Source organism: Arthrobacter sp. NicSoilC5 (assembly GCF_019977395.1).
Taxonomy (GTDB): domain Bacteria; phylum Actinomycetota; class Actinomycetes; order Actinomycetales; family Micrococcaceae; genus Arthrobacter.
On the sequence record NZ_AP024660.1, the window covers coordinates 3242946 to 3297706 of the forward strand.

59 protein-coding genes and 1 tRNA gene (1 of these 60 only partly in view) are annotated in these 54761 nt (G+C 67.3%); 39 read left to right on the plus strand and 21 right to left on the minus strand.

The features are described 5' to 3' along the window. Positions 1 to 4: 4 nt before the first annotated feature. A complete protein-coding gene (locus tag LDO22_RS15190) occupies positions 5 to 493 on the minus strand; it encodes an NUDIX domain-containing protein (protein ID WP_224024274.1) in 489 nt (162 codons plus the stop codon). A gap of 119 nt (positions 494 to 612) precedes the next feature. On the opposite strand from LDO22_RS15190, the gene LDO22_RS15195 reads away from it, so the two are divergent. Then, the gene (locus LDO22_RS15195) at positions 613 to 852 is read left to right on the plus strand and encodes a hypothetical protein (protein ID WP_224024276.1); all 240 of its coding nucleotides are present in this window, start codon (positions 613 to 615) and stop codon (positions 850 to 852) included. Between the two features lie 13 nt (positions 853 to 865). Here LDO22_RS15195 and LDO22_RS15200 read toward each other — a convergent pair whose 3' ends face one another. From LDO22_RS15200 to LDO22_RS15210, 3 genes are all read right to left on the minus strand, one after another. Further along, complete coding sequence (locus LDO22_RS15200; RefSeq protein ID WP_224024278.1) at positions 866 to 2554, minus strand: HAMP domain-containing sensor histidine kinase; 1689 nt, start codon at positions 2552 to 2554, stop codon at positions 866 to 868. A 117-nt stretch (positions 2555 to 2671) separates the two neighbouring features. Beyond that, entirely contained in the window at positions 2672 to 4045 is a 1374-nt protein-coding gene (gene radA, locus LDO22_RS15205; protein WP_159634258.1) for a DNA repair protein RadA, read from the minus strand. Between the two features lie 29 nt (positions 4046 to 4074). Continuing rightward, positions 4075 to 5202, minus strand: a complete 1128-nt coding sequence (locus LDO22_RS15210) for an FUSC family protein (protein WP_224024280.1) — start codon at positions 5200 to 5202, stop codon at positions 4075 to 4077. Positions 5203 to 5453: 251 nt separating this feature from the next. On the opposite strand from LDO22_RS15210, the gene pstS reads away from it, so the two are divergent. The 5 genes from pstS to LDO22_RS15235 all read left to right on the plus strand — a co-directional run bounded on the left by pstS (position 5454) and on the right by LDO22_RS15235 (position 10095). Next, the gene (gene pstS, locus LDO22_RS15215; protein WP_159634252.1) at positions 5454 to 6575 is read left to right on the plus strand and encodes a phosphate ABC transporter substrate-binding protein PstS; all 1122 of its coding nucleotides are present in this window, start codon (positions 5454 to 5456) and stop codon (positions 6573 to 6575) included. A 101-nt stretch (positions 6576 to 6676) separates the two neighbouring features. After that, entirely contained in the window at positions 6677 to 7609 is a 933-nt protein-coding gene (gene pstC / locus LDO22_RS15220; RefSeq protein WP_224024282.1) for a phosphate ABC transporter permease subunit PstC, read from the plus strand. Further along, on the plus strand, positions 7610 to 8722 hold the full coding sequence (gene pstA / locus LDO22_RS15225; protein ID WP_159634246.1) for a phosphate ABC transporter permease PstA: 1113 nt from the start codon (positions 7610 to 7612) through the stop codon (positions 8720 to 8722). Positions 8723 to 8793: 71 nt separating this feature from the next. After that, positions 8794 to 9573: a phosphate ABC transporter ATP-binding protein PstB gene (pstB, locus tag LDO22_RS15230; protein WP_018763202.1), complete on the plus strand. Its 780-nt coding sequence runs from the start codon at positions 8794 to 8796 to the stop codon at positions 9571 to 9573. A 93-nt stretch (positions 9574 to 9666) separates the two neighbouring features. Then, positions 9667 to 10095, plus strand: coding sequence for a hypothetical protein (locus tag LDO22_RS15235; protein ID WP_224024285.1), 429 nt, complete (start codon positions 9667 to 9669; stop codon positions 10093 to 10095). A gap of 145 nt (positions 10096 to 10240) precedes the next feature. Here LDO22_RS15235 and LDO22_RS15240 read toward each other — a convergent pair whose 3' ends face one another. The 4 genes from LDO22_RS15240 to LDO22_RS15255 all read right to left on the minus strand — a co-directional run bounded on the left by LDO22_RS15240 (position 10241) and on the right by LDO22_RS15255 (position 13435). Next, a complete protein-coding gene (locus LDO22_RS15240; RefSeq protein WP_224024287.1) occupies positions 10241 to 10648 on the minus strand; it encodes a hypothetical protein in 408 nt (135 codons plus the stop codon). Positions 10649 to 10831: 183 nt separating this feature from the next. Further along, positions 10832 to 11842 carry an inorganic phosphate transporter gene (locus tag LDO22_RS15245; protein WP_224024288.1) on the minus strand — a complete coding sequence of 337 codons (1011 nt, stop codon included), beginning with the start codon at positions 11840 to 11842 and terminating at the stop codon, positions 10832 to 10834. 1 nt (position 11843) lies between these two features. Beyond that, positions 11844 to 12461, minus strand: a complete 618-nt coding sequence (locus LDO22_RS15250; RefSeq protein WP_159634237.1) for a nuclease PIN — start codon at positions 12459 to 12461, stop codon at positions 11844 to 11846. Positions 12462 to 12775: 314 nt separating this feature from the next. Then, complete coding sequence (locus LDO22_RS15255) at positions 12776 to 13435, minus strand: hypothetical protein (RefSeq protein WP_159634234.1); 660 nt, start codon at positions 13433 to 13435, stop codon at positions 12776 to 12778. 211 nt (positions 13436 to 13646) lie between these two features. Between LDO22_RS15255 and LDO22_RS15260 the strand changes: the two genes are divergently transcribed. After that, a tRNA-Lys gene (locus LDO22_RS15260) sits at positions 13647 to 13719 on the plus strand. A gap of 66 nt (positions 13720 to 13785) precedes the next feature. On the opposite strand, the gene LDO22_RS15265 is transcribed toward LDO22_RS15260, so the two are convergent. After that, positions 13786 to 14403 (minus strand): M23 family metallopeptidase, encoded by a 618-nt coding sequence (locus LDO22_RS15265; protein WP_224024290.1) that lies wholly within the window; start codon positions 14401 to 14403, stop codon positions 13786 to 13788. Positions 14404 to 14406: 3 nt separating this feature from the next. Beyond that, on the minus strand, positions 14407 to 14742 hold the full coding sequence (locus LDO22_RS15270) for a transcription initiation protein (RefSeq protein ID WP_224024292.1): 336 nt from the start codon (positions 14740 to 14742) through the stop codon (positions 14407 to 14409). Positions 14743 to 14903: 161 nt separating this feature from the next. Here LDO22_RS15270 and LDO22_RS15275 point away from each other — a divergent pair, with 161 nt between their 5' ends. The 5 genes from LDO22_RS15275 to LDO22_RS15295 all read left to right on the plus strand — a co-directional run bounded on the left by LDO22_RS15275 (position 14904) and on the right by LDO22_RS15295 (position 19280). Then, on the plus strand, positions 14904 to 15923 hold the full coding sequence (locus LDO22_RS15275; RefSeq protein WP_224024294.1) for a LacI family DNA-binding transcriptional regulator: 1020 nt from the start codon (positions 14904 to 14906) through the stop codon (positions 15921 to 15923). Positions 15924 to 16073: 150 nt separating this feature from the next. Then, positions 16074 to 16910, plus strand: a complete 837-nt coding sequence (locus LDO22_RS15280; protein ID WP_159634222.1) for a DUF4397 domain-containing protein — start codon at positions 16074 to 16076, stop codon at positions 16908 to 16910. 113 nt (positions 16911 to 17023) lie between these two features. After that, positions 17024 to 17737: a class F sortase gene (locus tag LDO22_RS15285; RefSeq protein WP_224024296.1), complete on the plus strand. Its 714-nt coding sequence runs from the start codon at positions 17024 to 17026 to the stop codon at positions 17735 to 17737. A gap of 81 nt (positions 17738 to 17818) precedes the next feature. Continuing rightward, positions 17819 to 18397 carry a sigma-70 family RNA polymerase sigma factor gene (locus LDO22_RS15290; protein WP_224024298.1) on the plus strand — a complete coding sequence of 193 codons (579 nt, stop codon included), beginning with the start codon at positions 17819 to 17821 and terminating at the stop codon, positions 18395 to 18397. Further along, positions 18384 to 19280, plus strand: a complete 897-nt coding sequence (locus LDO22_RS15295) for an anti-sigma factor (RefSeq protein ID WP_224024300.1) — start codon at positions 18384 to 18386, stop codon at positions 19278 to 19280. Before LDO22_RS15290 ends, LDO22_RS15295 begins: the two co-directional genes overlap by 14 nt. A 47-nt stretch (positions 19281 to 19327) precedes the next feature. Here the strand turns inward: LDO22_RS15295 and LDO22_RS15300 are convergent, their stop codons facing one another. Beyond that, positions 19328 to 20227 carry an ANTAR domain-containing protein gene (locus LDO22_RS15300; RefSeq protein WP_224024302.1) on the minus strand — a complete coding sequence of 300 codons (900 nt, stop codon included), beginning with the start codon at positions 20225 to 20227 and terminating at the stop codon, positions 19328 to 19330. A 361-nt stretch (positions 20228 to 20588) separates the two neighbouring features. Here LDO22_RS15300 and LDO22_RS15305 point away from each other — a divergent pair, with 361 nt between their 5' ends. From LDO22_RS15305 to LDO22_RS15360, 12 genes are all read left to right on the plus strand, one after another. Then, on the plus strand, positions 20589 to 22115 hold the full coding sequence (locus LDO22_RS15305; protein ID WP_224024304.1) for an alpha-N-arabinofuranosidase: 1527 nt from the start codon (positions 20589 to 20591) through the stop codon (positions 22113 to 22115). 57 nt (positions 22116 to 22172) lie between these two features. Continuing rightward, positions 22173 to 22760, plus strand: coding sequence for an HhH-GPD-type base excision DNA repair protein (locus LDO22_RS15310; protein ID WP_224024306.1), 588 nt, complete (start codon positions 22173 to 22175; stop codon positions 22758 to 22760). Beyond that, entirely contained in the window at positions 22760 to 23764 is a 1005-nt protein-coding gene (locus LDO22_RS15315; RefSeq protein WP_224024308.1) for a LacI family DNA-binding transcriptional regulator, read from the plus strand. Before LDO22_RS15310 ends, LDO22_RS15315 begins: the two co-directional genes overlap by 1 nt. 74 nt (positions 23765 to 23838) lie before the next feature. Next, a complete protein-coding gene (locus LDO22_RS15320; RefSeq protein WP_159634200.1) occupies positions 23839 to 24396 on the plus strand; it encodes an isochorismatase family cysteine hydrolase in 558 nt (185 codons plus the stop codon). A gap of 110 nt (positions 24397 to 24506) precedes the next feature. Beyond that, positions 24507 to 24809, plus strand: a complete 303-nt coding sequence (locus LDO22_RS15325; RefSeq protein ID WP_224024310.1) for an urease subunit gamma — start codon at positions 24507 to 24509, stop codon at positions 24807 to 24809. An 11-nt stretch (positions 24810 to 24820) separates the two neighbouring features. Then, complete coding sequence (locus LDO22_RS15330; RefSeq protein WP_224024311.1) at positions 24821 to 25174, plus strand: urease subunit beta; 354 nt, start codon at positions 24821 to 24823, stop codon at positions 25172 to 25174. Then, complete coding sequence (ureC, locus tag LDO22_RS15335) at positions 25171 to 26901, plus strand: urease subunit alpha (RefSeq protein ID WP_224024313.1); 1731 nt, start codon at positions 25171 to 25173, stop codon at positions 26899 to 26901. The genes LDO22_RS15330 and ureC overlap by 4 nt, the downstream gene beginning before the upstream one ends. Before the next feature lie 33 nt (positions 26902 to 26934). Next, positions 26935 to 27420, plus strand: coding sequence for an urease accessory protein UreE (gene ureE, locus LDO22_RS15340; RefSeq protein WP_159634188.1), 486 nt, complete (start codon positions 26935 to 26937; stop codon positions 27418 to 27420). Between the two features lie 150 nt (positions 27421 to 27570). Continuing rightward, entirely contained in the window at positions 27571 to 28236 is a 666-nt protein-coding gene (locus LDO22_RS15345) for an urease accessory protein UreF (protein WP_224024315.1), read from the plus strand. 26 nt (positions 28237 to 28262) lie between these two features. After that, the gene (gene ureG / locus LDO22_RS15350) at positions 28263 to 28877 is read left to right on the plus strand and encodes an urease accessory protein UreG (RefSeq protein WP_224024317.1); all 615 of its coding nucleotides are present in this window, start codon (positions 28263 to 28265) and stop codon (positions 28875 to 28877) included. Between the two features lie 71 nt (positions 28878 to 28948). After that, a complete protein-coding gene (locus tag LDO22_RS15355) occupies positions 28949 to 29779 on the plus strand; it encodes an urease accessory protein UreD (protein WP_224024319.1) in 831 nt (276 codons plus the stop codon). Further along, positions 29779 to 30816, plus strand: a complete 1038-nt coding sequence (locus tag LDO22_RS15360) for a nickel transporter (protein WP_224024321.1) — start codon at positions 29779 to 29781, stop codon at positions 30814 to 30816. Before LDO22_RS15355 ends, LDO22_RS15360 begins: the two co-directional genes overlap by 1 nt. 56 nt (positions 30817 to 30872) lie before the next feature. Here LDO22_RS15360 and LDO22_RS15365 read toward each other — a convergent pair whose 3' ends face one another. After that, entirely contained in the window at positions 30873 to 32789 is a 1917-nt protein-coding gene (locus LDO22_RS15365) for a glycoside hydrolase family 55 protein (RefSeq protein WP_224024323.1), read from the minus strand. A 168-nt stretch (positions 32790 to 32957) separates the two neighbouring features. On the opposite strand from LDO22_RS15365, the gene LDO22_RS15370 reads away from it, so the two are divergent. Then, entirely contained in the window at positions 32958 to 34010 is a 1053-nt protein-coding gene (locus LDO22_RS15370) for a LacI family DNA-binding transcriptional regulator (protein ID WP_224024325.1), read from the plus strand. A 29-nt stretch (positions 34011 to 34039) separates the two neighbouring features. Here LDO22_RS15370 and LDO22_RS15375 read toward each other — a convergent pair whose 3' ends face one another. The 5 genes from LDO22_RS15375 to LDO22_RS15395 form a co-directional block, all read right to left on the minus strand. Further along, positions 34040 to 34489: a DapH/DapD/GlmU-related protein gene (locus tag LDO22_RS15375; protein ID WP_224024327.1), complete on the minus strand. Its 450-nt coding sequence runs from the start codon at positions 34487 to 34489 to the stop codon at positions 34040 to 34042. A 91-nt stretch (positions 34490 to 34580) separates the two neighbouring features. After that, entirely contained in the window at positions 34581 to 35240 is a 660-nt protein-coding gene (locus LDO22_RS15380; RefSeq protein ID WP_159635915.1) for a GntR family transcriptional regulator, read from the minus strand. A 119-nt stretch (positions 35241 to 35359) separates the two neighbouring features. Then, positions 35360 to 36379: a transketolase C-terminal domain-containing protein gene (locus LDO22_RS15385; protein ID WP_224024329.1), complete on the minus strand. Its 1020-nt coding sequence runs from the start codon at positions 36377 to 36379 to the stop codon at positions 35360 to 35362. Further along, entirely contained in the window at positions 36376 to 37299 is a 924-nt protein-coding gene (locus LDO22_RS15390) for a transketolase (RefSeq protein ID WP_224024331.1), read from the minus strand. Before LDO22_RS15390 ends, LDO22_RS15385 begins: the two co-directional genes overlap by 4 nt. A 33-nt stretch (positions 37300 to 37332) precedes the next feature. Then, positions 37333 to 38670, minus strand: a complete 1338-nt coding sequence (locus tag LDO22_RS15395) for an MFS transporter (RefSeq protein WP_224024333.1) — start codon at positions 38668 to 38670, stop codon at positions 37333 to 37335. Positions 38671 to 38855: 185 nt separating this feature from the next. On the opposite strand from LDO22_RS15395, the gene LDO22_RS15400 reads away from it, so the two are divergent. The 5 genes from LDO22_RS15400 to LDO22_RS15420 all read left to right on the plus strand — a co-directional run bounded on the left by LDO22_RS15400 (position 38856) and on the right by LDO22_RS15420 (position 43367). Beyond that, positions 38856 to 39680 carry a sugar phosphate isomerase/epimerase gene (locus LDO22_RS15400; protein ID WP_224024335.1) on the plus strand — a complete coding sequence of 275 codons (825 nt, stop codon included), beginning with the start codon at positions 38856 to 38858 and terminating at the stop codon, positions 39678 to 39680. A gap of 101 nt (positions 39681 to 39781) precedes the next feature. After that, positions 39782 to 40555: an SDR family NAD(P)-dependent oxidoreductase gene (locus LDO22_RS15405; protein WP_175317869.1), complete on the plus strand. Its 774-nt coding sequence runs from the start codon at positions 39782 to 39784 to the stop codon at positions 40553 to 40555. Positions 40556 to 40608: 53 nt separating this feature from the next. Continuing rightward, positions 40609 to 42357, plus strand: a complete 1749-nt coding sequence (locus LDO22_RS15410) for a dihydroxyacetone kinase family protein (RefSeq protein ID WP_224024337.1) — start codon at positions 40609 to 40611, stop codon at positions 42355 to 42357. After that, positions 42357 to 42848, plus strand: coding sequence for an RpiB/LacA/LacB family sugar-phosphate isomerase (locus LDO22_RS15415; protein WP_275181914.1), 492 nt, complete (start codon positions 42357 to 42359; stop codon positions 42846 to 42848). The genes LDO22_RS15410 and LDO22_RS15415 overlap by 1 nt, the downstream gene beginning before the upstream one ends. A 78-nt stretch (positions 42849 to 42926) precedes the next feature. Next, positions 42927 to 43367, plus strand: coding sequence for an SRPBCC family protein (locus LDO22_RS15420; protein ID WP_159634141.1), 441 nt, complete (start codon positions 42927 to 42929; stop codon positions 43365 to 43367). Here LDO22_RS15420 and LDO22_RS15425 read toward each other — a convergent pair. Continuing rightward, positions 43345 to 44916, minus strand: coding sequence for a carboxylesterase family protein (locus LDO22_RS15425; RefSeq protein WP_224024339.1), 1572 nt, complete (start codon positions 44914 to 44916; stop codon positions 43345 to 43347). The two genes, LDO22_RS15420 and LDO22_RS15425, sit on opposite strands and share 23 nt — an antisense overlap. A 101-nt stretch (positions 44917 to 45017) precedes the next feature. On the opposite strand from LDO22_RS15425, the gene LDO22_RS15430 reads away from it, so the two are divergent. After that, entirely contained in the window at positions 45018 to 45770 is a 753-nt protein-coding gene (locus LDO22_RS15430; protein WP_224024341.1) for a GAF and ANTAR domain-containing protein, read from the plus strand. Here the strand turns inward: LDO22_RS15430 and LDO22_RS15435 are convergent. Next, complete coding sequence (locus LDO22_RS15435) at positions 45755 to 46060, minus strand: hypothetical protein (protein WP_159634131.1); 306 nt, start codon at positions 46058 to 46060, stop codon at positions 45755 to 45757. The genes LDO22_RS15430 and LDO22_RS15435 overlap by 16 nt on opposite strands. 106 nt (positions 46061 to 46166) lie before the next feature. Between LDO22_RS15435 and LDO22_RS15440 the strand changes: the two genes are divergently transcribed. The 3 genes from LDO22_RS15440 to LDO22_RS15450 all read left to right on the plus strand — a co-directional run bounded on the left by LDO22_RS15440 (position 46167) and on the right by LDO22_RS15450 (position 47749). Then, positions 46167 to 46889 (plus strand): ATP-binding cassette domain-containing protein, encoded by a 723-nt coding sequence (locus tag LDO22_RS15440; RefSeq protein WP_159634128.1) that lies wholly within the window; start codon positions 46167 to 46169, stop codon positions 46887 to 46889. 99 nt (positions 46890 to 46988) lie between these two features. Continuing rightward, on the plus strand, positions 46989 to 47273 hold the full coding sequence (locus LDO22_RS15445; protein WP_159634125.1) for a hypothetical protein: 285 nt from the start codon (positions 46989 to 46991) through the stop codon (positions 47271 to 47273). Between the two features lie 38 nt (positions 47274 to 47311). Further along, on the plus strand, positions 47312 to 47749 hold the full coding sequence (locus LDO22_RS15450) for a universal stress protein (RefSeq protein ID WP_224024343.1): 438 nt from the start codon (positions 47312 to 47314) through the stop codon (positions 47747 to 47749). Here LDO22_RS15450 and LDO22_RS15455 read toward each other — a convergent pair. Further along, positions 47746 to 48657: an isoprenylcysteine carboxylmethyltransferase family protein gene (locus tag LDO22_RS15455; protein WP_224024345.1), complete on the minus strand. Its 912-nt coding sequence runs from the start codon at positions 48655 to 48657 to the stop codon at positions 47746 to 47748. The two genes, LDO22_RS15450 and LDO22_RS15455, sit on opposite strands and share 4 nt — an antisense overlap. A 185-nt stretch (positions 48658 to 48842) precedes the next feature. Here LDO22_RS15455 and LDO22_RS15460 point away from each other — a divergent pair, with 185 nt between their 5' ends. Together LDO22_RS15460 and LDO22_RS15465 are read left to right on the plus strand one after the other, a co-directional pair. Then, complete coding sequence (locus LDO22_RS15460; protein WP_224024347.1) at positions 48843 to 49190, plus strand: hypothetical protein; 348 nt, start codon at positions 48843 to 48845, stop codon at positions 49188 to 49190. After that, on the plus strand, positions 49138 to 49572 hold the full coding sequence (locus tag LDO22_RS15465; RefSeq protein WP_224024349.1) for a hypothetical protein: 435 nt from the start codon (positions 49138 to 49140) through the stop codon (positions 49570 to 49572). Before LDO22_RS15460 ends, LDO22_RS15465 begins: the two co-directional genes overlap by 53 nt. A gap of 54 nt (positions 49573 to 49626) precedes the next feature. Here the strand turns inward: LDO22_RS15465 and LDO22_RS15470 are convergent, their stop codons facing one another. Beyond that, the gene (locus LDO22_RS15470; protein WP_224024351.1) at positions 49627 to 50886 is read right to left on the minus strand and encodes a family 1 glycosylhydrolase; all 1260 of its coding nucleotides are present in this window, start codon (positions 50884 to 50886) and stop codon (positions 49627 to 49629) included. Between the two features lie 223 nt (positions 50887 to 51109). Between LDO22_RS15470 and LDO22_RS15475 the strand changes: the two genes are divergently transcribed. The 3 genes in view from LDO22_RS15475 to LDO22_RS15485 are tightly spaced (at most 57 nt apart) and all read left to right on the plus strand, a layout consistent with a single transcriptional unit that may run on beyond the window. Then, positions 51110 to 52666: an ABC transporter substrate-binding protein gene (locus LDO22_RS15475; RefSeq protein ID WP_224024353.1), complete on the plus strand. Its 1557-nt coding sequence runs from the start codon at positions 51110 to 51112 to the stop codon at positions 52664 to 52666. Positions 52667 to 52723: 57 nt separating this feature from the next. Continuing rightward, positions 52724 to 53677, plus strand: coding sequence for an ABC transporter permease (locus LDO22_RS15480; protein WP_308209025.1), 954 nt, complete (start codon positions 52724 to 52726; stop codon positions 53675 to 53677). Beyond that, positions 53674 to 54761 carry the 5' portion of a dipeptide/oligopeptide/nickel ABC transporter permease/ATP-binding protein gene (locus LDO22_RS15485; protein WP_224024357.1) on the plus strand. Its footprint extends 1027 nt past the window's final position, so only the first 1088 of its 2115 coding nucleotides appear in the window; the start codon lies at positions 53674 to 53676; the stop codon falls past the right edge of the window. The genes LDO22_RS15480 and LDO22_RS15485 overlap by 4 nt, the downstream gene beginning before the upstream one ends.

Below are 54761 nucleotides of genomic sequence, written 5' to 3' on the forward strand. Positions count from 1 at the left end.
GGGTCTAGCTGCCCGCCATGTCCTCAACCAGTGCATCGAGGATGGGCAGCTGGCCCTTGACGAGTTTGAGCCGGGCCTCCTGCTCAGGGAACCAGCGGGCGTCGTCGATCTCGGGGTAGTGCTGGATTTTGCCGGACCCCTTGGGCCATTCCAGCGGGAAAGTGTTGCTGTTGATCGCCTCCGGGGCGAACTCAGCCTGCGCCGCGTAGGCGGTGATGAGCTTTCCGGAGGACTGCCGGAACTCGCCGAGCAGCCGGTATTCAGCCTCCGGGGCCGCAGTCCCCATTTCCTCTGCGAACTCCCGCAGTGCAGCAGCCAGCGGGTCCTCGCCGTCGGCGTACTCACCTTTGGGAATGGACCAGGCGTGCGTGTCCTTGCGTGCCCAAAACGGACCGCCCATGTGGGCTATCCATACCTGCAGCCCGTCCGGGGCGCCGCCGGGGGTGGCCGGGGCCTGTCGGTACAGCAGGATGCCTGCGCTTCGAATGGGCATTGGGTCTCCGGATCGTCAGGAAGTGCAGTTGCCGTCCGCCGTTAACGTGGAGTTCACGGCGCTGCTCTAGGTTATTCCTTCAGGCACCCTGCCAGGCACTCCGCTCGAAAGGAGCACTCATGGCCAACATTGCTGAGGTTTTGGGACGGCTCACCCCGGAAGAAGTGGAAGAACTCCGCAGCCTTGGTCCCCAGGGCCACCTGCCGCGGCATCTGGTGGATGCCCTGGACCGCGCGGCCGGGGGAACGGGGTCGGGCCGCGGGTATTACGTTGCCAACGGCAATGTGAGCGCCACCGGCGGCCCGCTGCTGGTGCTGCGCAGCGACGTTTCCAGCTGGCTGGCCGGCGCCGCTTCCTGACTGCCCGGAGCTGTCAGCGTAACGGCAGGATGAAGGTCGCAGTGGTGCCCACACCGGGCTCACTGTCCAGGCTGATGGATCCACCGTGGCCTTCAACGATGGTCTTGCTGACGGGCAACCCCAGGCCCGCGCCCGGGATGGCCGTTTCCCGCGACCGGGCCGAGCGGAAGAACTTGGTGAATGCCTGTTCCTGCTCTTCCTGCGTCATTCCCACGCCCGTATCGGTGACGGAACAGACCAGGCCCGCATCGGTCCTGACGGCCCCGGCAGTGATGAGGCCGCCGCTGGGGGAGTACTTGATGGCGTTCGAGAGCAGGTTCCTGACCACCTGGCCGATTCGCTCCGGATCCACCCTTGCCGGCAGCGGCTGCTCCACGTCAAGGACCAGCTGCAGCCCGTTGCCGGCGGCCTTGGGGAGTGCGGCATCCACTTCCAGGGCCAGCAGCCGGGCCAGGTCCGTTTCCTCCAGCGACAGGTCCATCCGCTCGGATGCCACAGCGATCAGGTCATTGACCAGGCTCAGCAAGTGTTCCGAGTTCCGGCGCACCACCAAAAGCTCCTCCCGGATGTCCTCATGCCCGGGTTCGTCCAAGACCAGTTCCAGGTAGCCCAGGATGGACGTGAGCGGTGTCCGCAGCTCGTGCGAGACAGTGGCAACGAAGTCGTCCTTGGCCGCCAGCGCACTGACCAGGGTGGTGACGTCCACAAAGGTGATGACGGCCCCACCTTCCTGGCCGCCGGCGGGAGGGAAGCTATGCGAGCTCACGGAGTAGGCACGCTGGCGGTCTGCGGGGCCGGCCCAATACAACTCGTCCGTGAAGGCATCGCCGGCTGCGGCCCGGGCTGCGGGAAGCAGGCCTGACGGTACCGGTGTACAGCGGTCCGCCAGCATCAGCGCGCCCGGCCCTTCGGCAGGGCCCATCACGCCGCCGAGGGCGGGGTCCGTGCGCATCGCCCTGTTGGCCAGCACGGTGTGGCCCCAGGTGTCCACCACCCAGACGCCCACCCCAACAGCCTTCAGCACTGCATCAAGCAGGGCCTGCCGGCGGACGCTTTCCGCCAGCGTGCGGGCCAGATCCTGTTCGTTTTCAACAAGCCTGACGCGATGGCGGCGGATGGTGGTGGCCACCACGTGGGCGGTCACCGCGATGACAGACATGACCAGGGGAAGGATGAGGGTGCGGATCATGGATCCCCCGGCCGGGGACGAGCCCTGCACGGCAGCGGGAACAACGATGCTGAGGACCGTCCCAGCAATGGCCAGGACCGGCATGTACGGCCGGACCTGCGCAGAGAGCCAGATGACGGGAAATACCAGCATTACGCTCAGCACGCTGAAGGTAGGTCCACCCGCCTGCCGGGTGAGCCCGATGGCGATGCAATCCATAAGCGGGATCACGGCAAACGTCGCCGCCGGGATCCGGGCCCAGGGCGTGGCCACGCACAAGGCGGCGATTGCAAGATGGAACAGCAGGGCTGCCATAAAGAGCTTGCTGTTGAATGTCTCTGGGCTGAAGACGGCCGTGGCAACCACCACGAGGACCATGGCCAACGTGACCGGCGATTGACTGGCGGCCACCCGCATGCGGGGACTAAGGCTCACCAACAGGCCATCGAGTCGGTCGGACACCACCGGCTGTACCTGCGCCGTGCGTTCATGGTTCACCGCACTGGCGGTCCCCTGCTTTTCCCCGATTACCACGCTGCCCCCAGCACAGAAATGTAAGCCTCCGTCTGCGAGAAGGTTCTGGACTTAGAGTACCCGCCGGGAACCAGTGCTCTGCCCGCTGCCCCCGCACCGGCCCCCGGAAGCAGGCTGCTAGCCAATCAGGAGGCTGAGCGCCTCCGTGAGGTGCTCTACTTCACGCACCGAGAATCCCGCCGGCACGGGACCGGGCCCGGTGTGGCTGGCCGGAACCACGGCGTGGGTGAATCCCAGCCGGTGGGCTTCCTGGATGCGCTGGTTGATGCCCGGTACGGGCCGGACCTCGCCTGCCAGCCCCACCTCGCCGAAGGCAATAAGCCGGATGGGCAAAGGCTTGCGGGCCTTGGCCGACGCCACGGCAAGGGCCACCGCCAGGTCCGTGGCCGGTTCACTGAGCTTCACCCCGCCCACGGTGGCAACGTAGGAATCATCCTTGTGCAGCATGGTCCCTGCGCGCTGCTGCAGTACGGCCAACAGCATGGACACGCGTGAACTGTCCAGGCCGCTGGTGGCGCGGCGGGGCTGCGAGTTGGGGCTTTCGGCGAGCAGCGACTGCACTTCCGCAAGCAACGGGCGGCGCCCCTCCATGGTGACGGTGATGCAGGTCCCGGAAACCGGGTCCTTGGTGCGGCTGACGAACAGCCCGCTGGGATCCGCCAGTCCCTCGATGCCGTTCTCATTGAGGTCGAAGCAGCCGACGTCGTCGGTGGGCCCGTACCGGTTCTTCACGGCGCGCAGCAACCGCAGGCGGGAGTGCCGCTCGCCCTCGAACTGGCACACCACATCCACCAGGTGCTCCAGCAGGCGGGGCCCGGCAATGGAACCGTCCTTGGTAACGTGCCCCACCAGCAGGGTGGTCATGTTCCGCCGCTTGGCGGCCGCGATGATGGATGCGGCCACCTCGCGGACCTGCGACACGCCGCCCGCGCTGCCGTCAACATCGGCGCTGCTGAGCGTCTGCACCGAGTCCACGATCAGCAGCCGCGGCTCGATCTTCTCCACCTGGCCCAAGGCCTGGCCGAGGTCCGTCTCCGCGGACAGGTACAGGGATTCGGCGACGGCGTCGATCCGTTCGGCCCGCAGTTTGACCTGGGCGGCCGATTCCTCGCCAGTGACATAGAGGACGTCCTGGGCGGTGCGGGCGAACTTGGCAGCGACGTCCAGCAGCAGCGTGGATTTGCCGACGCCGGGTTCGCCGGCCAGCAGGATGACGGCGCCCGGAACCAGGCCGCCGCCCAGCACCCGGTCCAGTTCGTCCACGCCGGTGGGCAGGAAAGCTGCCGTAGTGGCATCGACGTCGGCAATCCGGCGCGCGGGCTCCGCGACTGTTGTAGCCGCCGTCGTCCGTGCCACGGCAGTACCCGTTTCCTCCACCGTGCCCCACGCCTGGCACTCGCCGCAGCGGCCCACCCACTTGGCCGTGGTCCAGCCGCACTCGGCGCATTTGTACGCGGGCGCCTTGGATGCCCGGGAAGTCTTTGTTGCCATGCGTCCAACCCTAGCGGCGGGCACCGACACTACAGCGCCGGCAGCACGTCCCTGGCCTCGGCCGCATCCATGCCGGTGGCTTCCAGCAGGTCCACCATCAGCGGCCGGAACAGCATGACCACAGTTTCGCCCTCCAGCCGCGTCACCTCCAGGAGCTTGGGATGCAGGCGAAGAGCGATCTCGCTCAGGTCCCGCCGGGCAGTGCGCAAGTGGGCGCGGCGGACGCCTTCGTGCGTCTCCGCAAGGCCCAGGGAAAGCTCGTCAATGGCGGCAGCTGTCTCCTGCAGCACCCCCGCGATGCTGTCCGTCGCCTCGTCCGAGAGCGCCGTGTGGTTGATGGCGCTGGTCAACCGCCGCGCAAACACGCGGCTGTTCCTCAGGGCGAGGTCGATAAAATCCAGCGACTGCTTCAGCCGGTCCAGTTCATCGCGGTGCCGCCGGTAGGCGGGCGCCAGCGTGGCCACCTCGCCGGACGCCCGGAGGGACTGGCGCATGGCATCCACCAGCGGCTGGCAGTTCCGGCCGCGGATCAGCGCATGCCAGGCCTGGGTGGAATCACTGTTGGCCAGCGCCCCGGCACATTCCCGCAGCACCTCCGCCAGTTCATGCAGCAGTTTCTGCACATCCCGGCGCGGCTCCTGGCGCGGGTCCTTGGGTACCAGGATGGTCACCAGCAGGGCGCACATTCCGCCCACCACGGCATCGATGCTCCGGGTGAACGGGCCCCCGGACGGTGCCGGCAGCAAGACCACCAGCAGCGATTGAAGCGCCAGCTGCGTGGTGAAGATATTCCCGCTGTCCAGGAAACGGGCCAGCAGGATCGAGAAGAGGAGCACGACGGCGGCCACCCAGATATCGCCGCCCAGCCAGTGCAGGAGCAGGTCACCGACAGCAATGCCGATGGTGCAGCCCAGGCCCACTTCCATCACGCGCCGCAGCCGCGGCTCCCGGGAAAACCCGAGGGCGATCAGCGACGAGGTGGCAGCGAACAGGGGGCCGGAGTGGCCCAGGACGTACTCGGCGAACGCATAGGCGCCCACCGCGCACACGGTCATCTGGATGGCGGGCACAAAGGAGTTGCGGCTTCGGATCAACCCGGTCCGGATCCGGCTGCGCAGGAACCGCCTGGTCGCTGAGAGTCCTGCTGGGATGGCCATGGGTCCAAGTCTATTCAGTGCCGATCCACTGCCCGGCGCAGGTGCACTACGACTGCGCATGTGATCTGCGCAATGGTGACCCGGCATTTGTCAGCCAATATCCCGCCGTCGTTAATCCTCCGTTCACTTTGGACAGCCCATCCCGTTACCTGCGGCCCTTAACTTTCTTGAAGGTACAAAACGTACGCATCGCGCAGCAGGGTTCTCCGTCCCTGTCCCGCACCTGAATAACCCTGGAAGGGGTACATCTAGTGAAGGCACTCCGCTTCGGCCGCCACGCGGCTATCGCTGTTATCGCAGCCGGCGCACTCGCGCTCTCCGCCTGCGGTTCAGACAACGCCACGGGCACCGCCCCTGCCGGCTCCCAGTCCGCCGGCGGCACCAAGGTGACCGGTACGCTGACTGGCATCGGTTCCTCCGCCCAGGGCGCCGCCATGGACGCCTGGAAGACGAACTTCGCCTCCGCCAACTCCGGCGCCAGCGTGCAGTACTCCCCGGACGGCTCCGGCGCAGGCCGCAAGGCCATCCTGGACGGCTCGGCACAGTTCGCCGGCTCGGACGCCTACCTGAAGGATGAGGAATACGCCTCGTCCAAGTCCGTCTGCGGCCCCGAGGGCGCCATCAACGTCCCCGTCTACATCTCCCCGATCGCCGTGGCCTTCAACGTTCCCGGCGTCACCGACCTGAAGCTGGACGCCACCACCGTGGCCAAGATCTTCCGTGGCCAGATCGCCAAGTGGAACGACCCCGCCATCGCCGCCCTGAACGCCGGCGTCTCGCTGCCCGACCTGAAGGTCACCCCGGTGAACCGCTCCGACGACTCGGGCACCACGCAGAACTTCACTGACTACCTGGCCGCCGCCGCCTCCGACGTCTGGACCGACAAGGCCGCCGGTGTGTGGCCCGCCAGCCTCCAGGGCGAAAACGCCAAGGGCACCTCCGGCGTGGTCAAGACCGTCACGGACACCCCCGGTGCCGTGACCTACGCCGACGACTCCGCCGTCAGCGGCAAGCTGGGCGTTGCCCAGATCAAGGTGGGCGACTCCTTCACCAAGATCTCCGCCGATGCTGCTGCCAAGGCAGTGGACGCCGGCAAGCCCGTCGAGGGCCGCGCCGCCAACGATCTCTCCATCAAGCTGGACCGCAAGACCACCATCGCGGGCGCCTACCCGATCGTCCTGGTGTCCTTCCACGTCCTGTGCACCACCTACGACAAGCAGGAGACCGTTGACCTGGTCAAGGCCTTCGAGCACTACGTAGTTTCCGCAGAGGGCCAGAAGGCCGCAGCAGAGTCGGCCAAGTCCGCCCCGCTGTCCTCGGACCTCGCAGCCAAGGCCGCCAAGGCCATCGACTCGATCAAGGTCAAGTCCTAGCCAACGCTGTAAAACCGGGTTCCCCGCCTGCCGGACGGCAGTGCGGGGAACTTGGCTTTGCACCGCATCCTTAATCCAGCTACGAATCGAAGGGCCGTCGAATGACCGCCACCTCCCTGACCAGTACCCAGGGCGCCGGGCGCGCCGGGGACAAAGTCTTCTCCGGCGCCACGCTGGCAGCCGGGTGCCTGATCCTCGCCGTCCTTTTCGGCGTCGCGCTTTTCCTGGTAGTCCAGGCAATCCCCGCGCTGACCGCGCCCGCAGACAAGATCCAGGGCGGCCAGGGCTTCTTCGCCTACATCTGGCCCATCGTGATCGGCACGCTCATCGCCGCTGCCATTGCGCTGGTGATCGCCACACCTGTCGCCATCGGCGTGGCGCTGTTCATCTCCCACTTCGCACCCCGCCGCCTGGCGTCCGGCCTCGGCTACGTGGTGGACCTGCTCGCCGCCATCCCCTCCGTTGTCTACGGCGCCTGGGGTGCCGCTTTCCTTGCCAAGGAGATCGCGCCGGCGTACGGCTGGCTCGCAACCAACATGGGCTGGCTCCCCATTTTCCAGGGCCCGGCCTCCACCACCGGCAAGACCATCCTCACCGCCGGGATCGTCCTGGCGGTCATGGTCCTGCCCATCATCACCTCGCTGTCCCGCGAGATCTTCCTGCAGACCCCCAAGCTGCATGAGGAAGCTGCGCTGGCACTCGGTGCCACCCGCTGGGAAATGATCAAGATGGCCGTGCTGCCCTTCGCCCGCCCCGGCATCATCAGCGCCATCATGCTGGGCCTGGGCCGCGCCCTGGGTGAGACCATGGCCGTTGCCCTGGTGCTCTCCTCCGGTGCCCTGACCGCCAGCCTGATCCAGTCCGGCAACCAGACCATCGCCGCCGAGATCGCCCTGAACTTCCCCGAAGCCAGCGGCCTCAAGGTCAGCACCCTGATCGCCGCCGGCCTGGTGCTGTTCGTCATCACCCTGGCCGTGAACATGATCGCGCGCTGGGTCATCACCCGGCACAAAGAATTCTCGGGAGCCAACTAAATGACCTCCACGCTTACCCCCGTCCGCAGCAAGCGGTCGGCGCTCACCAAGGGCCAGCTGCCCAAGTACGCACCCTACGCGGTGCTCGGTGGAGCCCTGATCGTCGGCGCTGCCATCCTTGCCCTGATCGGCTTCAACCCGTTCGGCTGGGGCCTGGTCTCCGCGATCCTGTTCGCTGTGGGCCTGGTGTCCTGGAGCGCCGCGGTGGAAGGCTCCCGCAAGGCAAAGGACAAGCTGGCCACCTGCCTGGTGGTCGGCTCGTTCCTGGTGGCGCTGCTGCCCCTGGTTTCGGTGATCTGGACCGTGCTGATCAACGGCATCCCCGGCCTCATCGACCCCGGCTTCCTCACCACCTCCATGAACGGCGTTACGGGCGCGTTCGACAACAAGGCCGTGGAAAGCGGAGGCCCGGTGATGGGCGGCATCTACCACGCCCTCCTGGGCACCGTGCAGATCACGCTGCTGGCCACCGTAATCTCCGTTCCCGTGGGGCTGCTCACGGCCATTTACCTGGTGGAGTATGGCAACGACGGCCGCCTGGCCAAGGCCATCACGTTCTTTGTGGACGTCATGACCGGCATCCCCTCCATCGTGGCCGGCCTGTTCGCTGCCGCGTTCTTCTTCGTGGTGGTGGGCCCGGGCACCAAGACCGGTGCGGTGGCCGCCGTCGCGCTTTCCGTGCTGATGATCCCCGTGGTGGTCCGCTCCAGCGAGGAAATGCTCAAGATCGTCCCCAACGAGCTCCGCGAGGCCGCCTACGCCCTGGGCGTCCGCAAGTGGCGGACCATCCTCAAGGTGGTTATCCCGACGGCGATCTCCGGCATCGCGTCCGGCGTCACCCTGGCGATCGCCAGGGTCATCGGCGAGACGGCGCCCATTTTGGTCACCGCCGGCTTTGCCACCAGCATCAACTCCAACGTGTTCGGCGGCTGGATGGCCTCGCTGCCCACGTTCATCTACACCCAGATCCTCAATCCCACCTCGCCGTCCAACCCGGACCCGTCCTCCCAGCGGGCCTGGGGTGCGGCCCTGGTCCTGATCATCCTGGTGATGGTCCTGAACCTGGTGGCACGCCTGATCGCCAGGATCTTCGCCCCCAAAACCGGCCGGTAACCAGGCCCTCCTTCCGCCATACCGCGGCGGATCCTAGACTTCAATCCATACCCAGTAAGTGAAGGAACACCATGTCTAAGCGCATCGACGTCAAGGACCTGAACGTGTACTACGGCGACTTCCTCGCCGTTGAGGACGTCAGCATCAACATCGAGGCCAAGTCCGTGACCGCGTTCATCGGCCCCTCCGGCTGCGGAAAGTCCACCTTCCTCCGCACCCTGAACCGCATGCACGAGGTCATCCCCGGCGCGCGCGTTGAGGGCGAGGTCCTGCTGGACGGCGACAACCTTTACGGCCCCGGCGTGGACCCCGTAACCGTGCGCTCGCAGATCGGCATGGTCTTCCAGCGGCCCAACCCGTTCCCCACGATGTCCATCCGGGACAACGTTCTGGCGGGCGTGAAGCTGAACAACAAGAAGATCTCCAAGGGCGAGGCAGATGTCCTGGTGGAACGCTCCCTCAAGGGCGCCAACCTCTGGAACGAGGTCAAGGACCGGCTGGAGAAGCCCGGTTCCGGCCTCTCGGGCGGCCAGCAGCAGCGCCTCTGCATCGCCCGCGCCATTGCCGTGGAGCCGCAGGTGATCCTCATGGATGAGCCCTGTTCCGCCCTGGACCCGATTTCCACCCTGGCCATTGAGGACCTCATCAACGAGCTCAAGGACCAGTACACCGTGGTGATCGTTACCCACAACATGCAGCAGGCCGCGCGCGTATCCGACAAGACCGCCTTCTTCAACATTGCAGGCACCGGCAAGCCGGGCAAGCTGATCGAGTACGGCGACACCCACACCATCTTCAGCAACCCCGTACAGAAGGCCACGGAAGACTACGTCTCCGGACGCTTCGGGTAAGCCGCTGTTCCCGTTGGCGATCTACTGACGCGTTTAGTACGCTAATCGAGATACTTTCGGAACTAGTAGTAAGCCCGCTTAAGGAGTTTTGCCATGACGCAGACGGCCAGTGAACCCCTGGGCCCCCAGCTTACTGTTTCCGTACCCGGGGTGGACGCAGTCCAGGACGCTGTCGAACCGGCGCAGGCTTTCGCGGCTGCGGCGGGACTGGCGGGACCCCTGGCTGCCGGTCCGCTGGCGCCGGAGCTCGAACCGCACCTCGCCCTGGCCGCGGCCGGCGTTGAGGAAGCCATCGAGGAAGAGGACGTCCTGGCCGAGGTCTGGCGCACCAGCTCACGCCTCGAAAGCATGCAGTGGGAACTGGACACGGCCCAGGAGTCCCTGCGGCAGGCTGTCCGCAAGGCCTCCGCTGCCGGAGTGGCGGACGGCGAACTGTGCACCGCCGCCAACCTCACCCCGGAGGAGCTCTCCACCGTCCTGATGGCCGCCGCCGTCGTCAGCCCTGTGGCCCTGGAGCTCTAGCAAACCCGCAAAGCACGCCGTGCCCAACGATGGCCCGGTTCGATGCGCAGGGACGGCTCCTGCACATCGAGCCGGGCCATCATTGCGCCTGCCCGCCATTGCGCCTGCCCGTCACAGTGCAGCGCGCGGTAAGAGTGCGCGGTGCCTATTCCGGGACCTCCAGCTGGAACCCGCAGTGGCAGCGCAGGACCCGGGTGGGCAGGGATACGGCGTTGAGCCCGCTGCCTGACCTGTTGCTGCGGTAGCAGAGCCGCTCAACTTCGAACTCCGCCTCCTCCATGGGGAAGCCGCAGTGGATGTAGTCGTCGCCGAAGAGGACCACCTGGGCCATCCAGCGGACCTGGTTCAGTGCGGCCGCGACGTCGGTGGCGTAGGCCGTGTGTTCCTGGAACAGGTCGCAGTCGTTGCAGGTGTAGGACACTGTGACCAGGTCCCCGCCGGCAGCGCCGATGGCAGTGATGGCGTGGATGGTCAGCTGGTGCTCGGTTCCGCAGGCCTCGCACTGGGGTTGCCGGGGCTGTGGAAGGTGGCGCCGGGAATAGGAGTGGGACATGGCGCGCCTGCTCTTTTCCGCGTTGTGCATCCAAGCCGCCGGGTGGCTGCAGCGGCACCTGGTCCGCAGCCCTGCACACGGCGCGGACGCCGGTCCCCGGCACCGTTGACCGGGGGCGCACTCTCGAATCTACGTCACGGCGGATTCCCTGTACAGGGCAGCGCCGCCCCCGGGTGGGCCTGCCTAGACGGAAATGGGGGAGAGGGCCAGCGCAAGCACGAAGCCCAGGGCGCACGTCGCCAGCGGGGTCAGCCCCCAGAGCCACAGGATCCGGATGACCAGTTTCCGGTTGGTGACCGAAAAGTGCTGGTTTTCCCCGGCGCCGAGGGCCCCTGCCGTGACGGTGTGGGTAGTGGAAAGCGGCCAGTGCAGCCCGATGGCCCCCACGAAGAGCATCAGCGCGCTGAAGGTCTGGGCCACGGAACCACGAAGAGGATCGATCCTGGTGATCTTGTATCCAATGGTGTGGGAGATCCGCCATCCCCCGAAGAGCGTCCCGGCGGTCATCATCACCGCGGACAGCGCCGCAACCCAGGTGGGGATCCCGCCGTCGGAATAGCCTCCTGCCAGCAGGGCCAGCAGCAGTACCGCGCTGACGCGCTGCCCGTCCTGCAGGCCGTGGCCAAAGGCCACCGCGCCGGCTGCAACAGCCTGGCCCCGGCGGAAGCGCTGGTTCACCACGTTGGGCTGGGTGTAGCGGGCCACCCATGTGGCCGGATACACCAGGAGGAAGGAGCCGCTGTAGGCCACGAGCGGGGACAGCACCAGCGGCAGGACCACCTGGAACAGGAGCGACTGGTCCACGCCTGCCACTCCCGGGCCTCCGATCGCCAGGCTGGCGAGGCCTGCGCCGGCGAGCCCGCCCACCAGGGCGTGGGTGGAGGAGGCGGGGATGCCGCGCCACCACATCAGCACGCCCCAGGCGCAGGCGCTGGCCAGGCCCGCCACCAGGATGGCCAGGCCGTCGGTGCCGGACGGAAGGTTGATCCAGGTCCGGCTGACGGCGACGGCGAGCAGGGCGCTCAGGAGGGCGCCGACAAAGTTGAAGAACGCGGCGAGGAGCACGCCGACGCTGGGGGTGAGGGCCCGGTTGCGCACGGCCAGGGCCACCGAGGTGGACGCGTCGCGGAAACCGTTCAGGAAGGCAAACGCCGCGGCCAGCAGGACCACCGCGCCGAAGATGACTGCGGTCACGTCAGGATTCCTTGACGATGATGCTGCCTACCTGGGTGGCCACCCGCCGCATGTCCTTGGTGACCTCCACCAGCTGGTTGGCGATGTCCCGGTTGCGGGAGTACTGGGCCCACTTCATGTCCGCGATCATGTCCGCCACCCAGACGCGGTGGGTCCGTTCTGCCCGTTTGGCGAGGCGCAGGATCTCGATCCAGTAGTCCTCGAGGTCATCCAGGTCATTGAGCCTGCGCATGGCGTCAACGGTCAGTTCGGCCTGCCTGCTGATGATCTCCAGCTGGTCTGCGGCGCGCTTCGGGAGGCGGTCCAGCCGGTAGAGGGCCACCAGCTCTGCCGCGGCGTCCATCTTTTCCATGGCTTCGTTGAGGTACCGGGAGAGGGCGTACATGTCCTCGCGGGGCAGGGGATTCACAAAGCTGGTGCGCATGTGCGTCAGCAGCGCGAAATGCAGTTCGGCGGACTTGGCCTCGATGTTGTGCATGTCCTCAACGAGCTTGCCGTGCTCGTCCGCGGGTACGCCAAGGATCTCGGCCAGGGTGGCGGTGGCCAGCACGATCTGTTGTGCCATCTGTGAGAGCAGGTTCAGCCCTGCGGGCTCCTGTGGAAAAAGGCGCAGCTTCACGTGTTTACCGGTCTCCAGGACGTATCAAGGCGGGGGTTGCTGCCGCGTGACTTGACGGCGGCGCGCAACTGACGCTTACTCTACCGGCCCGTAACTGCACCCTCTGAATCGGCCACCTGGAAGAGGGCAGAAAAATGGTGCCGAACCGGATACGCCTCTCGGCGGTAGGCCGCTCTAGGCGGCTAATTGTTGAAGCCCGGGGGTTTCGCGGCTCGGCACCGGTTTCAGTCTTCTACTTCACCCGGCCCAAGTCAATCTTGACAGCGGGGGCTTGGTTCGTCCCGGAAATCCGGTCCGCCGGGGGAAAAGACGCCTCAGTCCAGTTCGCCCAGGCGCCACGCGTTGGCCGCGTGTTCAAGGTCCTCGGCGGTCTTGACCAGCTGGTGGGAGTTGCGGGTCAGTTTGCTGGCGTGGGCCTCGTTGGCATGCTCGGCGCCGTCGGCGAGGGTGGCCTGGCCGAGCGCCACCACGCGGCAGAAGGCGGCGGAACGTTCCAGCGCGACGTCGAAATCGCCGTCGAACGCGCCGGAAAGGATGGCGTCCGCCATGGTGCGCATTTCGTCGGCGCCGGGCGGCTCAGCCGCGCCGGCCACCACGTTGGATACCTGGGCGGTGTCCCTGCCCGCGCGGAAGTAGACGCTGATGCGTTCGGGGTCCTGGACGGTGGCGGCACGCAGTGCGTAGAGCCGCCAGAGGGCGCCGGGAAGGGAGCGGGCAGGGCTCTCCGCCCACATCTCGGCGATGGCGTCCAGGCCCTGTTCGTCCGCGAGCTTCACCAGGCGTTCGGTGATCACCGGATCGTCGCTGTCGCGGCCATGGCGGACCAGGGCCTGCGCGGCAAGGTGGGCAGCCTCTGATACCCGGGCGGGATCGGCACCGCCTGCGAAGGGCTCGAAATCCATCGGAGCGAAGGGCTTGGGCTTATGGTGCCGGTTGCTGCCGCCGTACGGAGTTGTTCCTGCTTGCTCGCTCATGCCCCCCACGCTACTCCTGTGCCACAGCGGAAATCGAGCGTCCGCGGGGCTTGTCCGGTGACGGCGGCAGGGGCCCGGACCGCGGGGTGAAAACGTACGACGGCGGCGCCCGGGGCGTGTGCGAAGTGTCCGGAACCATGGGTTAGAGTATTAACGTCCAGAAATGGATTGGGCCGTACGGGCAAAACACAGCGTGTTTGGCCGGCGGCAGGGGCCTTTAGCTCAGTTGGTAGAGCATCGGACTTTTAATCCGTGGGTCGTGGGTTCGAGCCCCACAGGGCCCACCCATCAAGACCACGAGGGTCCGCCGCGAACGTGCAGGCGGGCCCCATGCTTTTAAGCAGCCACGGTCAGGCAGCCACAACAGCCCCGTTCCGCGGCAGTCCGCCCGCGAAAGAGACGGGAACCGCGGAAGCCTGTCCAGGGTCTGCCGAGTCCATGGCCTGCACGTGCACGTGCGGTTCCGTGCTGTTGCCCGAGTTGCCGCACAGTCCCACCGGCTCCCCGCAACCCACCATCTGGCCCGGCTGGACGCAGACGCTCCCGCGTTTGAGATGGCACAGCGCGATGAACACCCCGCCGGACTCGATGATCACGTGGTTGCCGGCCAAGCCCAGCCACCCCTCCCGCACGCGCCGGGCCTGGGTTGCGGCATAACCGATCGAAGGAAAACCGCGGAAAGCTGCGTGGTCAGGTTCCCCGTCATGGGCGGCGCACACCACGCCGGACGCCGGCGCCGTCACAGTCCTGCCGAACCCTGCGAAGCGTTCCGGCGGCTCGGGCCGGAACAGGGAGGCCAGGGTGAGCGGTGCCGACTGCCCGCTGGCATCCACCGGCGTGAAATCGATGGCGAAGCTCGTGGCAAAGAGCCGCGTCCCGTGGCTGGGGACCCGGTCCGCCGGTGAGTTCTGCACCAGCCAGGTGCCCGTGAAGGGATAGGCCAGGTCAACCGGGCCTGCCGGATTCACGGTTCAGCCGGCGGGATCGTACTGGAAGGCGCGCAGCTCCTGCGGGCAGCGGCAGGCCACCGCGATCTTCGCAGCCCACTGCACCGCGGCGTCGTATGCGGGCAGTTCCAGCACCGTGTAGCCGCCCTCGATCTGCGCGCTCTGGGGGTAGGTGCCCGCACGTACCGATCCGTCGCCGCTGACGGGCGGGACACTCTCGTCAATGCCGCCCCCGAAAACCCATACTCCGGCGTCTTTGGCCTCCTGGACCACGGCGTGGGCGGCGTCCGCTACTTCCTGCAGGCCGCCGTCGGGGATGTCCATGGCGCCGCTGGGAAACGAGATCAGGTACTTGGTCATTCCGCCGGCTCCTTCTTCGCAAACGGTGGATCACCCTTATCCTTCCCATTGGTCAGCTGCCGCGCAAGGATTCAGCCGCACTCTTCACGGGCGCCCAAGCCCGCGGCACCAGCGGGCGCAACACGGGGAGCTGCGGAGGCGGCAGCAGGCACAATAGGCACATGGTAAAAACCAGCAAGGGCCGGATGCCGCGCCTGGAAGACGTGGCCAAGGTGGCCGGCGTCTCCCACCAGACCGTCTCCCGCGTGGTGAACAACCACCCCAACGTGAGCAAGGCGACCCGGGAAAAGGTGGAGGCAGCCATTGCCGAGCTGGGGTACCGCCGCAACACCGCGGCCCGGAGCCTGGTCACGCGGCGCTCGCAGACCATCGGCGTGCTGGCCAGTGAACTCTCCCAGTACGGGCCCGCCAACACCCTGCTGGGGGTGGAACATGCGGCCCGCAACGCCGGCTACTTTGTCAGCATCGCGGCGTTGCGGGAAGTGAGCAGGGACGCCATCGCCGACGCGGTGGGCCACTTCATGGACCAGGCCGTGGACGGGATTGCGGTACTGGTCCCGCACGCGGACACCCTGGCCGTGCTGGAGCAGCTGAACCTTCCGGTGCCCGTGGTGGCCGTGGGCTCCGCCGGCAGCGCCTCCGTCAGCGGGGCCATGGTGGACCAGCGCGCGGGCGCCAGGCTCGCCGTCGAACATCTGGTCAAGGAGGGCCACCTGCGGATCGGGCATATCGCCGGCCCTCCCGACTGGACGGACGGTGCCGAGCGCGCGGAGGGCTGGCGCGCGGTGCTTCGGGAGGCAGGGCTGGACGAATCACTCATGGTGGAAGGGGACTGGAGTGCGGGGAGCGGCTATGCAATCGGCCGCCGGCTGGCGTCCGGACTCACGGCCACGGCCATCTTTGTGGGGAACGACCAGATGGCCCTGGGCCTCCTGCGCGCGTTCACCGAGGCGGGCGTCAGGGTGCCCGACGACGTCTCCGTGGTGGGCTTCGACGACCAGCCCGAAGCGGGCTACTTCACGCCGCCGCTGACAACCGTACGCCAGGACTTCGAGGAACTGGGGCGCCGCTGCATGGACATCATGCTCGCTGAAATTGAGTCAGGTGCCGCGGTGAGCTCCACGGTGGTGCCGCCGCAGCTTGTCCTCCGCGCCAGCACCGCCGCCCCGGCGTCCGGTTAGAGGCTCACGGGGTGCCTGGAGGGGCGGCCTAAACCCCGACGGAAGAAAAGTTAAAAAATCTCCATGAATCTGCATCCAAATCCGGGCCTGCGCCGGTAGTAGGGGTGTCAGCAAAAACGCCCGGCAGCCGGGCCGTTCAAGGAGATGGACATGCGCAACACAATCTTTACCGCAGGTGCCGGGGCGGCAGTCATTGCAGCCGCAATCGCCCTGGCCGGCCCCGCCAACGCAGCAGAGGGAGACGCCCAGCTCTCAGTGCTGCACGGCGTTCCCGGACTCACCGTGGACGTCTGGGTCAACGGCGACCGGACGCTGGACGATTTCACCCCGGGAACCCTCGCCGGTCCGCTGGCCCTTCCCGCGGGCACCTACGAAATTGCCATCACGGCAGCCGACGCACCCGACGCGTCCGCCCCCGCCATCGGTCCCGTCAGCGTCACCCTGGCCGCCAACGGAAACTACACAGCAGCCGCCCACCTCGGCGCAGACGGCAAGCCCACGGCAAGCCTGTTCACCAATGACGTCTCCCGGATCGAGGCCGGCAAGGGCAAACTGACCGTCCGGCATGCCGCCGCCGCACCCGCCGTCGATGTCCTGGCCGGCGGCACCGCCGTCGTCACCAACCTGGCCAACCCGAACGAACAAACCCTGACCCTCGATCCCGGCACGGTCCCGGCCGCAGTTGCCGCCGCCGGCACCACCACCCCCGTGATCGGCCCGGCGGACGTCACGGTGGCCGAAGGGACGCACACCATTGTCTACGCCTGGGGCAGCCTGGCGGACCAGAACCTGAAGCTGGCCGTTCAGACCATCGAGGGCCTGCACACCGCTCCGGCCTCGGTGCCCGGCGCCCTTGACGGTTCCGCAAAGACCGGCGGGGCGGGTCCCGCAGTTGCCACCGCCGGGTTCGGCCTGGCAGCGCTGGCCCTGCTGGCCGGGGCGGTGGGCGTAGGCCGCGCCGTCCGCGCCCGGCGGGCCGAACTGTAGCCGCCCGGCTGCAGGACCATCAGTGCAGGGGCCCGTCCGCACACCCGCGGTCGGGCCCCTGCGCGGGCCCCCTTTGTTCCCCAACCGATGTCTTCTTTGGAAGGAGGCCAGTCATGAACGCACTTACGACGCCGGAAGGCCGGTCCCGCAGTCGGCCTGCCTCAAGGGGTGCGGCAGCAGCGCTGGTGGCTGGAGTGCTGGTTCTCTCCGGCTGCGGTTCCGCCGGCCCGTCCAATTCCGGGCAGGCACCGCCGGCTTCCCTGCTGCCGCAGGCGACCGCCCCTTCCAGCGCCGCCGCCTCCACCCCAAACCCTTCCAGTCCTGGCAGCACGCGGCCGGGGGGCATCCCGCTCCGGCCAGCCACCCTGCCGGTGAACGCTCCAGCCCCGGTACCCACGTCGCTCACCGTGGCCGGCACGGCCATTGATATGCCGGTGGTGCCCGGGGGAGTGTCCACCGCAGCAGCGATGGAGATCCCGGACGTGTTCGACCGTGCCGCCTGGTACAGGTTCGGCCCCGCCCCCGGGGCGGCCGAAGGCGCCGCCGTCATCGCCGGACATATCGACACCACCTCGGACCGCGCGCCCTTCTCCGCCCTGAAGTCGCTCCCGGCGGGAACCATTATCCGCGTGGGAAGGGACGGCGCCCCCTCCCTCAGCTACCGGGTGGTGGGCGTGGAGCTGATGGCCAAGGACAGGTTCGACGGCGCGTCCCTTTTCAGGCGGTCAGGGCCCCATGAACTCAAGCTGGTCACCTGCGGCGGCAAATGGCTGGACGAGCGGATGGACTACAGCGACAATGTGATTGTCACCGCAGTCCCTGCCTGAACCGGTCCCCGCATGAACCAGTTCCTGCACAGCCGGTGGCCAGCCATGTATCTCGTCGCCGAAGCCGGGAGGGAGCCGCCCGTGACCCTCCCCGGCCGCGCGTCCCCTGGATGGGATGACGGGCTCACCGACTCTTTCCTGTCCGGCGATGAGCGCGCACTGGCGGCGGCCTACCGCGAGTTCGCGCCGCTGGTGCATACGCTGGCCCTCCGCTCCCTCGCGGACCGCGCGGCGGCGGACGACGTGACCCAGGAGGTCTTCATTCGGGTGTGGCGCTCCCGGAGCACCTTCAACCCGCAGGTTGCCCGGCTCCCGGCGTGGATTGTTGGCATCACGCGCAATGCCATCGCGGATGCCCAGCAGTCCTCGGCCCGCGAAGCGCGCAAAGCTTACGCTGCCGCGGGCGCCGGCCTGGCCGGGGACGCGGGGGCAGGAACGGAGGCCGCGGAAACGCTGGCGGACCGGCTGCTCCTGGACGGTGAACTGGAAAGGCTGGGTGAGCCCCAGGGGTCCATCATGAAGCTTGCCTTCTACGAGGACCTGACGCACGAACAGATTTCGCGGAAACTGGACCTTCCCCTTGGTACCGTCAAGAGCCACATCCGCCGCAGCCTGACGCACCTGAGAAGCAGATTGGAGGTAGACCATGCCGCATCTTGATCCGGAACAGTTGAGCCTCCTGGCGCTGTACGACGACTGGGACGACCCGGGCGGCCGGGAGCACCTCCTGGCCTGCCCGCAGTGCGCCGCCGACTACGCCGCCCTGCGGCGGGCGGTGGACGCGGTGAAGACGACGCCGGACACCAGCCTGCTCTCCGTGCCCGGGCCCCAGGTCTGGGCCGGAATCCACCGCGAACTGGGCTTGGGCGATTACGTCCGGGAGGACCCGCTTGCGGCGGGGGTGCCGGCGGAACCCGGGCCTGTGGAAGACGTTTCAGGGGAACGCGGGGCTGAACGTCGCGGGGCTGACGGAGGTGCCGCAGCTCCCGCCGGCACGCCCGCACCCGGGGACATTCCGACGTCGAACGTTGTCTCTCTCGGTGACAAAACAAGCGGCAGCCGGACAAGGCGAACCCCGACAGGGGGTGCCGGAACGGACAGTGCCCGGACGAGGGGCGCGTGGCAGCGACCCGGAACGTGGCTGGCAACGGCGGCAGCTGCTGTCCTGGTGGTTTTCGGCGCCGTCTGGGCCTTCAACCGCCCGCCCCAGCCCCAGGAGCTGGCGGCAACCCAGCTGACCCCGCTGCCGCAGCACTCCGCGGCGGGATCGGCCAAAGTGGTGGAGGCCAAGGATGGTTCCCGCAGCCTGGAGGTCAGCCTGGACAAGGATGAAGCCAAGGGTTACCAGGAGGTGTGGCTGATCGCGCCGGACCTTTCCAAGCTGGTCAGCCTGGGCGTCATGAACTCCACATCAGGAACGTTCCCGGTGCCTGCCGGACTTGACCTGTCCCAGTACCCGGTGGTGGATGTATCGGACGAGCCCATGGACGGCAACCCGGCCCACTCCACCATCAGTATTGCCCGGGGCACCCTCACATCCTGATTCGGGCCCGCGGGCGCACCCGCCAACCAGGCTGGACCGGCAGCGGGTCAGCGGCCGAAGTGTGAGTGCGGAGCACCTTCCGGAAGCCGCTCCAGGATGTCCTCGGCCACCTTGCGCACCTTGATGTTCCGGTGGCTTGACGCCTTGGCGAGGATGGCGAACGCCTCCTGGTAGGAGCACCTGTTCTGGGCCATTATCACGCCGCAGGCCACATTGATGGACGTGCGGCTGTCCAGGGCCGAGCGGAGGTCCGTGGCCAGCGACCGCGCAGTGTGCAGGTTGATGGCCATCTGCAGGCTTTTGGTTGCCAGCATCGCGAAGGTACGTGCCTCCGCGATGACCTGGAGCGGGAAGGCCTTCGAGTCCTGGGCGAAGAAGGCGAGGGCGGCCCTTGACTGGCCGAGTTCGCTGTTGCCGGGGATCCCGTCGTCGGCGGGAAGTTCTGCGTCCAGGCGGAGCCTGACCGCGAGGGCGCTGCCGAAGCCGGCCGCCTGCAGTTGGCTGGAATAGTGGCGCCAGCGGAAGTCCCCGTTCCTTTGGAGGACGGCCACGGGGTGGCCGCCTGCCATGACGTCGGTCACCGGTCCTTCGGCCGTTTCCCGTTCCCACTCCAGCAGGGTGACTACCTCGTCGGTGGTGCCGGTGACGGCGGGACCGCGTTTGGGCTGGTGAAGCACCAGGCCGCAGCCGACGTCGATGCCGGCGGTCCTGACCACGTGCGCGGCCGATGCCGCCACCAGCAGGTCCAGGGAGTCTGCCAGGGTCCGGGCGCCATTGACCAGGTCCAGCAGGAGAGCCGTGTTCTGTGGGTTTGCGTGCTCATGGCTGCCCTCCCCGGGCAGCGGTGTATTGCCCCTCCGGGAGAGCGGACGGGCAAGAGGGCCGGCGACGGCTGGGGGAGAGTCCTTGGTCTCGAAGGACTCCTCGTCGCCGGCCCCGCCTATCACCCGGGTCCGATGGACCGGGAAGCCTGCGCGGCCTATGTGTGGTGAACGATGCATTGCCGGTCTCACACCCCCCTAGTGAGCCAAGTACCGAGAGCCTGAAGGTCTTGTCTCTGTGAAAAAACCTAATGGGCCTCCGGTCCCCGGTGAATGCGTAGCTGGTACCTGTTTTTTCGATTAGGTAGTACTTGGAGGTTCCGGGTCCTGCGCTGTTTGGAGCGTCGCCGCAGGTGGGCGCGCCGCGGGGTCCTCCGGCCCCGGCTGGAACCTCGCGGCGGCGCCGCAGGCCAAACCCTTGACTCCCGGAGCGGGGCAACAAACAATATCTTCTATAACGTTGTAAAAACTACCCGAGGATATCCCTGTGACCCAGCCACAACCAGCCGCAGCCAAAATCACCATCGATCCGTCGTTCACCGTGGGCCCCGTCCGCCGTCGAACCTTTGGCGCGTTCGTTGAGCACCTGGGCCGGTGCGTCTACACCGGGATCTTCGAACCCGGACACCCGGACGCCGATGAGGACGGCTTCCGCAAGGACGTCCTGGAACTGACCCGTGAACTTGGCGTTTCCACCGTGCGCTACCCCGGCGGCAACTTCGTCTCCGGCTACCGCTGGGAGGACGGCGTGGGCCCGGTGGACCAGCGTCCCGCGCGCCTGGACCTGGCCTGGCACTCAACCGACCCCAATACCGTGGGCGTAGACGAGTTCGCCAGGTGGTCGGCCAAGGCGGGCGTGGAACCCATGATGGCCGTCAACCTGGGCACCCGCGGCGTGCAGGAGGCACTGGACCTCGTGGAGTACTGCAACATCGACGGCGGGACCGCCCTCTCCGAGCAACGCCGCAGCAACGGGGCAGGCAACGGCTACGGCATCAAGATGTGGTGCCTGGGCAACGAAATGGACGGCCCCTGGCAGATCGGCCACAAGAACGCCCTGGAGTACGGCCGGCTCGCGGCGGACACAGCCCGCGCGATGCGCATGATCGACCCGGACCTGGAACTCGTGGCCTGCGGCAGCTCCGGGCCCAGCATGCCCACCTTTGGGGAGTGGGAGCGCGTGGTCCTGGCGGAAACCTACGACCTGGTGGACCTGATCTCGGCGCACCAGTACTTCGAGGACTTCGGCGACCTGCAGGAACACCTGGCTGCCGGGCACAAGATGGAGGCCTTCATCCGCGACATCGTGAGCCACATCGACCACGTGAAGTCAGTCAAGAAGTCCAGCAGGCAGGTGAACATCTCCTTCGACGAGTGGAACGTCTGGCACATGAGCCGTGACGAGTCCAAGGTGCCCACAGGCAAGGACTGGCCAGTGGCCCCCGTCCTGCTGGAGGACACCTACACAGTGGCGGACGCCGTAGTGGTGGGGGACCTCCTGGTCACGCTGCTCCGGAACACCGACCGCGTCCACTCGGCAAGCCTGGCGCAGCTGGTGAACGTCATCGCACCCATCATGACCGAACCCGGAGGCCGGTCCTGGAAGCAGACCACCTTCCACCCCTTCGCCCTGACCTCCCGGCACGCCTCCGGCACGGTGCTGCAGCTCGCCGTCGAATCCCCCTTGGTCAACGGCGGCACCACGACCGGCTTCGCGGCACTGTCCGCCGTCGCCACCTACGACCCGGACAAGGGTGAGGCCACAGTGTTCGCAGTGAACCGATCGGCCGCCGATGCCCTCGCACTGGATGCTGCCGTGGCAGGCCTGGGCGATGTCCGGGTGGTGGAGGCCGTCACCTACGCCAACAAGGACCCCTACTGGCAGGCCAGCGCCGACGATTCCACCTCCGTCCTGCCCTCGGAAAACGGCACGGTGAAGGTGGAAGGCGGCCGGCTCACCGCTGAGCTTCCGGCCGTGTCCTGGTCCATGATCCGGCTGGCCGTGGAGTCCTGACCCGGCGAAATTTCCCTGGGGGCGTGCTTATGACGACGGCGGTCCGCAGGTGGGAGGATGGACGGCATGGAACTGCACATCACGGGTGATCCCGTCGCGGACAAGTTGTTGAGTGAGGACGATTTTGCCCTCCTGACCGGCATGCTGCTGGACCAGCAGGTAACGATGGAATCCGCGTTCGCCGGGCCGGAAAAGATCCGGACCCGGATCGGGTCGCTCAAGCCCGGGGCCATTGCGGCGCATGATCCTGCGGCGTTCGTGGAGATGTTCAAGGAACGGCCCGCCGTCCACCGTTTTCCGGGCTCCATGGCTGCGCGCGTGCAGGCGCTCGCCGAGGCGGTCCAGAACGAGTGGGACGGTGACGCCGCCGCCATCTGGACCAAAGGCTCGCCGGACGGTGCCGAGGTGCTGCGGCGGCTCAAAGCGCTGCCCGGTTTCGGGGAGCAAAAGGCGAAGATCTTCCTTGCCTTGCTGGGCAAGCAGCGGGGCCTGGAGGCTCCGGGCTGGCGCGAAGCGGCAGGACACTACGGTGAGGATGGCGCCTACCTGTCGGTGGCCGACATCGTGGACCCGGAATCCCTGGTCAAGGTGCGGGCCAGCAAGCAGGCTGCCAAGGCGGCGGCAAAGGCAGGAAAAGAACGTTAATGGCAGTCACCATGAACGACGTCGCGAGGGCGGCAGGCGTCTCCCTCAAAACCGTTTCGAACGTCCTGAACGACTATGAATTCATCCGTCCCGCCACCAAGCAACGGGTGCAGGATGCCATCGCGGAGCTGGGCTACGAGGCCAACCTCACCGCCCGCAGCCTGCGGTCCGGCAAGACGTCCATGCTGGGCCTGGTCCTGTCCGACCTTTCCGCCCCCTACTATGCCGAGCTGGCGTCCAGGCTGATGAAGGCTGCCGCCCGGCACGGGTACCGGGTGATGGTGGAGCAGTCCGACGCCGAAGCCTCCGCTGAACTTGGCGCCCTCCAGGGGACCTTCCGGCAGCTCACCGACGGCCTCCTGTTCACGCCGCTGGTGGTGGACGCGGATGCTATTGCCGCGCGGGCGGGCAAAAAACCGGTGGTGATGCTCGGCGAGCACATCGTGGATCCCCGGTTCGATCTGGTGACCATGAAGAATGAGGAAGCCGCGGCTGCGCTGACCAGGCATCTGCTGGCCGGCGGCCGCCGTCGTATCGCCGTGGTGGGAGCGAACGCGGGGGAGTCCGCCGGGACTGCGGGCCTGCGCCTGAACGGGTACCGGAGTGCGCTGGCGGAAGCAGGCATCCCCTTCGACGCCGCGCTCGTGGCACCGGCTGAATGGCGGCGCGATACGGGTGCTGCCGCCGTCGCCGGCCTGCTGGATAAGGGCGTGGAGTTCGACGCCGTCTTCGGGCTGAATGACGTACTGGCGCTGGGGGCCATGCACGAGCTGCTGATCCGCGGCGTCAAGGTGCCGCAGGACGTGGCGGTGGCCGGTTTTGACGACATCGACGAGGCGCGGTTCGCGTCCCCCTCCCTGACCACCGTCTCGCCGGGCATGGATGAGATCGCGGAGCGGTCCATCCATCTGCTGCTGGAGCGGATCGCCGGCAGGGAGCCCTCGGAACAGGGCGTGCACGTGGAAGCCGGGTTCGAACTGAAGGTCAGGGAATCCGCACCCTAGGGTTTCGCCGCGCTCCACGCGGGTAACTTTTCCTCACCACCCGGCCCACCGGTTCAACGAGGAAAGGTGCCCACATGATTGCCCTCCTGGTCATCGACATGCAGAACGCATTCTTCGAAACGCCCGAACTGGCGGCCCAGCAGGACCGGGTGGTGAGTGAGTGCAACCGGCTGCTGGAAGGGTTCAAGGCCGCCGGGCACGCCGCGCTCCTGGTCGGCACCGAACACGAGCGGGACAAGTCCACCTGGACCCTCAGCATGCTGGACGATGACCAGGGCTTCATCTTCCGCGGGAGCGGGCAGGCCCAGTCGGTGCCCGGCCTCATCAGGAAGGATCTGCCCCAGTTGAACAAGACCAGGGACAGCGCCTTCGTGGGAACCAACCTGCTGGCGCGGCTGCGGAACTGGGACGCCGGCGAGGTGGTGCTCGCCGGCGTCTCCACGCACAACTGCATCGCCCAGACCGCAGCCGACGCATTCGCGCACAACATCCGGGTCACCTACGCCAAGGACGCGATGGCCTCCGAAGCCGACCAGGACGCTGCCGACATGCTCCGCATCCTCTCCGCCACTTACCGGCAGCCCATCCAGTCCAGCGACGAGATCCTTGCCCGGCTCAGCGGGGCAAACTAGCCTTCCCACCGTTGGGGCATATCCCCAGCTTTTGTTGATACTCCTGAAACCTGGCGGAAACGTGACCCGCTTACGCTGGCAGCACGCCGCAGGCCGTCGAAGGGAACCCCATGCATCTTATGCCGCGTGAGCAGGAGAAACTCCTGATCGTGGTGGCCGCCGACCTGGCCCGCCGAAGGCAGTCCCGCGGCCTCAAGCTCAACTACCCCGAGGCCGTGGCCATCATCAGCTATGAACTGATCGAAGGCGCCCGCGACGGCAGGAGCGTGGCCGACCTCATGAGCTACGGCACCACCCTGCTCACCCGGGCGGACGTGATGGAAGGCGTGCCGGAGATGATCCACGACGTCCAGATCGAGGCCACCTTCCCGGACGGCACCAAGCTGGTCACCGTCCACAACCCCATCCGTTAAGGAGCGCGGCAATGATTCCAGGCGAGTACGTCCTCCGGCCGGAGCCCGTGACCGCGAATGCGGGCCGTAAGGCCATCGAGGTGGCCGTGACCAACACGGGCGACCGGCCCGTCCAGGTGGGGTCGCATTTCCATTTTGCCGAGGCCAACGCGGCCCTGGCCTTCGACCGCGAAGCAGCTTACGGCCGGCGCCTGGACATCCCCGCGGGAACGGCAGCCAGGTTCGAGCCGGGGGATTCGCGGAGCGTGAGGCTTATTGAACTGGCCGGGACCCGGGAGGTCTACGGGCTCAGCAACGCGGTCAATGGAAGGCTCGACGGCGGCACGCGCCAAAGCGGGCCCCTTACGGAAGGGGAAGGCGAGTGAGCTTCGAGATTCCGCGCCGGCAGTACGCGGACCTTTACGGCCCGACCACCGGGGACAAGATCCGCCTGGCGGACACCGAGCTCTTCCTCGAAATCGAAAAAGACCTCACCGTGTACGGCGAGGAAGTGGTGTTCGGCGGCGGCAAGGTGATCCGCGACGGCATGGGGCAGAACGGCCAGGCAACCCGTGATGAGGACATTCCGGACACCGTCATCACCAACGCCGTGATCCTGGACCACACAGGGATCTACAAGGCAGACGTGGCGCTGAAGGACGGCCACATCTTCCGGATCGGCAAGGCCGGCAACCCACAGATCACCGACGGCGTGGACATCGTGATCGGCTCCAGCACGGAAATCATCGCGGGCGAGCGGAAAATCCTCACCGCCGGCGGCATCGACACCCACATCCACTTCATCTCCCCGGACCAGATCCCCACCGCCCTGGCCAGCGGCGTAACCACGATGATCGGCGGCGGCACCGGCCCCGCCGAAGGCACCAAAGCCACCACCGTGACGCCCGGAAAGTGGCACATCCAGCGGATGCTGCAGGCCGCCGAGGCGTTCCCCATGAACATCGGCCTGTTCGGCAAAGGCCACGCGTCCGCCGTCGAACCCCTCGCCGAGCAGATCCGTGCCGGTGCCATCGGGCTCAAGGTCCACGAAGACTGGGGAGCCACCACCTCCTCCATCGACACATCGCTCACCGTGGCTGACGAGTACGACGTCCAGGTGGCCATCCACACCGACACCCTGAACGAGTGCGGGTTCGTGGAGGACACCATCCGCGCCATCGCCGGCCGGGTCATCCACACTTTCCACACCGAAGGCGCCGGCGGCGGCCACGCTCCGGACATCATCAAGATTGCAGGCCTGCCCAACGTCCTGCCGGCCTCCACCAACCCCACACTGCCGTACACGCGCAACACCATCGAAGAGCACCTGGACATGCTGATGGTCTGCCACCACCTCAACCCGGACATTCCCGAGGACGTGGCCTTCGCCGATTCCCGCATCCGCGCCGAGACCATCGCCGCCGAGGACGTCCTACAGGACCTGGGCATCTTCTCCATCACCTCCTCCGACTCCCAGGCCATGGGCCGGGTAGGCGAGGTGATCACCCGCACCTGGCAGGTGGCGGACAAGATGAAGAAGCAGCGCGGGGCGTTGGAAGATGCCGACGGCGGGACGCACGGCAGCGCGGACAGCGACAACTTCCGGCTCAAGCGCTACGTGGCCAAGTACACCGTCAACCCCGCCATCGCACAGGGCATCGCCGATTCCGTAGGGTCAGTGGAAGTGGGCAAGTTCGCGGACCTGGTGCTGTGGGACCCGGCGTTCTTCGGCGTCAAACCGGAACTGGTGCTCAAGGGCGGCCAGATCGCCTACGCACTGATGGGCGACTCCAACGGGTCCATCCCCACCCCGCAGCCCCGGACCATGCGTCCCATGTTCGCCACCTTCGGCAAGGCTGTGCAGCAGTCCTCCATCACCTTCCTGTCCAAGGCGGCGATCGACGCCGGGGTGCCCCGGGAACTGGGCCTGGAAAAGGTCATCCGCCCCGTCTCCGGAATCCGCAACCTCACCAAAGCCGACCTCAAATACAACGACGCCACGCCCGACATCCAGGTGGACCCGGAAACCTACCAGGTGACGGTGGACGGCGAGGACGTCACCTGCGAACCGTCCGACGTGCTGCCCATGGCCCAGCGGTACTTCCTCTTCTAGAACCGCGAATTCCAAACCCCCGAAAGCAACCACATGATCATCGACAAAGTCCTGGGCAACCTGCACGACCTGCCGGACTCCGACCTCGCAGCCTACGCCGGCCTGCACCGCGAAAAAGTCGTCCTGCCCAGCGCCCAGCTGGTCAAACGCATCCAGCGCGCCACCACCGACCACGGCAAGGAAATCGGCATCCGCCTCCCCGCCGGCTCCGGCGACCTCCGCGACGGCGACATCCTCCACGTCGAAGAAGCCAACATGATCGTGGTGTCCGTCCTGCCCACCGACGTCCTGGTCATCGCGCCCCGCACCATCCACGAAATGGGCGTCACTGCGCACTCCCTCGGCAACCGCCACCTCCAGGCTCAATTCTTCGACGCGGACAGCGAGTATGGGGCGGCCGTCATGGTGTGCGCCTACGACCACACCGTCGAGGACTACCTCACCCATGCCGGTGTGCCCTACTCCCGCCAGGAACGCGTCATGCCCGTGCCTTTTCGCCATGCTGAACACTCGCACTAACTCTCACGCGCTGCGCGCTCTTACTGGTGCGTCGGCGGGGGCTTCGGCGGGTGATAGGGGCCGTGCCCGCTTCGCGGTGCCCGCCACGCCGCGGCCCCTATCACCCGCCTCCGCCGGGTTGGGCAGGTACGTCGCCTTGGGAGCGCGGTTATGAGTTACCAGCTTGCTCTTCAGCAGCTCACTGACTCTGCTCTTCCTACTGGGGCTTTTGCTCACTCTTTTGGGTTTGAGACCTACATCGATCGGGAGCTCGTTTTTGATGAAGGGTCTTTCGGGCTCTGGCTCGGTGCCTTCGTCGGCCAGCAGCTGACCTATTCCGATGGGCTTGCTGTTCGGCTGCTCTATGAGGGGGCTGATCTTGGGGAGCTGGACTCGCTTTTGTCCGCTTCCCTTTTGCCGCGGCAGGTCCGGGAGGCCAGTGTGAAGATGGGCGGCCGGCTGCTCGAGATTGGGGCTGAGGTGTTTCCCTCGCCCGCGCTGGAACTGTACCGGGACCTGGTGGCCACGGGCCGCGCCGCCGGGCACCAGCCGCTGGCGTTCGCCGTCGTCGCCCGCTCCCTGGGCGTACCGCTGCAGGAGGCGCTCGCCGCCTACCTCTTCGCCACCGTCACGTCCCTCACCCAGAACGCCGTCCGCGCCATCCCGCTCGGCCAGAACGCCGGGCAGCGCGTGCTGCGGAAAGCGCACGACGACGTCGCTGCCGCCATCGACGCGGTCGCGCACCTCACGGCGGACGACCTCGGCGCCGTCAGCCCCGGACTGGAAATTTCGCAAATGCGGCACGAACGCCAGCGTGCCCGGATGTTCATGAGCTGACAGGGCTCGTGACCTAGGAGGAAACCATGACTGAACCCATCAAAATCGGCATCGGCGGGCCCGTCGGCGCCGGTAAAACCCAGCTCGTGGAACGCCTCACCCGGCACATGAGCGGCGACATCTCCATGGCCGCCATCACCAACGACATCTACACCATCGAGGACGCCAAAATCCTCGCCGCCAACGGCATCCTGCCCGTGGACCGCATCATCGGCGTCGAAACCGGGGGCTGCCCGCACACCGCCATCCGCGAAGACACCTCCATGAACACCGCCGCCATCGAGGAACTCAAAACCCGGCACCCGGACCTGCAGGTCATCTTCGTCGAATCCGGCGGCGACAACCTCTCTGCCACCTTCAGCCCCGAACTGGTGGACTTCTCCATCTACATCATCGACGTGGCCCAAGGCGAAAAGATCCCCCGCAAAGCCGGCCAGGGCATGATCAAATCCGACCTCTTCATCATCAACAAAACCGACCTCGCACCCCACGTCGGCGCCGACCTGTCCGTCATGGAACGGGACTCCAAGGAATTCCGTGGCAACAAGCCGTTCTGCTTCACCAACCTCAAAACCGACGAAGGCCTCGAGAAGGTCATCGAATGGATCCGGCACGACGTCCTGATGCTCGACCTGGCATGAGTACGACGGCGGCAGCAAGTTCCGCGCGTCCGTCACCGGGGCTTCCACCCGCGTCCGCTGATCGGCCCCCGATGGGCGAGCTTGAGCTTCGGGTCGCCGTTCGTGGTCGGCGATCCTTTGCCGAGCATCAGTACCATCGGGGTGCCTTGAGGGTTATGCGGCCGCATTACCTCGATGACTCCGGGCAGGTTTGTTATGTGGTCGTGAATCCTGGCGGGGCTTATCTTGGGGCGGACCTGTTCCTGCTCGATATTGAAGTCCAGGATGGGGCTGACCTGCTGCTGACGACGCAGTCCGCTACGAAGGTCTATCGGACTCCGGGCTCTTTTGCCGAGCAGCGGATGGTTTTGCGGCTGGGGGAGGGGGCGCGGCTGGAACTCATGCCGGACCAGCTCATCGCCTACCGGGAAGCCAGCTACCGGCAGCGCACGTCCGTGACCCTGCGGCCGTCGTCGTCGCTGGTCATGGCCGAGGTTGTGACGCCCGGATGGTCGCCCGACGGCGCCGCCTTCCGGTATGAGGAAGTGCGCCTGAGGAACCACATCTGTGTGGAAACCGGGGCGGGGACCGAACTGCTGGCGCTGGACAACCTGCTGATCCGGCCGCCGCTCCACGACGTCACCGGGCTGGGATTCATGGAAGGCTCCAGCCACCTCGGATCGCTGGTGGTGGTGGATCCCCGGGCGGACCAGGCGCTTGCCGACGAACTGCACCTGCTGACCACTGACCACCAGGCCCTGACCGGCATCTCGCTGACTCGCACTGTTGCGGGGACCACCGGGCTGGTGCTGCGGAGCCTCTCCAACAGCACCGACGAACTGAACCGCCTGCTTCGATCCTGCACGGACCTGCTGCGCGGACGCTGGTACGGCCAGGGACCGCTGGACCTGAGGAAGCACTGATGGCCGGCATCGCCGCGCTCTACCGGGACCGGGACTCGCTGCCGCTCCGGACCCGGGCGCTCTTCACCTTTGGTGCCGTGGCCGCGCTGCACGCTGCCGCCGTCGTCCTTTTGCTTGCCGGAACCCGGACCGGGGGCGGCGGGGCGCTCTCCTGGGGTCTTGTCCTTACCGCCTACCTGGCCGGGGTGAAGCACAGCTACGACTGGGACCACCTGGCCGCCATCGACAACTCGACCCGGAAGTTCGTGGCACAGCGGCAGCATCCGGTGAGCGTGGGCTTCGCGTTCAGCCTGGGGCACAGCTCGGTGGTGACCCTGGCGGGGGTGCTGGTAATCGCCGGTGCGTCCATGGTTGGCGGCCTGATGGAGGACGGTACGGCCGGGAACCTGGTGCTGGGGCTGATCGGCAGCGGTGCATCCGGGCTGTTCCTGCTGGCCATGGGGCTGTTCAACGGCTCGGCCTTCACCCGCTCGGCCGCTGCCTTCCGGCGTTCCCGGGCCGGAGCAGCCATTGATCCCCGCGACCTGGAACCGCAGGGACTGGTGGCGCGGCTGCTGGCCAAACCCCTCGCCAGGGTGCGCCGGCCGCGGAACATCTACGTGATTGGCTTCCTCTTTGGGCTGGGTTTCGATACCGCCACCACCATCGGGCTGCTGATGATGACGACGGCGGCGTCCCTGGCCGGGGTGCCCCCGTTCGCCCTGCTCGCCCTGCCGCTCGCCTTCGCAGCCGCGATGACACTGTGTGACTCGGTGAACGGGATGGCGATGATGCGGATGTACCGCTCGGCACTGGCCGACCCGCGGCGGAAGCTTGGCTTCAATGCTGCGGTGACGGGCATCTCGGCGGTCTCGGCCCTGTTCATTGCCGTGATCACTTTGGCCGGCTTCTTTCACGCCGCATTCGGTTTGCATGATCCGGTGACGGCGTGGCTTTCATCGATCGACCTGGGCGACGCCGGCCTGCTTCTGGTGGCGCTGCTGCTGGCCGTCTGGGGCGGGGCCGCGCTGGCGTGGAGGCAGGCCCGGAACGGATAGGGGCGCGGAGCCGGCATCCACTGCCGGCGCCGCGCCCCCGTTGTGATGGGCGGCTCCTAGCCGAAATCGGCCACGTAGCTGGGAACTCCGACGGCGTCCGTGGACACCGGCGCTCCGGTGTCATTGACCACGTGGTCCAATGTCCCGGCGCCAAGATTCACGGTCAGCAGGCTGTGCAGCTTCACGCCGGGCGTCACCGGCACCTCGAAGCCGCGGGTGGCGTGGATGGTGGGGTCCACGTTGTTGTACACATAGCTGCCGCCGCCCCAGAGTTCATGGGTTTTGACGGAGTCCGAGACCTTGTAGCCGGCCCAGCCGAGAATCCCGTCATGCTGCCACGCTGCCTGGTTGGGGGCGTCGTAGGGCAGTTCGTTCTGGAAGAAGACCGTTTTGCCGTTTTCGCCGTTCCAGATGACGTTGTACTCCTGGTAGTGCTCCACGAACAGCCCGGTGGCGGTGACGTTGTTGCCGTTGACGATCACGCCGTTCCTGCCGGTGTTGGTGGTCCAACCGACACCGTTCCCGTGGTCTGCGCGCCAGGCCCAGATGTGGTCCAGGAGGACGTTGTCGCTGTTGACTTCCAGGCTGACCGAGGCCTTGCCCACATGGGGCCCGCCGATGCGGAAGAACACATCGTGGAGGGTGGTGGGATTGGCCGGATCGCTGCGGACGGCAGAGTTGGCCGCTCCGCCCCCTGCGCCCGGGATTGCCTTGCCGATGCGCATCAGGGCGGGTGAGTTGACCTCACCGGCATCCACGGTGACGGCAGCAATGTCCACGCCGGGGACATCCGCGACTGTCAGGGGAACCGATCCGTTGACGGCGGAAAGTGTTGCCATTCCAAGTCCAAGCACCACTGTTCCTGCGCGCTTGACCTCGATGCTGCGGTCAATGTCGTAGACCCCGGGGGTAAGGAGCAGGTTCTTTCCACGGGCCAGTTGCGTGTTGATGGTCTGCACTGAATCGCCGGGCGATGCGACGTAGAAGTCGGCCAGCGGGATGCTGCGGCCTTCCGTAGGGCCGTTTTCCCACGTGGTCCCCGCTGAGTCCTGGTGCACGGAGGGCACGAACACGCTGTACTGCCCGGCGGGGTCCACCGTCAGGTAGGGCTTCTCGCGGCTGATAGGAGTCGTGTCCAGGGTGGTGTACGGCGGGTCCGGGAAGGAATCTGCAGGTGCCCCGTTGACGCCCGAGAACACCTGGTTCCAGACTCCGTTGGACCAGCTTCCAATGCTGCAGTTGCGCACCAGGTACTGCTGCTGGGAACCGTTGATGACGGCGCCCGTCTTGGAATCAGCGATGAAGCCGCCGCTGGCGTACTGCGGGCCGGCGGTGCAGTAGTCCATCAGGGAAAGGTTGCCGCCGGTGATGTTGACCCGGCGCATCGGCGAAGCCTGGGAGGCTGCCCAGAAGTTTGCCGAGCTGCGGCAGCCTTCGAGGCCGGTGACATTGATGGTGAGGTTGGACAGGGAGCGCCAGAAGTTGTTCAGGGCGATGCAGTTGTCCGCGGTGAGACAGCGGTTGTAGACGTCGACGTGTCCATTGATGGTGACGTCGGTGGGTGCAGCACCCAGTCCGGCGACTTCCGTGGAATAGCCCACCTGGACAATCAGCGGCTCCTCGGGGGTGCCGTAGGTGCCGGGCTTGAACAGCAGGGAGTAGCGCTTGGTCCCCATTTCGTCATCCACCTGCTGCGCCGCAATGGCGTCCACCGTGGCCTGGATCTGCGCCACGGGCATGCCGGGATCGAAGACGTAGGTGTTGGACCCGAACGGGTTTTGCGGCGCCGGCGGTGGCGACGCCGGAACCTGAACTGCGGGCTGCGCGGCTGAGGGTGCGGCCTGTGCCGGAACGGTCGCGCCGGCGGCGAAAAGCCCGATGAGGAGGGCGGTGCTTGCGGCAACGATGCCATGGTGGTGCCGGCGCTGCGGCGGAAGGGGTCTGGGTGCATCAGGGCGTGAGGATAGCGGCATTGCTGGTCCTGTCAGTGGTGGGGCTGGACGACCATAACGGCTGCGACAGGCAGCCGGGGTCGAGTGGTGGGAGCGCTCCCGTCGGGGAAGCGTAGCATCGGGTTTTTGCCGGGGCAAGGGTTTCGCGGGAGCGCTCCCACGGAGCGGCGGTGTCGTATTGTCGGTGTAATGAACGAAAAGACCAGCCGGGCCGCTCCGGCCGGCCCCGCGCGGCCCAGCCCCACGCTGGAGGACCTGGCATCGGCCGCTGGGGTGTCCCGCTCCACGGCATCCCGCGCCATCAACGGCGGCTCCAAGGTGAGTGCGCAGGCCCAGGCTGCGGTTGATGCCGCGATCGTGGCACTCGGCTACACCCCAAACCGTGCCGCGCGAAGCCTGGTCACCCGGCGCACGGGTTCGGTGGCGCTGGTCATCCCCGAACCCGACGCCCGGGTCATGATGGACCCGTACTTCGCCGCAGTCATTACGGGAGTCAATGAAGCACTGCGTGAGACGGACCTGCAGCTGGTACTGCTGATGTCCCGGGCCGGCGACGACTCGGCGCGGACCATCCGCTACCTGCGCGGGGGCCACGTTGACGGCGCGATCGTGGTATCCCACCACCGTGCTGACGACTGGGTGGAGACCCTGGGCGCCACCGGTTTGCCCACCGTCTTCATCGGAAGGCCGTGGGACACGGAATCCGGGATTCCCTACGTGGACCTGGACAACGTCGAGGGCGGGCGGCTGGCGGCACGGCACCTGGCGGGAACCGGCCGCACCCGGCTCGCCACTGTCGCCGGCCCCACGGACATGACGGCCGCCGTCGACCGCTTGGAAGGATGGCTGCAGGGGCTCAGGGAAGCCGGCCTTGAGCCCGGACCGGTGATGCACGGGGACTTCACGACGGCGGGAGGTGCCGCCGCTGCCAAGAGCCTGCTGGCCGGGACGCCCGGCGTGGACGGGATATTCGCCGCATCAGACCTCATGGCGCTCGGCGTGGTGGACACTCTTCGCGGAAGCGGACGGCGGGTGCCGGACGACGTCGCGGTGGTGGGCTTCGACAACCACCCCATCCAGGCGGCAAACGGCCTGGGGCTCACCACCGTGGCCCATCCCGTGGCGGACATCGCGGCTGCGGCGGGGAAGCTGCTGGTCAGCGCCATCGGAAACCCCGGAGAGGCCTGGGAGCCCGTCATTTATCCGGCGGAGCTCGTGGTACGCGGAAGCACTGCGGGCTGACCCCTGAGCTTACGCATGGCGCCCGCAACCTAGGCGGCCAGGCCGCCCTTCGCCTTGCGGTGCGTCCGGTGCCGGGCGGGTGCCAGGCGTGAATGGGCGCCCGCGAGAACTTCGCTGCCGTCCGGCACGGTGCTGTCCGAATCCAGGTGCACGCCGTGCTCGATCAGGACGCTGGAGCCAATGCGCGAGTGGCTGCCAATGTGGACGCGGTTGCCGATCACCGTGCCCCGGCCGATGCGCACGCCGTCGCCGATGACCGTCCGGTCACCGATGGTCGCGCCGCGGTCGATCCAGCTGCCGTGTCCAATCCGGCAGCCTGAACCCACCTGCGCGCCGTGCTCAACGTAGGTCATGGGGCCGATCCGGGCGCTCTCCGCCACGCTGGCTCCCGGAGCGATGAGGCCGCCGCCGTTGTCATGGCGGCTGTACCGGGTGACCTTTCCGGCGTCGTCCTCGACTGACACAAACTTTGCGGTCATACCATCCCTCGTTACCACCGCGGTTATTTACCGCGCAGTAGGTTAACGGCCGGGAGGCCGCGAGGATTCCCTGGACAGGGCCGCGAAGGGGCTACGCCACCAGGTTGGCGGCGGCGGTATCCATGTGTTCCAGGATGGTCTTCCGGGCCAGGGTGGCATCCCCGGTGTCGATGGCGCCCACGATGTCCTTGTGGCGGTCAACGCTCATGTTGCTGACGCCCTTTTCCAGGCCCGCGAACATGATGGACATCCGGATGGACCCTTCCAATGACTCCCAGGAGTGGAGCAGGGTTTCATTGCCCGTGAGCCGGCAGAGGGTTCGGTGGAATTCGAGGTCGGATTCGATCCGCTCCTCCAGGCTTCCGTTCGTGGCCTCCGTCATGGCGTCGATGGCTTTGTGGAGGGATTCGGTGACGTGCTGCCGGTCCGGGAGCTCGCAGAGTGTCCGGGCGGCGAGGGATTCCAGGGCGGCGCGGACGGCGTAGATGTCCCGGATTTCCTTTTCGTCCAGGTGGCGGACGGAGAGGCGGCCACGGGGTCCGGCGGACAGCAGGCCCTCCTGTTCCAGCTGGCGGAGGGCTTCGCGGAGCGTGCCGCGGCTGATCTGCAGCATCTCGGACAGTTCGGTTTCCACCAGGTGCCGGCCCGGTTCCAGCTCGCCGCTGGTGATGGCGGTCCTCAGTGCCGAGAGCGCCTGCTCGCGCAGGCTTTTCTTTTCCAGTCCCAGCAGCGGGGCGGTCAGTCCGGCCATGGCTTCTGTCCTCAATGTCATAAGTCGACTGTTTACAGTCGGTAGTGGTTTCGATATTACGGCAGAAAGCACGGCACCGGAGGGGACCGGTGCCGTGCTTTCTGCATTGGTTTCGTGCCCTAGCCGAGCTCGGCGAGGACTTTGGCCACGATGCGGTCCACGGCAAGGCCGTACCGGTCGTGCAGGGTGGGCAGGGCGCCGGCGTCCAGGAACTGGTCCGGCAGCGCCACGGGCACCACGCGCTTGCCCACACCGGCGGTGACGACGGCGGAGGCCACGGTTTCGAACAGCCCACCCACCACGGAGTGGTTCTCCAGGGTGACGGCGAGGCGGTCCGTGTTGATTTCCTTGAGGACGGTTTCGGCGTCGAACGGCTTGATGGTGGGGGTATGCACGACGGCGACGTCCACGTTGTGTGCCGCCAGGGCCTTGGCTGCCTGCAGGGCGCGCATGGTCATCAGGCCGGAGGAAATGAACACCACGTCGTTGCCGCCGCGCAGCACCTTGGCCTTGCCGAGCTCGAACGTGTAGTCGTACTCGTCCAGGACGGTGGGCACGTTGCCGCGCAGCAGGCGCAGGTAGGTGGGGCCCTCCGAGGCGGCGAGCTGCGGCACGGCCTGTTCGATGTCGATCGAGTCGCAGGGGTCAACGATGGTCAGGTTGGGCATGCCGCGGAAGATCGCCATGTCCTCGGTGGCCTGGTGGCTGGGGCCGTACCCGGTGGTCAGGCCGGGCAGACCGCCCACGATGTTGACGTTCAGGTTCGGTTCGGCCGCGTCCAGGCAGAGGAAGTCGTACGCGCGGCGCGCGGCGAACACCGAGTAGGTGGACGCGAAGGGCACCAGCCCCGTCTCGGCGAGCCCGGCGGCTGCGCCGAAGAGCAGCTGCTCGGCCATGCCCATCTGGAAGAACCGCTCCGGGAAGGCCTGGGCGAAGATGTGCATGTCCGTGTACTTGCCCAGGTCCGCGGTCAGGCCCACGATCTTGTCGTTCTCCTGTGCGGCCTTGACCAGGGCGTGCCCGAACGGTGCGTTGGAGGTCTTCTGGCCCGGGTCGGCAAACGATGCGATCATCGCCGAGGTCTTCAGCTTCGGCTTGGCCGCTGCTGCGGTGTCGGGGGCCTCGGTGGTGGTGCTCATGCTGAAGCCTTTCCTTCGTAGCCGGCGGTGAGCTGCCCGCGGCAGATCTGCCATTCGTTCTCTTCGATGCGCATGAAGTGCGCCTTTTCGCGGTTCTCCAGCAGCGGCACGCCCCGGCCCACCCTCGTGTCGCACAGGATCACGGAAGGACGGCCGACGGCGGCGGCCTGGTTTGCTGCGTTGTCGAACGCTGCGAGCAGCGCACCGACGTCGTTCCCGTCCACGCGCTGGGTGTACCAGCCGAAGGATTCCCACTTCTCGGTGACCGGCTCGGTCCGCAGGACGGTTTCGGTCTTGCCGTCTGCCTGCAGGGCGTTGATGTCCACCATCGCCGTGAGGTTGCCCAGTTGGTGGTGGTGCGCGCCCATGGCGGCCTCCCAGGTGGAGCCTTCGTCGAGTTCGCCGTCGGAGAGGAAGTTGAACACCCGGGCGGACGAGCCCTGGTAGCGCAGGCCCAGGGCCATGCCGACGGCGATGGTCAGGCCGTGGCCCAAGGAGCCCCCCGAGATTTCCATCCCGGGCGTATAGGTGGACATCCCGGACATCGGCAGACGGGAATCGTCCGAGCCGTAGGTTTCGAGTTCCTCCACCGGGACAATCCCGGCTTCGGCGAGAGCGGCATAGTGGCCGATGGCGTAGTGGCCGGTGGAGAGCAGGAACCGGTCGCGGGCTTCCCAGTGCGGGTCCCCGGCGCGGAAGCGGAGCTGGTCACCGTAGACGGTGGCGAGCATGTCCGCGGCACCCAGGGCCTGGCCCACGTACCCCTGGCCCTGGACCTCGCCCATGTTCAGGGCGTGGTGCCGGATCCGGTAGGCGGCGGCACTGATCTTCTCCAGCCGTTCGGGCGTCACTGCGGTCTGCGGTGCTTGTCCCTGCAGTGTTTGTCCCTGCGGCGCGTCCTGGACGGTATCTGTAGGCATTACTGGCTCCGTGGTCGTGTGCGTGGTGGTCATTCAGGCGTTGACGGTGTTCGGGGTGCTTTTGGTGGCCTCGTCAGCCAGCTCACGTTCCCGCTTGCCCCAGGTTTCCCGGGTGGCGACGGCGGCCCAGAGGCCGATCAGGGCGTACGCGCCGAAGAGCAGCGCGGGGCCCATCCAGCCGAAGCTGACGAACAGCAGCGTGGTGATGAACGGGGTGAAGCCGGACACCATGGCCGAAATCTGGTACGCCAGGCTGGCGCCGGAGGCGCGGGTCTTGGCCTGGAAGAGCTCCGGGAACCAGGCGCCCTGGGCGCCGGCCAGGGAGTTCTGGCATACCGCGTAGGAGATCACGATGGTCAGGATGATGGCGATGAACAGGCCGGTGTTGACCAGCAGGAACATCGGGATGGCGAACAGTGCGGCGAAAGCGGTGGACCAGATGTAGAGCGGGCGGCGGCCGATGCGGTCCGTCATTGCTGCCCAGGCCTGGGTGGCAAAGATGCCGATGGCCGAAGCGATGCAGAGGGCGATCAGGGTCTGGCTCTTGTCCGCCAGGTGCTGGCTGTTGATGTAGGAAATCATGTAGGTGATGGAGACGGCGTAGCCGGCGGTCTCGGCGATGCGGAGGCCGATGCCCTTGACGATGTTGCGCCAGTCCGTCTTGATGACCTCCACGATGGGGGCCTTCACGATGGCGCCGCTGTCCTTGACCTCATCGAACACCGGGGACTCGGGGACCTTGGAACGGATGACCAGGCCCACGATGACCAGCAGGATGCTGGCGAGGAACGGGATGCGCCAGGCGAGCTCGCCACCCAGCTGGACGCTGAACAGGAAGGTCAGGTTGGCCAGCAGCAGGCCCACGGGGAAGCCGGCCTGGACAATGCCGGTGTACTTGCCTTTGGCCTTCCAGGGTGCGTGCTCGTAGCTCATCAGGATCGCGCCGCCCCACTCAGCGCCGAAGGCCAGGCCCTGGATGATGCGGACGAAGACCAGCAGTGCCGGGGCCAGCAGTCCGACTGCCGCGTAGGTGGGGAGCAGGCCGATGGCGAAGGTGGCCAGGCCCATCAGGATGAGGGAGGCGACCAGGACCGGCTTGCGGCCCACCTTGTCGCCGAGGTGGCCGCCGATGATGCCGCCAAGGGGGCGGGCTGCGAATCCGACGCCGAGGGTGGCGAAGGAGGCCAGGGTGCCGGTCACGGGATCGCTTCCGGGGAAGAATGCAGTGCCGAAGTACAGTGCGGCAGCGGTGCCGAAGCCGATGAAGTCATACGTCTCAATCACGGCCCCCACGCCGGATCCGATGGCAACTCGCCGGGCGTCCTTGGTGCCGTGGACCGGGCCGCGCATGGTCAGAGCATCTTTGCTCATGGTGGTTCCCTTTCGAAAAGCGGCTGAAGGAGGTCGGCCGCTGTCGACTGTTAACAATTGATGGATCCAGTGTGACCCAGATCATTCTCACTGTCAACAGTCGACTTTTAGAGTTGACTGTTGACAGTTAACGTCCGTATTGTGGTCCCCATCACTACAGCCCGGCACGAACCAAAGGATCAATGATGTTCCATTCCAGACTTGGGTGCTCGTCCATCAGCTTCCGGCACCAGGACCTGGGCACCGCCCTGCGCACCATGAAGGGGCTGGGCTTCGAGGAAATCGACCTGGGCGCGCTGCCCGGCGTGTGCGACCACGTGCCCTGCGAGCTGAACGCGGCCGCGGTGGACACTGTCTCCGCCGAGGTCAACGCTTCGGGCCTGCGCGTCCGTTCCGTGAACGGCGACATCGGGGACCTGAACAAAGTGCTCGACGACGTGGGCCGGGCCGGGCGGGAGCGCCACCTTGACGCCCTGCTGACCCTGACGTCCAACATCGGTGCGAAGGCACTGGTCCTGCCGTGCGGCGCCCTGGACCACGCCCCGGTCCGGAGCGTTGACGAGGACCTGGACCTCGTTGCCGCCCAGCTCATAGGTGGCGGGCGGCGGGCGGCGGAGTTCGGCGTCGAACTCTGGACCGAATCCCTGCACTTCCTGCGGTTCTGCTGGAACCTGGAGCGCGCGGGACTCCTGGCCGACCGCCTTGCCGGTTCCGGCGTCGGGATCGTCATGGACTTCAGCCACATTGTGGCCTCCGGCGAGGACATCCAGGCTTACCTGGACCGGCACCAGGGCCGCATCAGCCACGTCCACCTGCGCGACGCCGTGCCGGGGAACATCAACCTCAGCATCGGCAACGGGGACGCCGACTTCGCCGGCGGCCTGAAGCGGCTCGCCGCCGACGGCTACACCGGCCACTTCTCGCTCGAACTGGAAACCCGGGACGTCACCAATGACGAACGCCCGGCCGCCGCCGCCAAGGCAGCAAGCTTCATCACCGACCTCATCTGAACCCACCCCCTCCATCGACTGCTGAGTAAGTGTCGTTTTGAACGTCCAAAACGACACTTACGGAGCAATCGATCCATCAAAACAATTCAAGGAGCACCACCATGACCACCATCCAGCGCACCGCCGTCCTCACCGGAGCAACCTCAGACCGCGGCATCGGCATCACCACCGCCCGCCGCTACGCCCGTGACGGCTGGGGCATCGTCATCCTTGACCTCGACGGCGAGAAGTCCGCCAAGGTCGCAGCTGAAATCGGCAACGAATTCAACGTCCCCGCCTTCGGCCACGAGATCGACGTCGCTAACGAAGCCTCCGTGATTGCCGCCCAGGCCGCCGTCGCCGCCGAAGTGGCCGCCGGCAACCTCCCGCCCGTCGGCGCCCTGGCCAACATCGCCGGCATCACCTCGCCCATCCCGTTCCTGGAGACCACCCTTGAGCTGTGGCACAAGGTCATGGACGTCAATGCCACCGGCACCTACCTGGTGACCAAGGCCTTCCTGCCGGACATGATCGACAACGGCTGGGGCCGGATCGTCAACATGTCCTCCGTCTCTGCCCAGCGAGGCGGCGGCGTCTTCGGCAAGGTCCCCTACTCCGCCGCAAAGGCAGCCATCCTGGGCTTCACCAAGGCCCTGGCCCGTGAACTGGGCACCACCGGCGTCACCGTCAACGCCATCACCCCCGGCGCCGTGGACACCAACATCCGCGTAGGCAGCACCGAGGAGCAGGAAGCGGCCATCAACGCCGGCATCCCGCTGGGCCGCAACGCCACCACCGAGGAAGTGGCCGCCGTGATCGCCTTCCTCTCCTCCGAGGACTCGGCCTACCTCACCGGCACCACCATCGACATCAATGGCGGCAGCCACATCCACTAGCAGCCCCTGACAGCCCCCAGCACTGACAGCACCCGGACGCCGGAGAACCCACCATGACCAAAATCTTCAACGACCCCTCAGAGTTCGCCGAGGAGGCCCTGGCAGGCTTCTGCGACGTCCACTCGGACCTGGTCCGCCAGGTCCCCGGCGGCGCCGTCCGCCGCTACCGGCCTGCGCAGCCCAAGGTTGCCGTCCTGGCCGGCGGTGGCTCCGGGCACTACCCGGCGTTCGCCGGGGTGATCGGCACCGGCTTCGCGGACGGCGCGGTGGTGGGCAACATCTTCACCTCGCCGTCCGCCCAGCAGGCCTACTCGGTGGCCAAGGCCGCAGAGTCCGGCGCCGGCGTCGTCTTCACCTACGGCAACTACGCCGGCGACGTGATGAACTTCGGCATGGCCAGCGAGCGCCTGGCCGCCGAGGGCATCGCCGTGGAGAACGTCCTGGTGACGGACGACATCGCCAGCGCCCCGCCGTCGGAATCCGGAAAGCGCCGGGGGATCGCCGGTGACTTCACCGTCTTCAAGGTGATGGGGGCCGCCGCCGAGAACGGCGTGGACCTGGCCGAGGTGGTCCGCCTGGGCCGGAAGGCCAATGACCTGACCCGCACCATCGGCAGCGCGTTCGCCGGCTGCACGTTCCCCGGCGCCGACGCCCCGCTGTTCACCCTTCCGGAGGGGCAGATGGGCCTGGGCCTTGGCATCCACGGCGAGCCGGGACTGCACGATACCGACCTGCCGTCGGCGAAGGAACTGGGCCGGGAACTGGTGGCCCGGGTACTCTCCGAAACCCCTCCGGATGCCGGCAGCAGGATCGCCGTCATCCTCAACGGGCTCGGGTCCACCAAGCATGAGGAACTGTTCGTCCTCTGGGGAACCATTGCGCCGCTGCTGCGCGCCGCCGGCTACACGCTGGTGATGCCTGAGGTCGGCGAGCTGGTCACCAGCCTGGACATGGCCGGCGTCTCGCTGACCATCACCTGGCTGGATGAGGAGCTGGAACCGCTGTGGGTTGCCCCTGCCGAGACTCCGGCCTACCGCCGGGGTGCCGTGATCACCCCGGCGGGAACTTCCGCCGGGGAAGAAGCGGCCGACGCCGGCGCCTCCGCGGAGGCGTTCGTCGCCACTGACGCCTCCCGTGGGTATGCCGCGGCCTGCGTCGAGGCCATCGGTGCCGCGCGCACCCTGCTGCACGGGGCCGAGGAACGGCTGGGCCGGATGGACGCCATCGCCGGCGACGGCGACCACGGCCGCGGCATGGTCCGCGGGGTGGACGCCGCCGCTGCCGCAGCATCCGCCGCCCTCACCGCCGGTGCAGGTGCCGGCGACGTGCTGGCTGCCGCTGGCGACGCCTGGGCGGACAAGGCCGGCGGAACCTCCGGTGTGCTCTGGGGAGCGGGCCTGCGCGCCTTCGGTGAGACGGTGGGAAACTCCTCCCCACCCGGGGCTCCCGTCCTCGCGGCCGGCGTGACCGCATTCGCGGACCGCATCGTCCAGCTGGGCAAGGCCGAAATCGGCGACAAGACCATGGTGGACGCCCTGCTGCCGTTCGCTTCAACATTCAGCCGCGCGGTGGCTGACGGTGCCGAGCCAGGCCTGGCCTGGCAGGACGCCGCCCGCGAAGCGGCAGCCGCGGCGGAGGCAACCGCCGATTTGCTGCCGCTCAAGGGCCGCGCCCGCCCGCTGGCCGAGAAAAGCCTGGGCACCGCCGACCCCGGCGCCACGTCCCTTGCCATGGTCTTCGCCGTGATGGGGCCCCATTTCACCACCACTACAGCTGGCGCTCCGCCGGCGGGAGCCAAGTAATGACGACGGAAGGACACACCATGGGGCTGCGGCTCATTGTCGGCGCGGACGAAGCCGGCGTTGATTACAAGGACAAGGTCCTGGCGGATCTCCGCAACGACCCCCGCGTCAGCGAGGTGATCGACATCGGCGTCAACCGGACCGACGCCGCGGACGACTTCACCAGGCCCTACCCCTACGTGGGCATCGCGGCCGGCGAGATGATCCGCGACGGCCGGGCCGACCGGGCCATCCTCTTCTGCGGCACGGGCATCGGGGTGGCCATCGCCGCGAACAAGGTGGAAGGCATCCGCGCCACCGCGGCGCACGACTCGTTCTCGGTTGAGCGTTCCATCCTGTCCAACGACTGCCAGGTCCTCACCATGGGCCAGCGCGTGGTGGGCGTCGAACTCGCCCGCCGCCTGGCAAAGGAATGGATCGGGTACACGTTCGATCCGTCGTCGGCCTCGGCGGGCAAGGTCAAGGTCCTCACCGACTTCGAGGGCTGCTAAGGAGCGTCCCGGCGCGGGACGGCGGCTGTTCGGCAACACAGCCGCCGCCCCGTTGCGCGGTGCTCCTAGACTGGGGTGATGATCACAGTCACCGGAAGTGTGGAAACCAACCTGTCCGCCGAGAAGGCCTTTGCCTTCATGCGTGAGTTCGAAAACACCACCAAGTGGGACCCCAACACCCCTGTCATGGACAAAATCACGCCGGGACCCGTAGCTGTGGGGCACAAGTACCACGCCGAGTCCGAGTTCCGCGGGAAACGCCAGACCCTGGTCTATGAGGTCATCGAACTGACGGACAACCACATCAAGCTGCGCGGCGAGAACAAGACCGTCACCTCGTTCGATTCCATCGATGTCATCCCCAACGGGACAGGCTCGGTGGTGAAGTACACGGCCGAGTTCAGCATCCACGGGCCGGCCAAGATCATCCAGCCGCTCCTGAAGCCTGCCTTCAATTCCCTGCGCGATCCCGCGCTGAACGGGATCCGGGACACGCTTAACGCGCTGGCAGCGGCCTGACGGCTTCGAAGAACTCCCGGAGCTCCCGGCGCGGATCGTCCTCCAGCCGGATTTCGTCGCCCAGCACCAGGGTGCTGCGCGCCTCCCCATACTCGGGCCACTCCAGCCCCGCAGTTGCCGGGTTTCCGGTGCCGGCGAAGGCCGCCCAGGCCCCGCTCATGGCGTCGCCGAGGGCTTCCGGTGCCTTGCCCCTGGTGAGGAACGCAGCCTCCGTTGCGTCCAGGTGCCGGAAGACGAAGGGGATGTCCAGTGCGTGGCAGGCACCAAGTTTTCCGCCCATCGCCGGGCTGCGCCACGTGAACAGGTAGGCAAAGGTCTTCCCGGCGCCGCCTTGTGCTGTTGAACCGTCCTCTGCAGCCAGTTGGCGCGCTGCCAGGAGCCGGTTGCTGGGTTGGCGGTAGACGGTATCGGCGATGGCGGCCTCCAGCAGTTCCTTGCCGCCAGGCTCGCGGAACAGCACCCGGGCGAGCGCCTGCGGGTAGCCCGAGGCCTGCGCCGACGGCACCCCCGCACCCGCCAGGACGGCGGCGGCGCGGCCAGGGTAGTCCGGATCGCCGGCGGCAGGAGGCCGCATCTCGACCGCGAAGGAGCCCTCGTTGAGGTTGGTCCCGATCAGCAGGTCCACACCGCTGTTGAGCCCGGCCCGGACGCTGTCCAGCGGCGGCACGGGCAGGGACGGCGTCCCCACCGTGGGCTGGAAGGGCAGCGGCACGGCGAAGGTTTCGGCTGCGAGCCGCCGTTCCAGGGCGGCCTGGGCCTCCAGCAGCCGCTCCACAGGGAGGGTGAGCAGCTCCTTCGCGGTCGATTCGTCCAGGCCACACAGCCCCAGGAACCCGGCGCTGATGCGGGCCGAGTCCTCCGGCCGGCGGTACCGTTCCGCCGTGCCGCTCTGCATGATGGCCCGGCGGAGGAGCCCGTCCGACGCCGGCATGCCCAGCAGGGTGCCGATCGCTGCCGCGCCTGCGGACTCACCGAACACGGTGACGTTGTCCGGGTCGCCGCCGAACGCGCCGATGTTCCGGCGCACCCAGCGGAGGGCCTCCAGCTGGTCCAGCAGGGCGAGGTTTCCGGAGTCTTCATACCCGGCACCCAAAAGATCAGCCAGGTGCAGGAAGCCCAGCGCGCCCAGGCGGTAGTTGATGGACACCAGCACCACGCCCGCCGCGGCGGCGAGCCGGGCGCCGTCGTACATGCCGTCACTGTTGGCGCCCAGAAGGTACGCGCCGCCATGGACCCAAACCATGACCGGCCTGGCGGGACCGTCCGTCCCCGGTGTCCAGATGTTCAGGTTGAGGCAGCCTTCCTCGCTCCAGGTGCGCGGCCTGGCGCCCGGGGGCGCGGGGGATTCGGGGTTCTGCGGCGCAGCGGGTCCCGGTGCCGTGCAGTCCAGCGCTTCGGTCCACGGCGGCACCGGGACCGGGGGCCGGAAGCGGTGGGCGCCCGACGGCGGCGCGGCGTAGGGGATGCCAAGGAACCGGTGGACGGTGGTCCCGTCAGCTTCCAGGGAGCTGCCATGGACGGGTCCGCTGGGCGTGGAGAGGCGCGTCATGGTTGACAGGTTACGGGGTCCGCACAGGTAGGCTGTCATCACCGTTCGGCAGTGGGCGGCCACGATGCTGTGGCGTTTAACCATTGTCCGGAGGTAGACCCGTGCTGAACGCCGGCGTCCCTGAATACAGGGACTTCGCAGACGTTGCCCTGCATCTCCAGGAGTCGTTCCTGCAGAACCAGGAGGTGGAGGCATTCCTCCGTGACCTGGCGGAGTATGCTGCCGCGCGGCTCGGCTCTCCGGATCATGAGTGTTCGTGTGAAATTACGGTGCTGCGTCCCAAGAAGCCCGCGGCGACCGCCAGCAGCCAGCCGGGTGGAGCGCTCATAACCCCGCTGGAGTCCAAGTATGGCGACGGTCCGGGACTGACTGCCATGGGCAGCGGAGGCACGGTCCTGGTGGGAGACCTGCGGCGGGAGCAACGGTGGCCGGAGTACGTCAAGGCGCTCCGGTGGCAGGGCATCCTTTCGGTCCTGAGCATCCCGGCCGCGCTGGAAGGGGACACCCGGGGTGTCCTGACGTTCTACTGCTCACAGCCCGTTGCCTCCGGCAGCGACGGCGTCCGCGCCGCCGAGGCGTTCGTGCGGCAGGCGTCCAAGGGCCTGAAGCTTGCCCTGCGGATGCTGAAGCTGGAGGAGACGCGGGAGGGCATGAGCGCCGCCATGCAGACCCGCACGGTGATCGACCTGGCCACCGGGGCCATCATGGCGCAGAACCGCTGCAGCCAGGCCGCCGCCTTCAAGTTGCTGCGGGACGCGTCCAACAGCAGGAACATGAAGCTTCGCGACGTCGCCGCCGCCGTGGTCGCATCCGTGGCGGGCGCCGCGGACACCTTCAGCTACTTCGACGAGTAGGGGTCTTTCCGCTCCGGGTCATGCCACTCCGGCCGGAAGAGGAACAAATCGGAGTTGCTGAGGGGAGCCCGCAGCAGCAGGCCTTCGGCGGCGCAGTGTTCATTGACGGCCTGGGCCAGCGCGTCCCGCTCCTTGGGCGGGAGGGTCCCCTGGCCATCGCAGTAGTCACGGATGAGCTGTTCGGAGGCATCGCCACCCAGCCCAACGAACTCCAGCCACAACTGGGCCAGGTCCAGCCGGTGTTCCTTGATGACAGCCCCGGTCAGGGCCTGCTGGTCCACGGCATCCATCGTCCCGTCCTCGTGATTGGCTACACTTCTACACTTTGTCTTCGGAACGGCTGGCCGGGTGGATGGGAAAGATTTTTAAAATTCTTTTGCCTGCAAGAATGGGGCCATGCCTCTGCGCACTTACCCCGTCCGGCGGCTGGCAGAGGATCCGGGGAACGTTCTGGACCGGGCACTCTGGCCGGCGGTGCTGCCGCCGGTGTCCCAGGTCCTTGACCAAGGACTCGACCTGGGGCCCGCCACCATCCTGGTCGGCGAGAACGGGTCGGGGAAATCAACCCTGGTTGAAGCCCTCGCGCTCGCCTACGGGCTGTCTCCAGAGGGCGGCTCCACAGGCGCACGGCATGCCACCCGCCGCACCGAATCAGTCCTGGGCGACCACCTGCAGCTCATCCGGAACGCCGGTGCCACCCGGCGGGGGTACTTCCTGAGGGCTGAGACGATGCACGGGTTCTACACGTACCTGGAGCAGAACCCCAGCACAGCCCTCCCGGACATTCCGTTCCACGACATGTCTCACGGAGAGTCCTTCCTGCAGCTGGCAGCCGACCGCTTCAACGGTCCTGGGCTGTGGGTCCTTGACGAACCGGAATCCGCCCTGTCCTTCTCGGGCTGCCTGAGCCTGCTGTCCGTCCTGAAGGAACTGCTGGCCGGCGGAGGATCCCAAGTGGTGATGTCCACGCATTCCCCGTTGCTGGCGGCCCTTCCCGGAGCCTCGATCCTCGAAGTGGGGCCCTGGGGATTACGGCCCCGCGCCTGGGAGGAACTGGAACTCGTCGCGAACTGGCGGCGGTTCATGGACTCGCCGGAACGCTACCTCCGCCACATCTAGACCGCTAGCCCCGGGGGACCTTCGCCCCTAGGCAGCGGACCCGCCCCGGCAGTCAACTTGAGTGTCTGGAGCAGGCAAGCACAACAGGAGGCAAGGACCATGGGCGCATGTGACGTCTGCGGCAGCAGCGAGGGCCGCATGTTCACCGTCAGTATGGGGAACCAGACCGGAACATTCGACAGCTTCGAATGCGCCATCCACATGATGGCGCCGGCCTGCGAGCACTGCGGCTGCCGGATCCTGGGCCATGCCGTTGAAAGCGAGGCCGGCATCTACTGCTGCCTGCACTGCGCAAAGGAAGCGGGGAATCCGCACCAGGCCGCCAAAGCGGAGCACTCGACGGTGGCCGTGCCGGCACAGGGGACCGCAGCGGGCCAGGCCTAGCCCCGCCGGAAGAACTTCACAACAGGAAGAGGGGAACTGTGGCCGGCAGCGGAAGTTTCAGGATCCTGGTGGGCGCGGACGGGTCAGACCAGTCCAAGGCGGCAATGGACTGGGCCATCGAGGAGTCCAGGCTACGCGGCGGCGAGGTGCAGGCCCTGACTGCCTGGAACTTCCCCTACGTCAGCGATGCCCTCGGCACAGCCTGGGACTACGACATCTTCCAGAAGGACGCCCAGGCCATCCTCGAGGCAGAACTCGAACGCGTCAAGGACCGGGGCGTGCCCATCACGGGGCGCATCGTGGAAGGGAATCCGGCGTCGGCACTTATCGACGCCTCCCGGGACGCAGACCTGGTCGCGGTCGGTTCGCGCGGCCACGGCGGATTCACCGGGATGCTGCTCGGCTCCGTGTCCCACCAGACCATCCACCACGCGCACTGCCCGGTCCTGGTGATCCGCGAACCCGGTTCCGCCTAGGGCGTGCGGGGGGCTCCAGGGAACGTGGGGACCCAGCAGCGCACCGCCTCGCGGTAGTGCTGGAACCCGGCGCCGAACCGCTCCGCGAGGTCTGCTTCTTCCAAAGGCCGGACGGCATAGTTCCACACCAGCGAGCCCAGGACTGCGTAGGCCACCACGAGCCACGACTGCAGCAGCAGGCCCACCGCGGCTCCCTGCACTATGCCTGCCACCGCCATCGGGTTCCGGATCCACCGGTAGGGCCCGGCAATCACCAGGCGGTTGGGCATGGCCGACGGCAATGGCGTTCCATCCCCCACGGTGGACATCACCACGGCCGACCAAATCCCCAGGGCGCTCGCCAGGACCAGGAAGGCGGCACCGGCCGGAACTGCCAACGGGGGAAAGGCCAGGGACAGGCCCCAGCGCTGTTCAAGGAAACCCAGGATGGACGGAACAAGGCCCAGGAAGAAACCCCAGAACACCACGATCTGCGCGAGCGTTCCGGCCATGTGGAGTCCCGGTCGTGGCCGGCTGCGGGCCTGCCGGAAAGCGAAGGGGCCGCGCACAATCCACTCGGTAGGTATCCGCCCCAGCAGGACAAGGCAGAGCGCAGCGGCTGAACCTGAGGTGGCAGCTCCCATGGCCAGCACACCCAGGCCCGCCTGGGCCGTGGCGGTGGCATAGACGGCCAGGGCGGCGGTGACGAGGACGGTCCACGAGGTACTGACGCCGGCGGCTGTCCGTACTCCGGCGGCCGCGGCAGCGGAGGCAACAACAAACAGGGGAACGTCGAGGGTGGCGGTGAGGACGGGGTCGAGTCCGCCGAGGGTGGCCCGGCGGATCCCGGGCGAGAGGAAAACAGCGACCCACCAGAGGCCACCAGCCACTGCCTGCAGGGCAAAGTACGCCCGGCCCCACCGAGCCAAATCCCCTTGGGCCAAGCGTGGCACGGATCCCCCCGAATCGTTCCAGTGAATGAAAGCCGCCGCCTCACCGACGTGTCGGGCAGCAAGACTTGTTCCTGAGACTACCTGTTGAGCCGGGACTGCCTGTCGGTCCGGGCGCGGAATCACTCCCGGCCGGCTGCCCCCGGACCTGTGAAAGGACCAGCATGGACATGATTCGGGTCGAGCCCCGGTGCCGCGTGATAATCGACAACGACTGGGCAGGGGACCCGGACGGGCTGGTGGCCCTGGCCCACCATGCGTTGTCGCCCGCCAACAGGATCGTCGGCGTCACCAGTTCACTGACCAATCCGATGTTTGGACCGCCCGGCGGCATGGCGCAAAGGGGCGCAGACCTCGCGGCCGGTTTGCTGCGGGTCCTGAAGCGGCCGGAAGTGTCAGGCGTGCAGGCCGGCTCCGATGCCCCCTTCACCCGGCAAGCCCGGGACAATGCGGCTGCCCGTGCCATTGTGGACCCTCACCCTGGCGTGGGTGGGCGGGGCCGCGGCGAATGAGGAGGAATACAACTACTTCACGGATCCCGCCGCCGCGGATTTTGTGCTGGAAAACCAACAGTTGGCCGTTTGGCAGTTCCCGGCAGAGACGTACCGGCAGGTGGTTGCCCCGGTGGCAGAACTCGATCATGCCTTCAGGAACTCAGGGCCGGCCGGCGCATGGCTGTGGGAGCTCTACAACAGCCTGGAGGTGCCGGATTTCGTGACGTTCGGGCCGTTGTGGTGCCTGGGCGACAGCGCACCCCTGGTGGTCACCGGGCTCGACGACGTCACGTCCACCTTCACGGAAACGGGCACCCGGCCCTCCCGCCGGACCTACACCTCGGTGGATACGCGGCTGATCATGGCGGACTTCCTCGCGAAGCTGCGCCTGCATCAGTAGCAGGCTAAAACAATGGCCCGGACCGCCAGAGGCGGTCCGGGCCATTGTTTGCCACTATGCGGGCTGCGTGACCGTGGATGCAGTGTGCTGCCGGGCGAAGGTGCCCAGCCAGCGTGCACTGTCCTTCGGGGTCCGTTCCTGGGTGGAGCGGTCGACGGCGATCAGGCCGAACATGGGCCGGTAGCCGAAAATCCACTCGAAGTTATCGAACGCGGTCCAGGCGATGTAGCCCCGCACGTCGATGCCGTCGGCAAGGCAGGAGGCAACGCCGTCGACCGCCGCCTCCAGGAAGGCCACGCGCTGCGTGTCATCCTCCGTGGCCAGCCCGTTCTCGGTGACCATCACCGGGGTTCCGGCAACGCGCCAGGCCTCCCGGATGGTTGCTTCCAGGCCCTGGGGGTAGATCTCCTCGCCCATCTGGTTCAACGCCGCTCCCTCCGGAGCGGGAGCGTGGCCGTCCGGGCCGTACACGGTGCGGCCGTAGGTCTGGATGCCCACGAAGTCGTCGCCGCGGGATGCTTCCAGGAACCGCTCGTTGACGTCCCGGCGAACGCGGTCCGCGGTTTCCTCGCCGCCGGGGATGGACTGGATGTCCGAGTTGGCCAGGGTCCAGCCCACCTGCAGCTCCGGTCGGTGCGCCTTGATCGCTGCGGTGGCCGCCTTGTGCGCCGCAAGTTTGACGTTGAAGCCGGCTTCCGTGGAGCAGAACTGGAACGGGGCCACCGTGCCGGCGTCCACGCCAAGCCGTTCCGCCGCGGCTGCCCACATGGGAACCTTCCCGCGGTTCTCCGGTGCTTCCCCGCCGATGCCGAACGATTCCAGCAGCCACGGAAGATTGGGTTCGTTCAGGGTGCAGGCGACGCCGATCAGGTCGCCCAGGTGCGCCATCACACGGTCGCAGTAGCGCGCGAAGAGCTCCGGCGTACGCCCGCCCTCCCAGCCGCCGGACCGCAGCAGCCAGAGCGGCGACGCGAAGTGGTGGAACGTGACCACCGGGGTGAGCCCGTGCTCGTGGCAGGCCTCCAGCACCCGCTTGTAGTGCTCCAGCTCGGCCACCGAGAAGTGCCCCTCTTCCGGTTCGATCCGGGCCCACTCCAGGGAAAAGCGGTAGCTGGTCAAGCCCAGGCCGGCGATCAGCGCGATGTCCTCCCGGTACCGGTTGTAGTGGTCCACGGCGTCCCCCGAGGGCTCGGCGAAGATGGTGCCCGGAAGGTGTTCCAGGAACCAGACATCGCTGTTGACGTTGTTGCCTTCAACCTGGTGGCCGGCGGTAGCCACGCCCCAAAGGAAGTCGTGCGGAAACGGGTTGGTCATAGGGGATTCCTCTCATCATGGACGCGCGGAGGCGTCCCAGGCCTCACTGCCTGCATCCATCCTGTCCAGCGGCGTGACCGCCGCCACAATACTTTTTCAATCAATGACATTCTCATATTTGGTCCCGCAGGCCCCAACGGATTCTTGAAGGGAGCCGGACAGCTCCGGCCCCTCGAATTTCCTCCGTTTGTCACCGTCATAGAAGAATGCGAAGGCGCACCAGATGAAACTTATGACCTCCACCGCACGCGGCAGCGCTGCCGTCCTGACCGGTGCCCTGCTGATGGGTTCCCTGGCCGCCTGCGGCGGCGGCAATTCCCAAGCGTCCGCGAAGGCTGATGCGAGCAGCCTGACCCTGGCCATCGACAGCGATTCGGCCTCCTTCGGCTACGACCCCCTGCGCGTCGCTGCAGCCCAACGCCAGTTCTTCGAGGGCCTCTACGACAGCCTGATGACCCTCCAGCCGGACGGCTCCACGGGCCCCGGCCTGGCCAAGGACTTCAGCTACAACGCGGACAGCACCGTCCTGACGCTCAACCTCAAGGACGACATCACCTTCACGGACGGCTCCAAGCTTGACGCGGCACTGGTCAAGGCCAACCTGGACCGCCGGTCCGACCCCGCCCTGACCGCCTACTCCGCCGTGGCCAAGGGCGGCGCCCAGGAAATCACGTCCGTGGACGTAGTCAGCCCCACCCAGGTGACCCTGACCTTCGCCAAGCCGCAGCCCGGATTCGAGAAAAACCTGGCCTCCACCACCGGAATGATCGTGGGCAAGAACGGTGTCACGGACACCGCCAGCCTGGCTGCCACGCCGGACGGTTCCGGTCCCTACACCCTTGACCCGTCCACCGTGAAGGGCAACAAGTACATCCTGGTCAAGAACGACAAAAGCGCTGACGCAGCCAGGTTCGCCTACAAGAAGGTTGTCTTCAGCGTCGTCCTGGACCCCCAGGCCCGCGCCAACGCCCTGGTCTCGGGGCAGGCCGACGTCGCGATGCTGACGTCCTCCACGGTGGACTTCGCCAAGTCCAAGGGAGTGGGCGTTTCCCAGGCGGGCGGCACCGTCAACACCATGATCTCGTTCGACAAGATCGGCAAGACCGCGCCGGCGTTCGCACAGGAAAAGGTCCGCCAGGCCATCCAGTACGCCATCAACCGCCAGGCCCTGGTGGATGCCCTGCACAAGGGTGACATCCCCGCCTGGAATGCCCTCCCCAAGGACTCCGCGGGCTTCACCAAGGACCTCGAAACCAGCTTCGCCTATAACCCGGACAAGGCCAAGAGCCTGCTGGCCGAGGCCGGCTACCCCAACGGCTTCGAATTCACGATCATCGCCGGCGCCCAGACCCAGACAGACCTCCAGGCCGTCCAAAAGGACCTCGCCGCCGTCGGCATCACCATGAACGTGAAGATGGCCGCTTCCACCGACGAAGCCTTCGCCGCCGTCGCCACCACGCCCCTGGGGTACGCGCCGCTGAACTGGGACAACCCGGTCGGCGTCATGTACGGCGTCGTCCTCAACGGTTTCACCAACGTCCAGAAGGCCACCGATGACCCGCTCAGCGCCGCCACCGGCGAGCTGGCCGCGGCCAAGGACGACGCTGCCGTGAAGGCCGCCGCCACCAAGCTGAACACGCGGCTGGTGGAGTCCGGCTGGATGATCCCGCTGTACGAGGCGCTGACCAACCAGGGGTACAACACCAAGAAGGTAGCCCCGGTGAAGTTCGCCGGCACCAACGCCTACCCGCTCCTCTCGTCCTACACGCCGGCAAGCTGATACCCGCACCTTCCCGGGCGGCCGAAGGACCAGGGCCGCCCGGGAGGGGCCTGACCGATGGAGGTCACCATGGCACTATTCATCACCAAGCGCCTGCTGATGGCGCTGGCCACCGTGCTGGTGGTTGCGGTGCTGGCATTCCTGCTGGTGCACGCGATGCCGGGCAGCCCGGGGGCCGTGTCCCTTGGCGCCGGTGCGTCCCAGGAAGCCATTGACGAGGTCAACCAGCGGCTGGGCTGGAACGATCCGCTGCCGGCGCAGTTCATCACCTGGCTCGGTTCCGCAGTACAGGGCGACCTGGGCGTCTCGCTCATTGATGGCCGCTCCGTCAGCACAGACCTCGCCAGCCGCCTGCCCGTCACGGCCTCCCTCGCCGCCGGTGCCACCATCCTCAGCGCCATCCTGGGCATCGCCCTTGGCGTCACGGCCGCGGTCCGCGGGGGAGTGCTCGACCAGGCAATCGGCGGCTTCGTGGGCCTCCTGGTTGCCCTGCCCGCCTTCTGGGTGGGCGTCATCTTCGTGTACCTGTTCGCCGTCCAGTCCTCAATCTTTCCGGCCACAGGTTATGTGCCGTTCGACGTTTCGCCGCAGGACTGGGCTTTGTCCCTGGCGCTGCCGGTGATCACGCTGGCGGTGGGCGGCGCCGCCTTCATTGCCCGCCAGACCAGGGCGTCCATGCTTGAAGCCCTGCAGCAGGAACACATCCGCACGCTGCGCGCCACGGCCACGCCCACGTGGAAGATCCTGTACGTCCACGCCCTGCGCTACGCCAGCCTGCCCATTGTGGCCGGCATCGCCCTGCAGTTCATCGGCCTGTTCGGCGGTTCCGTCATCGCGGAGCAGCTGTTCGCCATGCCCGGACTGGGGCAGGCCGTCCAGACCTCCGTCAGCACCCACGATGCCCCTGCCGTCCAGGGCGTGGTGGTGATCGCCACCGTGGTGGTGGTCGCCGTCAACCTGGTGCTGGAACTCGCCACCAAGTTCCTCGACCCGAAGTTGCGTGCCTCATGATCCCCACAGTTTCCCCGGCCCCCGCGGACGCGGACCAGGCAGGAAGTACGACGGCGGCAGGCGCCTCCGTGCCCGGCGCAGGCAAGGCTGCACCCACCAGATTGTCCAGGCACTGGCTCCTCAGTTCGCCCGGTGCCGTGGCCGGACTGCTCTGGCTGGCCGTGGTGGTCACCGCGTCCCTGACGGCTCCACTCTGGCTGCCGTTCAAGACCGAGGACCAGGATTTCACCGCCGTCCTGTCCGGCCCCACCGCCGCCCACTGGCTGGGGACCGACGAACTGGGCCGCGACATCCTCAGCCGCATCTTCGCTGCCGCGGCAGGCACCCTGGGAACGTCGATGATCACGGTGATTGTCGGCGTCGGACTCGGCACCGTCCTCGCCATGGCCGCTGCCGGTGCCGGCGAGCGGACCGAAGCCGTGATCAACCGCATCACCGAAATCATGATGTCCCTGCCGGGCACGGTGATCATCCTGGCCGTCATCGGCGCCGTGGGCACCAACATCCCCATGGTCATGGCCATCCTGGGCATCCTGATGTCCGCCGGCATCTACCGGGTGATCCTGGGCCAGGCCAAATCACTGCAGTCCCAGCTCTACGTGGACGCGGCCAAGGTGGACGGCGTGGGGCCGCTGGGCATCAGTGTCCGGCACGTCCTGCCCGGCCTTGCCAACACCATCGTGGTCCAGGCGGCCCTCATCTTCGCCGTGGGCATGCTCATCCAGGCAGGCCTGGCGTTCATCGGGTTCGGGCCGCCCATCCCGCAGCCCAGCTGGGGCGGCATGATCCAGGGCGCCTCCCAGCACGTCTATGACGCCCCCTGGATGATGGTGCCCACCGGCGCCGTGCTGGCACTGACGGTCCTGTCCGCCAACGCCATCGGCAATGCGCTCGGCAAGGCGCCCAACGCCGCGGCCCCGCACCTGCCCTCCGCGGCAGCCCGCCGCCAGCGGGCCAGGGCCGTCGCCGCCGTCGCCGCGGCTGCCCCGGCGCCCGGGGACGGCGCCCCCGGGGACGCGCCAAAGGGCACCCTGTCCGTGCGCAGCCTGTCCGTCGGCGTCGGCAATGCGGGGACAGGCAACGG

What these genes read in the sequence shown, in the direction of transcription:
- LDO22_RS15190 (WP_224024274.1), bottom strand. Translation starts at nt 493, where the DNA reads ATGCCCATTCGAAGCGCAGGCATCCTGCTGTACCGACAGGCCCCGGCC.
- LDO22_RS15195 (WP_224024276.1), top strand. Translation starts at nt 613, where the DNA reads ATGGCCAACATTGCTGAGGTTTTGGGACGGCTCACCCCGGAAGAAGTG.
- radA (WP_159634258.1), bottom strand. Translation starts at nt 4,045, where the DNA reads ATGGCAACAAAGACTTCCCGGGCATCCAAGGCGCCCGCGTACAAATGC.
- LDO22_RS15210 (WP_224024280.1), bottom strand. Translation starts at nt 5,202, where the DNA reads ATGGCCATCCCAGCAGGACTCTCAGCGACCAGGCGGTTCCTGCGCAGC.
- pstC (WP_224024282.1), top strand. Translation starts at nt 6,677, where the DNA reads ATGACCGCCACCTCCCTGACCAGTACCCAGGGCGCCGGGCGCGCCGGG.
- pstA (WP_159634246.1), top strand. Translation starts at nt 7,610, where the DNA reads ATGACCTCCACGCTTACCCCCGTCCGCAGCAAGCGGTCGGCGCTCACC.
- pstB (WP_018763202.1), top strand. Translation starts at nt 8,794, where the DNA reads ATGTCTAAGCGCATCGACGTCAAGGACCTGAACGTGTACTACGGCGAC.
- LDO22_RS15235 (WP_224024285.1), top strand. Translation starts at nt 9,667, where the DNA reads ATGACGCAGACGGCCAGTGAACCCCTGGGCCCCCAGCTTACTGTTTCC.
- LDO22_RS15240 (WP_224024287.1), bottom strand. Translation starts at nt 10,648, where the DNA reads ATGTCCCACTCCTATTCCCGGCGCCACCTTCCACAGCCCCGGCAACCC.
- LDO22_RS15255 (WP_159634234.1), bottom strand. Translation starts at nt 13,435, where the DNA reads ATGAGCGAGCAAGCAGGAACAACTCCGTACGGCGGCAGCAACCGGCAC.
- LDO22_RS15270 (WP_224024292.1), bottom strand. Translation starts at nt 14,742, where the DNA reads ATGACCAAGTACCTGATCTCGTTTCCCAGCGGCGCCATGGACATCCCC.
- LDO22_RS15275 (WP_224024294.1), top strand. Translation starts at nt 14,904, where the DNA reads ATGGTAAAAACCAGCAAGGGCCGGATGCCGCGCCTGGAAGACGTGGCC.
- LDO22_RS15280 (WP_159634222.1), top strand. Translation starts at nt 16,074, where the DNA reads ATGCGCAACACAATCTTTACCGCAGGTGCCGGGGCGGCAGTCATTGCA.
- LDO22_RS15285 (WP_224024296.1), top strand. Translation starts at nt 17,024, where the DNA reads ATGAACGCACTTACGACGCCGGAAGGCCGGTCCCGCAGTCGGCCTGCC.
- LDO22_RS15295 (WP_224024300.1), top strand. Translation starts at nt 18,384, where the DNA reads ATGCCGCATCTTGATCCGGAACAGTTGAGCCTCCTGGCGCTGTACGAC.
- LDO22_RS15310 (WP_224024306.1), top strand. Translation starts at nt 22,173, where the DNA reads ATGGACGGCATGGAACTGCACATCACGGGTGATCCCGTCGCGGACAAG.
- LDO22_RS15315 (WP_224024308.1), top strand. Translation starts at nt 22,760, where the DNA reads ATGGCAGTCACCATGAACGACGTCGCGAGGGCGGCAGGCGTCTCCCTC.
- LDO22_RS15320 (WP_159634200.1), top strand. Translation starts at nt 23,839, where the DNA reads ATGATTGCCCTCCTGGTCATCGACATGCAGAACGCATTCTTCGAAACG.
- LDO22_RS15325 (WP_224024310.1), top strand. Translation starts at nt 24,507, where the DNA reads ATGCATCTTATGCCGCGTGAGCAGGAGAAACTCCTGATCGTGGTGGCC.
- LDO22_RS15330 (WP_224024311.1), top strand. Translation starts at nt 24,821, where the DNA reads ATGATTCCAGGCGAGTACGTCCTCCGGCCGGAGCCCGTGACCGCGAAT.
- ureE (WP_159634188.1), top strand. Translation starts at nt 26,935, where the DNA reads ATGATCATCGACAAAGTCCTGGGCAACCTGCACGACCTGCCGGACTCC.
- LDO22_RS15345 (WP_224024315.1), top strand. Translation starts at nt 27,571, where the DNA reads ATGAGTTACCAGCTTGCTCTTCAGCAGCTCACTGACTCTGCTCTTCCT.
- ureG (WP_224024317.1), top strand. Translation starts at nt 28,263, where the DNA reads ATGACTGAACCCATCAAAATCGGCATCGGCGGGCCCGTCGGCGCCGGT.
- LDO22_RS15355 (WP_224024319.1), top strand. Translation starts at nt 28,949, where the DNA reads ATGGGCGAGCTTGAGCTTCGGGTCGCCGTTCGTGGTCGGCGATCCTTT.
- LDO22_RS15360 (WP_224024321.1), top strand. Translation starts at nt 29,779, where the DNA reads ATGGCCGGCATCGCCGCGCTCTACCGGGACCGGGACTCGCTGCCGCTC.
- LDO22_RS15365 (WP_224024323.1), bottom strand. Translation starts at nt 32,789, where the DNA reads ATGCCGCTATCCTCACGCCCTGATGCACCCAGACCCCTTCCGCCGCAG.
- LDO22_RS15370 (WP_224024325.1), top strand. Translation starts at nt 32,958, where the DNA reads ATGAACGAAAAGACCAGCCGGGCCGCTCCGGCCGGCCCCGCGCGGCCC.
- LDO22_RS15375 (WP_224024327.1), bottom strand. Translation starts at nt 34,489, where the DNA reads ATGACCGCAAAGTTTGTGTCAGTCGAGGACGACGCCGGAAAGGTCACC.
- LDO22_RS15380 (WP_159635915.1), bottom strand. Translation starts at nt 35,240, where the DNA reads ATGGCCGGACTGACCGCCCCGCTGCTGGGACTGGAAAAGAAAAGCCTG.
- LDO22_RS15385 (WP_224024329.1), bottom strand. Translation starts at nt 36,379, where the DNA reads ATGAGCACCACCACCGAGGCCCCCGACACCGCAGCAGCGGCCAAGCCG.
- LDO22_RS15390 (WP_224024331.1), bottom strand. Translation starts at nt 37,299, where the DNA reads ATGCCTACAGATACCGTCCAGGACGCGCCGCAGGGACAAACACTGCAG.
- LDO22_RS15395 (WP_224024333.1), bottom strand. Translation starts at nt 38,670, where the DNA reads ATGAGCAAAGATGCTCTGACCATGCGCGGCCCGGTCCACGGCACCAAG.
- LDO22_RS15400 (WP_224024335.1), top strand. Translation starts at nt 38,856, where the DNA reads ATGTTCCATTCCAGACTTGGGTGCTCGTCCATCAGCTTCCGGCACCAG.
- LDO22_RS15405 (WP_175317869.1), top strand. Translation starts at nt 39,782, where the DNA reads ATGACCACCATCCAGCGCACCGCCGTCCTCACCGGAGCAACCTCAGAC.
- LDO22_RS15410 (WP_224024337.1), top strand. Translation starts at nt 40,609, where the DNA reads ATGACCAAAATCTTCAACGACCCCTCAGAGTTCGCCGAGGAGGCCCTG.
- LDO22_RS15415 (WP_275181914.1), top strand. Translation starts at nt 42,357, where the DNA reads ATGACGACGGAAGGACACACCATGGGGCTGCGGCTCATTGTCGGCGCG.
- LDO22_RS15420 (WP_159634141.1), top strand. Translation starts at nt 42,927, where the DNA reads ATGATCACAGTCACCGGAAGTGTGGAAACCAACCTGTCCGCCGAGAAG.
- LDO22_RS15425 (WP_224024339.1), bottom strand. Translation starts at nt 44,916, where the DNA reads ATGACGCGCCTCTCCACGCCCAGCGGACCCGTCCATGGCAGCTCCCTG.
- LDO22_RS15435 (WP_159634131.1), bottom strand. Translation starts at nt 46,060, where the DNA reads ATGGATGCCGTGGACCAGCAGGCCCTGACCGGGGCTGTCATCAAGGAA.
- LDO22_RS15440 (WP_159634128.1), top strand. Translation starts at nt 46,167, where the DNA reads ATGCCTCTGCGCACTTACCCCGTCCGGCGGCTGGCAGAGGATCCGGGG.
- LDO22_RS15445 (WP_159634125.1), top strand. Translation starts at nt 46,989, where the DNA reads ATGGGCGCATGTGACGTCTGCGGCAGCAGCGAGGGCCGCATGTTCACC.
- LDO22_RS15460 (WP_224024347.1), top strand. Translation starts at nt 48,843, where the DNA reads ATGGACATGATTCGGGTCGAGCCCCGGTGCCGCGTGATAATCGACAAC.
- LDO22_RS15470 (WP_224024351.1), bottom strand. Translation starts at nt 50,886, where the DNA reads ATGACCAACCCGTTTCCGCACGACTTCCTTTGGGGCGTGGCTACCGCC.
- LDO22_RS15475 (WP_224024353.1), top strand. Translation starts at nt 51,110, where the DNA reads ATGAAACTTATGACCTCCACCGCACGCGGCAGCGCTGCCGTCCTGACC.
- LDO22_RS15480 (WP_308209025.1), top strand. Translation starts at nt 52,724, where the DNA reads ATGGAGGTCACCATGGCACTATTCATCACCAAGCGCCTGCTGATGGCG.